This window comes from Coralloluteibacterium thermophilum (assembly GCF_042654365.1).
GTDB classification, from domain to species: domain Bacteria; phylum Pseudomonadota; class Gammaproteobacteria; order Xanthomonadales; family Xanthomonadaceae; genus Coralloluteibacterium; species Coralloluteibacterium thermophilum.
Genome location: NZ_JBHSGG010000043.1, coordinates 55,569 through 100,094 on the forward strand (window position 1 = coordinate 55,569; position 44,526 = coordinate 100,094).

Sequence of the window (44,526 nt, forward strand, 5' to 3'; positions counted from 1 at the left end):
ACCGCGAACAGCAGCAGCATCACGCCGGACACGGCGGCCGCCCCGCGTTTCCACGCGGGACGGCGGTCGATGGCGAGGTAGCTCAGCAGATAGACGGCTGCGTCCGATCCGTTGTCGACGGCATTGGCGAGCAGCGCGCTGGAATCGGCCATCCAGCCGGCAGCGCCCAGTCCGGCGAACAGCGCCAGGTTCCACAGCAGCACCTGCCGTAGGACGCTTTTCTGCCGGGCCGGATCGAGCGTCACGTCGCGTGCCGCCTGGGTCGATGCTTCGCGGTCGCGCGAGCAGCGAAGGTGGGCAGCACGAGCAGCGTCAATACCGTTGCTGTGATCAACCCACCGATGACCACGGTCGCCAGCGGTTTCTGCACCTCGGCGCCGGAGCCGGTGGCGATCGCCATTGGGACGAAGCCGACGATGGCCACCAACGCGGTGGTCAGCACCGCCCGCAGGCGGTTGGCGGCACCGGTCGCCGCCGCTTCCAGAGGCTCGTCCCCCGCGGCTAGGCGTTCACGGATGGCCTGCATCAGCACCAGGCCGTTGAGCGTCGCAACGCCGGAGACCGCGATGAAGCCCACCGCCGCGGACACCGAGAAGGGCATGCCGCGCACTAGCAGCGCCAGTATGCCTCCGACCAGCGCCAGCGGGACGCAGACGAAGACCAGCGCCGCCTCACGGATGGTGCCCAGTGCCATATACAACAGTGCGCCGATCATCAGGAACACGACCGGGATCACCAGCGCCAGCCGCGCCTCGGCACGCTGCAGGTTCTCGAACTGCCCGCCCCAGTCAAGGTAGACGCCGCTGGGCAGAGACACATCGGCCACGGCTGCCTGCGCCTCCCCGACGAAGCCGCCCAGGTCACGGCCACGGACGTTGGCCTGCACCACGATGCGACGGCTGCCGTTGTTGCGGCTTATCTGGTTGGGTCCTTCGCTGACCTCAATGCGCGCGACCGAGGACAGCGGCACCACGGTGCCGTCGGGAGCCACCACGGGCAGTGCAGCGAGCCGGGCCGGATCATTCCGAGCGTCTTCATCGAGCCGAACTACCACGTCGAACCGGCGGTCGCCCTCGAAGATCTTGCCGGCGGCAGTGCCACCAATGCCAGTTGCCAATGCCTCGCTGACGTCCGCTGCAGTCAAGCCATACTGTGCGGCAGCGGCATGGTCGACCCGCACGGTGAGCGTCGGCAGGCCCGACACCTGCTCCACGCGCACGTCCGCCGCGCCGTCGATGCTGCGGAGCTTGAGCGAAATCTGGTCGGCGATCGGCTGCAGGACGTCGAAGTCGTCGCCGAACACCATCACAGCCAGGTCCGTGCGCACGCCGGAGATCAGTTCGTTGAAACGCAGTTCGATCGGCTGGCTGAACTCGAACGCATTGCCGATCTGGTTGCCGACGATGCCCTCAAGCCGGCCGATCAAGTCTTCCTTGCTTAACGACTTGTCTGGCCACTCGGATTTCGGCTTGAGTACGATCACGCTGTCCGAGATGTTGGTCGGCATGGGATCGATGGCCGCCTCCGCCGTACCAGTACGGGAGAAGACCGTCTTCACTTCGGGTTCGCTGGCGAGGGTCTTCTCCAGGGCCAGTTGCATCGCCAGCGACTGCTCCAGCGAGGCGGAAGGGACTCGCAGGGCCTGCATCGCCAGGTTGCCCTCGTCGAGGGTCGGCATGAACTCCCGGCCCAGCGAAACGAATGCCGTGAAGCCGATCGCAAGCATGGCGACCGCGCCGAGCAGGACCGCGCGGGGCCGCGCGACCGCAGCGCGAATGACCGGCTCGGCCTTGCCGCGTACGAAGCGGATGATGCGGGTCTCGTGTTCGCCGTCTTGTCCGCCTTGGTGCCCGCGTTCCTTTTCGTGCGACGGCGCATGTCCGGGCCGGGGCTTGGGATCGCGCACGAACAGGGCGGCCATCGCCGGCACGAAAGTGAAGGAGAAGATGAACGCTCCGACCAGGGCGAGCATGAAGGTCGCGGCCATCGGCTGGAACGTCTTGCCCTCGACGCCTTCCAGTGTGAGGATCGGCGCGAACACCAGCAGGATGATGAGCTGGCCGAACGCGGCCGGCCGCACCATCTTGCGCGCCGCCTGGATCGCGACGCCCAGGCGTTCCCCGGCGGAGAGCGACCGTCCCAGTTCGGCCTGCTTCTGGCCGAGCATCAGCAGCGTGGCTTCGATCACGATCACCGCACCATCGACGAGGATGCCGAAGTCCAGCGCGCCCAGGCTCATCAGGTTGCCGCTGATCCCGAAGCGGTTCATGCCGATCACCGCGAACAGGAACGACAGCGGGATCACCAGCGCGGTGATCGCCGCGGCGCGGATGTTGCCGAGCAGCAGGAACAGCACCACGATGACGAGCAGCGCGCCCTCGGTGAGGTTTTTGGCGACGGTCTTGATCGTAGAGTTGACCAGCATGCTGCGGTCGAGCACGGGTTCGGCGACGATGCCCGGAGGCAGGGAGCGGTTGACCTCGGCCAGACGCTCCGCCGCTGCCTGCGCCACCGTGCGGCTGTTGCCGCCGGCGATCATCAGCGCCGTCCCGAGCACCGCTTCGTGGCCGTCGCGCGTGGCGGCGCCCAGCCGCGGCGCCTGTCCCAGCCCGACACTGGCCACGTCTGAAACGCGGATCACCACGCCGCCTCGGTTGGCGACCGGCGACTGTGCGAGGTCGTCGACCGTCTGCGCCAGGGCATCGGCTCGGACGATCAGGCCTTCGCCGGCACGCTGGACGAAGCCTGCGCCGGCCTGGACGTTGGCGCGTTCCAGCGCCTGCACCAGATCGCCCAGGCCAAGACCGTAGGCGGCCAGCCGCTCGGTGTTCGGGCGGACGGCGTATTCCTTGACGTAGCCGCCGATGGTGTCGACGCCCGCCAGGCCTGGCGTCGAGCGCATCTGCGGCGCGATGATCCAGTCCTGCACCGTGCGCAGATAGGTGGCGCGTTCTTTCGCCGTCGCGAGCCGGTCGCCCTCCGGCGTGAGGTAGACCTCACCGGCCTGCCATCCGGGCGTGTTCGGCTTGCCGACGTTCTCCGGGTCGAACGGGACGAAATCCACCGTCCACATCAGCACCTCGCCGAGGCCGGTGGTGACCGGCGACATCATCGGCACCACGTCCTCGGGCAAGTCTTCCTGCACCTCGCGCATGCGCTCGGCCACTTGCTGACGTGCGAAGTAGATGTCGGTCTGGTCGGTGAAGATGGCGGTGACCTGCGAGAACCCGTTGCGCGAGAGCGAACGCGTGCTGGTCAGGCCGGGGATGCCGGCCAGCGCCGTCTCAAGCGGGTACGTGACCTGTCGCTCGATCTGGCCCGGGGCGAGCGCGGGTGCGATGGTATTGATCTGCACCTGCCGATTGGTGATGTCCGGTACCGCGTCGATCGGTAGCTTGCCGAGCTGGAACAGGCCATACGCCGCGATGACCGCGGCGACGAAGACCACCGCCCAGCGGAAGCGCACCGCCGTTTCAATGATGAGTTTGAACATGGCGGGGTCCTCAGTGGCCGTGCTCGGCCTCGCCCTTGGCGAGTTCGGCCTTCAGCAGGAATGCGTTGGTGCCGGCGACGCGCTCGTCGCCCGACAGCCCGTTGAGGATCTCGATGCGCCCGCCCGCGCGGCGACCGGCGAGCACCGGAGTCGCACGGAAGCCCTTGCCGTTGTCGGCCACGAATACGACCGAGCGGCCCTCCACGGTTTGCACGGCGTCGGCAGGCACGGTCAACGTGTCGTCTTTGGCCGCCGCGACCACGACGCCGGACACCGGCGTACCTGCCGGCGGCAGCGGGCCGGATTCCGGGCGCGCACGGATGATCGCCATGCCACCCTGCTCGCGGACATCGGCGGCGGAGCCGATCACGATGGCACTGAAGCTGCCGTTCGTGCCGGTGACTTCGATGCGCGCGCCGGGTTCGACTTGCGCCGCGAGCGCGGGCGGGGCGGAAAACACGAGTTCTGTCTGCGCTGGATCGGCCACGTTGGCCACGATGTCACCCGCGGCGACGAAGCCGCCGGGCGTCACCTGGACCGCGCCGACCACGCCTGGTACCGAGCTGGTAATGGTCACGCGCCCACCTGCGTTCGGCGAGCCGGCCGCGACGACCTGGGCTGCGGCCGCACGGGCCGCCGCTTCGGCCGATAGCGAGCGTGCCCGCGAGGCTTCGAGTTCCTGTTTTGCGACCACGCCCTGAGTTACCAGCGCCTGGTCGCGCTGATACACCAGCCGTGCCGCTTCCGCTTCGGCGCGTGCCGCATCCGCATTCGCACGCATCGTTGCGGCTTCGCCGCTGACAATCACTGCCAGAGGCTGGCCGACGCGAACCCTGGTGCCGGGTGCGACGATGACGCGCTCCACGCGACCACCGATGGAAGCAGCAACGGCGGCACGTGCACCAATAGCGGGCTCGACACGTCCACTCAGGCGTGTCTCGCTGCCACCACCGCGACCAACGGCAACCACCTGGATACCTGACGCTTCGATCTGCTGCTGGGTCAGGGCAACCAGGCCCTCCTCGCTCTCGGTCGCTTCATCGCCATGGTCGTCATGGCTGTCTTTCTCGTCATGGCCCCCTTCGGCGCCGTGATCTGCATGGCTTTCTTGTGTCTGATCGTCACCGTGCGATCCATGGCCGTCATCATCGGAGTGGGCAGCATGGGACGCTCCGGCATCCTGGCTGCTGGTGAGCCTCGCAAGGCCGAAGCCTGCGACGAGGGCGACCAGGAGTGCGGCGACGTAAATCAGCCGCCTAGTATTTGTTTTCATCGGGATTCTCCGAACGGGGCGCGGCCTTCCAGGAGCGCCAGGTCGATTTCGGCAAGAACGCGCGCGATCCGCGCGTCCACGGCGGCATTGCGCGCGGCGATGAGCGCCGCGCGCGCACTGCGGAGTTCGAGTTGCGAGATGCGGCCGGCCTCGAAGCCGATGCGGGACAGGCGATAGGCCTCCTCGGCAGCTGCGACACCGCTATCGGCGGCGCGTGTCCGGCTGTTCGAGGCGGCTAGCGTGGCCTCTGCGGCCAGTCGCTCCGCCCGTACCTCCTGTTTCTGCGCGATCAGCCGGGCCTCGGCGGCCCGCTGCTCGGCATATGCGGCTCGAATGCCACCCCGATTGCGATCGAACAGTGGAATGGTCAATTCGAGGCCGACCGTAAATGCCTCATCGTTGGTTTCCCGGAACCGGGTCCTGCCAACGGCGGCGCTGACATCCGGAAGCGCGCGACGCCGTTCGACCGTCACCAGTCGGCTCGCGGCATCGAGTTCGGCCTGTGCAACCCGGACGGCGAGAGGATCGTCTGCACCGACTCCGGTCGGGTTGGAAGTACGGTCCAACAGGCTTGCACTGATGGCTTGGACGGGTCTTTCGAGCATGGCGATCGCCGACAACCGCGCGAACGCACTGTCGCGGAGGGCCTTGGTTTCATCGAGTGCAGCCCTGGCGGCCTCGACCTCGCTCTGTGCCTGGACACCGCGCAGGGTCGCCTCGCGGCCCTGTTCGACCATGGCCGCGACCCCGCGCGCGTCCTGCTCGGTCAGCGATAGGGCCTCAGCAGCGAGGTCGTAGCGTCGTGCTGCGGCTTCGGCCTCGGCATAGGTCAGTGCCAACTGGCCCGCGACCTGCCAGCGAGTCTGCACGCGCCGAAGGTCCGCTGCGTTGGCCTCGGAACGCGCCGCCTGGATTCGGGCGGAGCGTTGGCCAAACAGTTCAAGGGGCTGGTTGATCGACAGCGTCGTTTCGCCGTTGCCGGTACCGTTGTAGGGGCCGGTGCCGTAGACGTTCTCTCGGCTGTAGGCGATTGAGGGATTGGGAAGGGCGCGGGCCTGCTCCGCACGGGCGGCAGCTGCGTCATAGACGGCATTGGCTTCGAGCGTCGACGGCAGCGCGTCGAGCCGGGCAACTAAATCATCGTAGGACGGGGCGGTCTCGACGACAGTGTCGTTCGCCATTGAAGGCGACGCCAATGCCAAGACAGCCACGGCCAGTCCGACCGCGATGAGCGGCCGTCCAAGCGGCGTAAACATGGGAACTCCGGAAGCAAAAGTTGACGTGGGAACCCGTCAGAACGGGCACTGAACACGTCAGCCTCGCGGAGGCCTCAGGGGTCCTTCGGATATTCCGGATGCGGGAGGATCATCCTGCGATACAGCCTGAACGGCGCGCACGGCGTCGTAGCCCACAGTCGTACTGGATGGGACGTTTGCTGTCGAGTGATGGCAATGGCCGTGGGCGCAGACGCCGTGGGCGTTGCTGGAGTCATCCCCCTTGCCGGCATCGTCGCTTGGCGATGACGCATGGTCATCCAATGCAATCGCCGTATGCGTATCGAGCGATTCGAACGAGCAAGCGAACGCATCGGCGATAGGCAAGATCACCAGCACTGCGACCAGCAGTGCGGCAATGGTGCTTCTCAGCTTGACGAGTGTTCGATGCATCGGGCAAAACATACCAGTCAAGGCTCCCCGGACACAATAACAAGCTGCCTTCCCCCTATAGAAATCCAACAGGGCCGCCAGCGCCTTGCTCAGGCCTCCCCAAAACTCTTGCAAAACCGAGGCTTGGCCGGCCTGCCGCACCGACTCGCCCAGCATGCTGGCGTGCTGATCTAAAGGGTAATCTTTGGGGTCTATTCAGCTAGAAACTATGAGCCCTTCTCCGGGGGGGCTGGGGATCGAAGGAATGGCCGGTCGAGAATGTGCTCCTTCCAAAGCCCTCATGGGGCGATCTTCGAGTCGATGCACTCGGAAAAGACGTCTAGGTCAGGGTCATAGACTGAAGACCGGACTTGCATGAGACCAAGTACGGAGTGAAACAGGTTGTCGTGGCTGAGCGAATTGCCCGCCTGACGCTTGACGCAGCGCACATCGATGCCAGCGTTGTCGCGCATTCCCGGAGAAATCCACACCACCATCGGCACCTTGATCTGGGTTTCCGGTGCGATCGCGTAGGGGAAGCCGTGCAGGTAAAGGTTTCCTTCACCTAGGGACTCGCCGTGGTCCGAGAGATAGATCATCGCGGTATCGTGCGATCGATCCTGCGCAAGCATCCGGATGGTCCTTGCCAGAAAGTCATCGGTCTCCAGGATGGCGTTGTCGTAGGCGTTGACGATCTCTTCCCGGCTGCATTTTCCGAGGTCCGGGCTCCTGCAGTCCGGGACGAAACGTCGCAGCGACGGCGGATATCGCTTGAAGTAGCTGGGGCCGTGGTTCCCGAGTTGATGGAGCACGACGACGACATCGCCCGGATTGTCGTCGATGGCATCGTGCAGTCCCTGCAGCATCACGGCGTCGCGGCACGCCTGATCGTCGCAAAGCGGGTCGGCGCGCGGTTCACGGTATGACTCGAACGCCAACCCGGCGCATACGCCCTTGCACCCGGTCTGGTTGTCGCGCCAGAGCGTCCTGATGCCTGCGCGCTCCAGTACATGCAGCAGGGATTCGGATCCACGGATGAGCTGCTGGTCGTAGTTCCGCCTTCCGGTGGCCGAGAACATGCACGGAACCGAGACCTCGGTGTTCGATCCGCAGGCCGTGACATCCGTGAAATTGATGACGTCCAGTGACGACAATTGCGGGGTCGTCTGCCGGCGGTAGCCGCTCAGTCCCCAGTTCTGGGCGCGGACGGTTTCGCCGACCACGATCACCAGCAGGTGGGGCTTGGTTGACGGTCCGTGGCCCACCAGTCGCGCATCGGCCCCGATGACGCGGCGGGGTGCATCCGCCACGCGCGCGTCTTCCCCGAGAACCCGGGGGATCGAGACGAGATAGTTGCCTGGCGCGATCAGGTAGCGCAGGGATTTGTGGTTCCGCATCAGTGACGACAGGTCGTCAAAACACGTCGCCAGCACCAGTCCGGTCAGCGCGATGACGGCGAGCAGGAACACCAGACGGCGAGCCAGACTGCGCTTCCACCCGTACGTCCTGATCTGCGTCCACCAGACGAGCGCCGAGGGCAGAACGCCCAGGGCGAGCACGGACAACGCCAGGCCCGGCGTCAGCAGCTCAAGGGCCTCCGCCGTATCGGTTCGCAGTACGTTCCGGATCATGCTGGGATCGAGATGGACCGCATAGCGATCCGCAAAGTAAGCGGCCGCCGCAGTCGCCATCAAAAGCAGCGTCAGCAGCGGTTTGACCGTCCAGCGATTCAATACGAGCCCGAGCAGGATCGCATGCAGGCCCGCGATCGCGAGGCCAGCGCTGGCGAGCAGACGCCAGCTGCCGGGCTGATCCAGCACGCCCGTTTCCCTGACGCCCGACCAGAATGCCCCGTTTGCGGTGGCGACGAAGAACACGCTTGCGATGGCGATGAGGCCTTCCACGCTGATCGAGGGCCTGAGCCCCGCAAGCCGTCGATCAGCCGAGGAGTACAGGAGTCCCTGCGTCGCCGCTGAAAGCTCCGGCCTGCTCGGTCCGCGGCCTCCCTTTTGCGTTCTCCACAGTCGATGGCCGGTCACGGCAGAGCACCGTGATCCGGGCCGGAACCGTGTCCGCTGCGCGGGCGCAGATCCAGATAGAGGCTGTATGCCGCGGTGAAGGCCGGCAGCAGGTTTTGCAGCACGCCGACCGCATCCTGCTTGTTTGAAAACAGGAAGTAGGCAAGGGCCATGAGGCTTCCAGCCAGGCTCATGTACCAGAACAGGCGGGGAATGACCGGCCTGCCGGCACGCCGGCTCGCCAGGAACTGGACGACCCAGCGGGCACCGAACATCAGCGCGCCGGTCACGCCGATGAGCTTCCAGGGTGTCAGGACGATCCCGGTCCAGGCGAGCCAAGCGATGGAGTCGTTCATGGCCGGGTCTCCTGGACGGGTCGGCTGTGTGCGCGCACATGGCGTGCGACGAGCCACGACACGCCAAGCAGGTCCCGGATGCCCACGAGCGCCCGTCCGAAGTTGGTGTACTTGGACCTTCCGGCTCCCCGGGGACGGTGGTTCACCGGCACACTGACCGTGCGCCAGCCCGCCCGCTGCATGAGCGCGGGCAGGTAGCGGTGCATGTGGTTGAATGCGGGCAGCGAAAGGAAGGCTTCCCGCTCGAACAGCTTGATCCCGCAACCCGTATCCGGTGTGCCGTCGTGCAGGAAGCTGCGCCGGATGCGGTTGGCCAGCCGTGACGCAATCCGCTTGGCCGGCCCGTCGTTGCGCGTGACGCGCCAGCCGGCGATCAGCTTCACGTCCGACGGCGATTTCTCTAGGTGAGCGATCAGCTTAGGGATGTCGGCGGGATCATTCTGGCCGTCGCCGTCGAGTGTCGCGATCCATGAGCCGTATGCGTTCTGCACGCCGGTCAGCAGGGCGACGCTCTGTCCATAGCACGCTTCGTGCTGGATTAGTCGCAACTCGGGGATCTCGTTCTTCAGCGCCAGGACCACCTGCGCGGTGCCGTCGCTCGAACCGTCGTCGACGCAGACGATGTCGAATGCAACGCGGCCATGCAGGTGCTGCGACACTTCGCGCACCAGCGACGCGATGTTGTCGCGTTCGTTGAGCACGGGGATGACGACGGAAAACAGATTCATGGGAGGGGTCTCGGTGTTGTGGGTGTAGTGGATCCGCCGTTATGAAGTCCCCTCTTCTCCCTCATCGGCGGGAGAGACGGAGCCGAGCAGCTTCGTTGCGACATCGCCATTTCTAGCGATCCACGCCGAACAGATCGCGGCTGTAGACTTTTTCGGCCACATCAGCCAGGTCTGCGTTCAAGCGGTTGCTGACGATCACTTCGCTGCGGCGCTTGAACTCGGCCAGATCACCGATCACTTCGGAGTTGAAGAACGCAGGCACGTGCAGCAACGGCTCGTGCACGACCACCTCCACGCCTCTGGCCTTGAGCCGCTTCATCACGCCTTGCACGCTGCTGGAGCGGAAGTTGTCGCTGCCAGCCTTCATCACCAGCCGGTGAATGCCGACCACGCGCGGCTTGCGGCGCAGGATGTCGTCGGCGATGAAATCCTTGCGCGTGGTGTTGGCATCGACGATGGCGCGGATCAGGTTTTGCGGCACATGGCAGTAGTTGGCCAGCAGTTGCCGGGTGTCCTTGGGCAGGCAGTAGCCGCCGTAGCCGAATGAGGGGTTGTTGTAGTGATCACCGATGCGCGGGTCCAGGCACACGCCGTCGATGATCTGGCGCGTGTCCAGCGCATTGATCGCGGCGTAGGTGTCCAGCTCGTTGAAGAAGGCCACGCGCATCGCGAGGAAGGTGTTGGCGAACAGCTTGATCGCCTCGGCTTCGGTGTTGCCAGTCAGCAGTACGGGGGCATCGCGATGCGTGCTGGCGGCCAGCAGCAGGTCGGCCAGTTCGCGTCCGCGTGCTGAGTGTTCGCCCACCACGATGCGCGACGGTTGGAGGCTGTCATGCAGCGCCGAGCCTTCGCGCAGGAACTCGGGCGAGAACACGATGTTGTCCGTGCGCAGTTCGCGTTTGAGCGAATCGGTGAATCCGACCGGCACGGTGGATTTGATGACGATCAGCGCGTTTGGACACAGCGCCGTGACATCGTGCGCCACGGTTTTCACCGAGTCGGTGTCGAAGCGGTCGGTTTCCGGGTCGTAGTTGGTCGGCGTGGCGACGATCACGTAATCCACGCCCGCATATGCCTGGCGTGCATCGCTCGTGGCGCGCAGGCGCAGCGGGTGGTTGCGCAGGTGTGCTTCGATGCCGGGATCGGCAATCGGCGAGGTGCGATTGTTGATCGCCGCCACGCGTGCCGTGTCGATGTCCAGCACGGTCACGTCGTGATCGCGTGCCAGCATCACCGCGTTGGCCAGTCCGACGTAGCCGCCGCCTGCTATGGCGATGCGCTTCATGCGGCGGCTCCCGTGCGATGCCCGTAGTAATCGCGGTGCCAGGCGACGAAGCGTTCCAGCCCCTCGGCAAGACTGGTGCGTGGCGCATAGCCCAGATCGCGTGCGGCCAGCGAAATATCGGCGCGCGTACTCAACACATCGCCCGGTTGCATCGGCAGCAGGATGCGTTTGGCGGATCGACCGAGCAGGCGTTCGAGATGGCTCACCATCGCGTCCAGCCGCTCGGGACGGTCATTGCCGAAGTTGTAGACGCGGTGCGGTGCGCCGCCTTCGGCGAAAACCGGCTCGCTTTCCAGCAGGCGCACGACGCCATCCACCACGTCATCGACGAAGGTGAAGTCGCGCTCCATGTCGCCACCGTTGTAGAGGTCGATGGCCTCGCCGCGCAGGATGGCGTTGGTGAACTTGAAGTACGCCATGTCCGGGCGGCCCCACGGGCCGTAGACGGTGAACAGGCGCAGGCCGGTCATCGGAATCCGGTACAGGTGCGCGTAGGCGTGGCCGATCAGCTCGTTGGCCTTCTTGGTGGCGGCGTACAGCGACACCGGCGTGTCGGTGCGGTCCTCCAAGCAGAACGGCTGCTTGACGTTGGCGCCATAGACCGAGGACGAGGAGGCATAGACCAGATGCCGCACGCCGTGGCGGCGTGCGCCTTCGAGCACGGTCAGGAACCCGGTGAGGTTGCTGTCGATGTAGGTGAACGGCGCGTCGAGCGAATAACGCACGCCGGCTTGTGCGCCCAGATGCAGGATCGCGTCGAAGCGGTGGGCATCGAACAGTGCGGCCATCGCTTCGCGGTCGGCCAAGTCGATACGTTGAAACGTGAGGCCGGGCTGGCCTTCAAGCTGTGCTAAACGGTGGTGCTTGAGGGCCACCTCGTAGTAGGTGTTGAGATTGTCGATGCCGAGCACGCGATGCCCGTTCGCCAGCAGGCGGCGTGCGCTGTGGAACCCGATGAACCCGGCTGCGCCTGTCAGGAGGATGTTCATGCGATGCGGCCTTCGCTCGCATTCGATGTCCGATGCCTAGCCGGCAGGCACGTCGCAGCCGGAGAGCCAAGCGTTCTTGAGACCGGCAATAGGCAAACGATCTTGCGGGCCTCCTTGCGGGCCTCATTGCGCGCAGGGGGTACTACCGAGATCGAGTCCGGAGCCACCGATGATGTCGAGCTGGCCTGACAGGTGTCCGTATAGGGGAATGCAGCGTGCTTCATGGCTGACTCTCCATCCTGTCGGCGTCGCTCGCACGTCCGGGTAACAGCCACCACGTCCGCCGGTTGGCGACACCCAGCGCAACCAGCTCGCCGTCGCGAAATCCTTGCGGAATTGCCGAGCCCACGATGAGCAGCCACCTATCCTCTGGTGCCTGTGCCTGCCACGTGAGCGCGCTTTCGAGTTGATCTACCTCCGGCCGGTTGAAACCGAACTCCGTGGTCGGCGATTGACTCATCAGTAGCTGCTGCTCGCGCCATCCCACTAGACCGAGTTGCGCATCCGGGCCGATTTGTCGCGCAACGGTTTCCATAAGTCCGCGAGACGAGCTTGAATCGTTGAGGACAACGGCGCCGCCGATGCCGAATGCGATCCATATTCCCGCCAGACCGACGAGGGTGCCGGCAACGACCCGCTCGCTCATGGCGACGATGGCCCCGAACGCCGCCGGCAGCGCCATGGAGAGCACTAGCCAAGCTGCACCTTCCGAGCCTAGGGACATGCCGCGCGCCAGCAGGAGACGACTCTCAAAGCCCGGATCGGTGAACAGCATCGCAAGGCCCGCTACGAAGAGCGTAAGGGCCAGAACCACAATGAATCCGAGGAGCAGCAGGCGTGGCCCGTCGCGTCTCAGCAGCCCAGGAAGAAGCGGTGCGAACGCCAGGCATGCCAATGGCAGCGCCGGCAGGATGTACATGTCCCGCTTGCCCGACGGAATCGAGAAGAACAGGACGATCAGCAACCAACCTCCCAGCAGGAGCAGGTAGCGTGGATCGCCCCGGAAGATGCGTCGTTTCCAGGGCGCAAGCGCCCAAGGCACCGCCAGCATCAGCGGCAACCACGCACTCACCATCACGCCCGCGAAGTACAAGGGCGGTTTGATGTGCGTCCAGGACTCCGCATAGCGTTCGACGGTTTGCCTGAACAGGATGTCCCGGGCATAGGCCAGGTGCTCGGCGGAAGGCGCCAGCCGGACGGCTGCCAGCATGGGGCCCAGCCACAGTGAGATGGCTGTCAGTAGCGCGATCGGCCCCAGCCAGAACTTCCAGTCGCGCCACCAGGCGCTCGATATGCTGCGTTGCCACCATGTAGCGGCGATCGCTGGAATCAGCACCAGCAGCGCGATGATGCCGACGCCCTTGGTGATGACGCCTAGCCCCGCGGCGAACCACCCCAGCGTCCACATCTTCCAGTCGGGTCCCTGGAGGATGTGCCGCAGCAGGCCATAGTGCGCAAGCGTGACCCAGGCCACCAGCAGGGGATCGATCTGCGCGCGCTTCATCTGCAGGGTGAACTGCAGGGTGAAGAGCAACGCCCAGCCGGCATACAGCCCGATCTGCCGGTTCCACAGGCGGCGGCCGAGATCGTAGGTCAGCGCGATGGTCAGCAGGCCGGCCAGCAGCGACGGCAACAGGAAAGAAACCCGCAGGTTCCCCGTGGCCCAGTACAACGCCGCCTGCATCCACATGAACAGCGGTGGCTTGTCCGAGTAGAGTTCAAGTCCCCGATGTGGGAACAACCAGTCGCCGCTTTCCACCATCTGTTTGGCCACGAGCGCAAAGCGAGGCTCGTCGGCAGGCCAGGGGTCTCGTAGTCCTAGTCCGGCACCGAGCACCGCGAGGGCGGTGAGCAGCAGGATGCCAATGCCTGGCGAACGGAACTGATTGAAGTTCAGGCGAAGAGATGCGGCTGCCGTCATCGCACGCTCCCGCTTCCACCGGCTTCACGCCGGCAGGCAGGACGCGCGACAACGCAGCCACCGGTCGCCAGAGGCGACCAGCCGGTACGGTCGTACATGGGGATACCCGTGAGTCTGTCTAGATGGCAGTCAACGCGGCAGAACGCCGCGAAATACTTGCGTTCAGACTCTGGGTGGACGCATCAGCCCATCGGGTAGAAGAGACTTCGGAGAAGGCTTCTCGGGAGTGACGAGAAGGATCTTGTCAATCGTTGCCGAGGAGAGTGGGGCAAATGGCGTGTGTCCCACCGTGTGGTGACAGTGCCCATGCGCACAATCTTCCGCATGATCTCCAGGGGCGGAATCAGGATCAGTAACGTGCGACTGCACCGTGTCCGGTTCGACCATGCAAGCAGCTGCGTCAATCGCCGGCACGACCACGATGATTGCCAAAAGCAACATCATGACCAACCTTCGGCTCTGGACAAGGAACTCTGACATGCAAAGGATTCAAGACGATCTATGAGCCCGGCGATTCAAGACAAGCAACTGACTCTCCACCGCCAGATATTGCGCCCGGGAGAGGGCATCACTTTGCCGGGGGTCCCGGCCTAGCGTCAAGACTCATGTAGAAGAATTCGGTCGAGTTGGGCATCTCCGCCCGGCATCTGCAAAACAGTTGTTAAGTTCTGGTTTGGGCATCGTTAGGACGGTTGTCGTGGGCTGGCATGGTTCGCTTCAATCTTCGACCAGATGCAATAGCGGCCGCCCGACTCGTCAGCGCAGAACTGAGAGATATGGATTGTTCGGAGGTACGTCCTGGAACAACTGAGTCGGATCTTCCAACAGGTATCCATGCAATCGCCGGGACTTGCGAGGCCCGACCACGTCGCAGGTCCAGATGTTCAGGCCGCTGGGTTGCTTGCGATGCAATTGCAGTCGCTCGAATCGCTTCTGCACCCATTGCCAAGGCTGTTGCTGTTCCTGCTTGGCTAGCGGACCGATCAGCGGGTGCTCCTGGGCGTATCTTTGGAAGACGCCGGGGCTCACCAGGTAGGCGGTGTCGCTCACGGTGTGCACCAGTGCCTTGGCATCGTTGATGATGAGTCGACGCGACGCGATGCCGGCCTTCAGCCACGCCATGAAGTGCTCGCCCGAGGGCGTCGGCGGCTCACCGCTCGACTCGACGTGACTGGCCGCAGCCGGTGGCGCCGGGTCGTCGGATCTTCCTGGCGTGGAGAGCAGCTCGAGCAGCGCGTCCACCCCGTCCACGGCCGCCGCTTCGAGCGCGTGCATCGCCGCCGGTGACGCTTCGGCATGCGGCGCCGGCTGCGATGCGGTCGGGCGACCAGGGACGGCGGCAACGGGGGACGTTGGCTCGGCAGCGTCCGTCTCCGGCGTCGCATCCTGATCCACTAGGACCGTGCCGGCGAACGGCGCCGGCCGCTCGTTCGCCTCCCAGATCAATGCGGGAGAGAGCTTGAGCAACGTGAAGCTGTGCGACCAGCCGGCATTGCTCGTGATCGTAGCTTTCCAGATCGCCTTCCCGTCCGGAGTGGGCAGCGCGATGCCATGGTCCTGCAGCACGTTGAACACGGCCGTGTTGTTCGACGGAATGCCTTCGACCCCTTGCGACAGCAGGTGCGCCCGCAACTTGTCCGAGACCGTCTTGCTGACCAGCCACAGCGCCTCCTGCGTCAGCCAGCCGTCCGACGCCTGGGGCTGATTGATCTTGAACTCCTCCTTCAGCAGGTAGCGCAGGCCGTCGAGCAGCTTGCGTTGCAGCGCGTGCCGCGGAGCCGCCAACGCCTTGCTCGGATCGCCTCCCAGCTCCTGCGCAACCGAGGCTTGGTCGGCCTGGCGCACCAGCTCGCCCAGCATGCCGGCATGCTCGTACTGGCCGGCCAGCACGTACAGCAGCGCCGCCCACAGGTCGGGATACGCGCTGAGCCAGTCGAGGATTTCGGCGTCGAGCACCTGGGTGTAGAGCAGCCCGGTGGCGGCGCTGTGCAGCCGGTACTCGCGCTCCTTGCGATAGCGGAAGCGATACGGCCGCTTGATCGGCCCGTGCCACGGGTGCCAGGCCATGCCGTCGGCATGCTCGACGTGCAGGTCGACCGCGACCTTGCCGATGTCGTGCAGCAAGGCCGCATAGGCGGCGCCGGCGGTCCAGGCTTCCGCCTGCGCCGCCTGGACCTCGGGCGGTGCGCCAGCCGGCAGCAGATGGGACTGCCGCAGCTTCAGCGCATAGGCCACGATCTCCAGGCCGTGGTCGAGCATGCCGCCGGGGTATGCGTGGTGGTGGCTCTCCGAGGCGGGGAACTGCTGGACCAGATCGGCGTACCGTTCCAGCGGCGCCAGGTACAGCGAGGCGAACTGCCTGCGTGACAGCGAAGTGCGCTGCCAGATGTGTTCCAGCAGCCGCTGCCGGCGCGGGGTCGCCAGCAGCGACGCGGCCGACGCCGGTCGCGTCAGTCCTTTGGGAGGCTCGGTGGCGGGCGTCGGCGCCGGGCCGGCGGGCGGTGGAGTCCGTTTGCGCTGGAACAGGGAGAGCATGCTGATACCCGGGAGACGGACCGGCGGGAGCGCCTTTTGGCCTTTTCGGGTAGGGCCTTTCCCCTTGATGCCCCATTCCCTTGCCCCTTGCCGGCCCTTTGGCCTTTGACCCTTTGCGTATAGGGCTCGGGCGGGCCGGATGCCTGGATCAAAGCGATACCGGTCAACCCGGCATCCTGGGTCGGCCAAGCGCTCCCGAGCACCTAGATTGACGAGGTAAGGAAAAATCCTTACTATCGGACGCACTGAAGTCAGGAGCCCGACCATGCCGACCGTGCGCGAGCAGGCCACCATCACCTCCAAGGGACAGATCACCCTGCCCAAGCCCATCCGGCAGGCGCTGGGCGTCGATGCTGGCGGCAAGGTGGACTTCGAGCTGCGCGAGGACGGCCAAGTCGTGGTCACCCGCGTTGACGCGGAGCATGAGGATCCCGCCATCGGGGCCTTCCTGGATCTGCTGGCCCGGGACATCGAGGCCGGTCGCCATGTCCGCAACCTGCCCGAGGATCTTGCCCGCGCAATGCTGGAGCAGGCAGGTCGCGGCGCGAACCTGGACGAGGAGATCGACGGCGAAGTGGCGCTCTGATGCAGCGCCACGGCTGGACGCTGCTGTTCCATGAGTGCGTGGTCGAGCAACTGCGAAAGCTCCACGCCGCCGCGCAGCGTGCCGAGCAGAACGATCCGGAAGGGTTCGAGTCGAACGCCAACGTCAAGCTGTTCCGGGCGTTAAGCCAGTTGATGCTGGAGACCGTGCCGACTGATCCGGCCCGGGACGAGTACCGCCAAGGCAACACCCTGGGACCGGCCCATCGCCACTGGCGACGGGCCAAGATCGGAAGGCGGTTCCGGCTGTTCTTCCGGTACGACTCCAAGGCAAAGGTGATTGTCTACGCTTGGGTCAACGACGAGACGACGCTGCGGTCGTCGGGCAGCAAGTCCGATCCGTATGCGGTCTTCGAGAAGATGCTGGGCCGCGGAAATCCGCCCGACGACTGGAACGCATTGGTGGCCGCGAGCCGGCAGGAATGGAGCAAACTGGAATAGTCCTCCTACGCATGTAGCAGGTGACGACGATGGACACGAAGACCCGCATCAGCAATGCAGAGCGCCTCGGCCGCTGGGTCGGCGGGATGTGGCGTGCAGGCGTCCGTCGCGAGCGCCGGCTGGCCGGCTGGCTGGTGGTGCGCGGCCTGCCTGCAGGCGTGGCCGCGGCGCTGCTGTGGGTGGTCAAGCTGGCCGTGCTGGGCGTGCTGCTGTACGCCGCGTTCTGGCTGACGCTGCTCGTCGTCGCCGTCATGGCGGTGGCCTGGGCGACGCAGCGCGGCGACGACGCGCCGGCGGACGACTACTCGTTCACCACGCTCGACGAGCTGCGGAACACGCCCGGCTACGACCCGAACCTCTACAACGACCACTCGCACGAGCGGTACGAGGACAACTGACTGGCTGGCCTGCCTGGCCGGGCGCGCCAACGGCAGGCCATCATGGGCGCTGTCGTTCGAGAGGGCGTGATCGAAATGGCGAAGACATGCATCGTCTGCGGGAACCCCGCAGGCTCCAAGGAACACGTGTTCCCCGCGGCGCTCGGGGGCCGGAGGACGAACTCCGGCATCTACTGCACCACCCACGACAACAGCCACTCCGGCCTGGTCGGGGCGATCGCCGGCCAGATCGACTTCATCAACGCCTACCTGGGCGTCCGCCCGGACCATTCCGACGCGATCAAGACGGTGCACGCCAACGATCCGCTGACGGGCGAACCGATCACCATCTCCGCCGAGGAGATCAAGTTCCAGCAGTCGCGCGTGCTCTCGCAAACGCCGGTGGAAGGGGGAGGCATCGCGATGCAGGTGGCGAGCCCGGATCGGCGGGCCGCCAAGGAATGGACGGCCGAGATGGAGCGCCAGGGCTACACCGTCGCGTTCCAATCCCAACCCACCGAAGATCGCTACATGCTCGGTGCCGTCCACCATCGCCGCGCGTTCGGCGGTACGTGCGGGCTTGGCGCCGTGGCTTACATCGTCCAGACCTTCTTCGCCCAGGAGTTTCCCGACGTCGCCAGGTCGGGAGCACTGTCCGGCTTCATCGCCTACACCCAGGCCGTCGCCAAGGTGGCCATCCTCGGCGGCTGCACGCGCATCGACGGCGAGCGGCCGGAACTGGTCGAGGCCCGAGCGATCCTGGCCGCCGCGCTCGCGGGCACGGGCTGCAGTGCGCCGGCGAACTGGGACTTCACCCGCATGGCCGGCGCAGCCCCCAACGCGTTCGAGTTCGGGCATCGGGTCATCGTCGGCGTCGATGGGTCCGATGGAACTATGTACGGACGCCTGTCGCTGTTCTCCGCCTTCGACTTTGCCGTCTGCCTCGGGACCGCGCCACCCGGCAAGGAGACGCGCGAAGTCACCATCGACATCGACCCGCTGGCCGAGCACCCGCCCCAGGACATCAGGAAGGTCACGGCGCACACCGCATCCAGCCGCGTCGATGCCTCGCAGCTCGGCGGCGATGCCCTCGCGAAAGCGATCGCCGATGGCACACAACAGCAAGTCCTCCACACTCTGCTGGAGCGTTTGACCGACTACCAGCTCGCCAGGCTCGTGCGCACCATGGTCGCCTCCCTGGCGCCGCTTCCGACCTTGCAGGCGCTGGATCGCCGTGCCTTGATCGCGCAGTCGCTCGATGAGCAGTCGCAGCAGGTCTGGCGCGCGGTAACGTACATGATCGGCGGATTCAAACAGCAGTTGATCGCGGGAGGAGCCGAGCGCGTCGCGCCCGTGCTCGACATGTTGGTCGCGCACGACGTGCGTTCCGCCAGCGGGTTGTCCCGGGAAGCACAGGCGATGCTGTCGCTGGCCAAGGCGGCGCTTGCCGACCAGATGGAACGGGACTTCGCCGCCGGCGCGCTCGACGAGCAGCGGATCGCCGACCTGATGGGGCGCGGGCCCGGGCTGCACATCGTCGGGTCCGCCGTGCTGGAACCGCTGCTGCAGGCGTTCGACCGCAATACCTGATTCGTCCCCGGCGGCTACCGCAGCTTCGGCGAGATCGCGCCCGCCCCCTTGCCGCCCGCCTGCGTCGCGCCCTTGGTGCCCTCCGACATGCCCTGCAGTGCGTAGCCGGCGCGGATGCCGACCCAGCTCAGGCCGGCCAGCCAGAAGCTGGGTAACACCACGAACATCGTCGCCATGACGAAGTTCAGCAGCATGTCCCCGAACGCGTTGTTCAACCCGATCAACGGATCGAAGTTGGTGTGCGGGCGATTCCACCCGAATCCCCAGCCATACAGCGCATCCAGGATCGTGCTGTCGATCCAGCGCGCCAACTGGAACCAGAAGTCGACGAAGAACATGGCGAACTGCACAACGCTCAGCGTGACCAGCGTCTTGAGATCGTAGGTGCCGATCAGTAGCACCAGTGGAATGCAGATCACCAACGCAAGCTTCAGCAGCGCCAGCACCATCGGCAGCGCCTGGCGCATCACGTCCATTGCGGGAAAGTATCCCAGCGACCCCACCGCCAGTCCCACGTCGCTGGCCGCGCGCGTGACGATGTTCGGCAGCGTCATCTCAATCTGCCCGCCGTAGTCGCTGTAGACCGCGCCCTGGTTCAGCTTCTGCTGTCGTGGCGAGGCGATCGCGCGGATCACCGAGTCGTCCACCTGGTCCCGGCTCAGGAACCCGGCCCACCCGGTGATGCGGGTCGTCAGGCTGGGGTCCACCTGCGCCAGCAGCCGCGCACGCAGCCCGTTGGTGTCGGACCACCATTGCCGGCAGGTTGGATAGCCTGCGCCGCTGGGGACTTCAGCCAGGCCCGCATCGCGGCCGCTGTTGTACGGCCAGCCCTCACGTGGCGACTTGGAGCGATAGGTGTCGTAGAAGCCGGGCGTGTCCACGAAGAACCGGGAGCCGATCCAGGTCACATCGTGCATCTGCTCCTCGGTCAGGTCGGGACGGTTCATGAACAGCCGCGCACGCGCCGGCCCGTAGCAATTGTGGGTGAAGTCGGCCACCTCTTGGGCCAGCACCGGGTCGTCGATGCGGGTGTTATCGATGTCCATGCGGATCTGTCGCAGGTCCGTGCCGCACGGGATGGCGGCGACGGAGGCGCCCGTCACCGCGCGCGAGATCGCGTGCATGAAGAACCACCACACCGGCACCTTGGCCGACTGGTTGTTGAGCGTGCTGAAGGACTGCGACCAGCCCGTCTCCGAAGGGGTCGGCACGTTGACCTGGCACTGGGTCGAGCGCGAGCGGTCGAACTGCAGCGTGTTGAAGTCGACGTCGATGAACGGGATGCCGGCGAACATGATGACCACGATCGCCACGAATACACGGTTCTCGATGCGGGCCGCGCTCAGGATGCCCTTGTTGCCTTCGTCCGCCCCCTCGCTGCGCGCCTTGAGCCATTCCTGGATCACGATTGCCAGGAACGGGATCGCGAACACACCGCTGGTGACCAGCACGTTCCAGATGCCGTTGTGGACGATCCACGAGACCAGCGTCAGGTAGTATTCCAGGTAGTCGGTGGTGTAGAGGGTCATGGGAGGCTCCGACTCATCTGGCCTACATGAAGCGGCTGACTTCCAGCGCAACGACCGCCAGCACCGCGGCGATCTCCACGCGCAGCAGGCGCTGGCGCGCACCGCCATCCGGCTCCCGCGCGTGCAGCCGGCGGCGCATCCACAGCCAGCCGTAGACCGTGACGGCGTAGAGCAGCAGCCGCCAGACCAGGAACCAGCCCGCATGCGCGCGCATCCACTGGTGCCAGTCCTCGATGCTCCCGGCCATGCGGATGCCGACAAGGTTCACCACGACGGCGGCGATCAGCACCATGACCAGCACCAGCAGCGCCAGCAGCGCGCGGGCACCGTAGCGGCGGACGGCGACCCAGCTCACGGGTTGTTTCCGTTCCGTGGCCGCTGCAGCTCGTCGAGCCGGTTGCGGGTCGGATCGCCTTCGTAGATGCCGCGGGAGCCGGTCGAGCGCGTGCTGTGGCGCTGGATGATGGCCGAGGGCGAGTTGCTCGCCAGCTCGCGGCGCAGTTCCAGTTCCGTCTTGAGGTTGTGGATTTCGCGGTCGAGGATGTCGCTCTCGTGGGTCACGGCCTGCTGTGCCAGCTCGTTCGCCGCCACGTTGGGCTCCTTGCGGCCGGTGAGCAGCGTGCGTTGTAGCAGTAGCGCCTTCTCCAGCACGCTGGACAGCGCCACTTCCGAGGCTAGCCGCCGCGCGAGGATGTCCTGGTCGGGTTCGTCGCGCAGCGCTTCGATCACGCCGCGGGTGATCGGCAGCGAGGCGCTGCTGGCCTCCCGCAGGTTCTCGAAGCTGGTGGGCCGCGTGCCAGCCACCAGTTCCTGCAGCACTTCCAGCTTGTCCTCGTATTCCTCCTGGATCAGCGGGGTCAGCCCCACGCCGGGCGTGGTGGTGGTCTTGGTGCAGGATTCACACGTGCGCTGTTCCTGTTCGCCGAGCACGCGCACGGCCCAGGCGACGGCATCGTCGGGCGAGCGCCAGGTCTCGCAGGCCAGGTTGCCGTTGCAGCTACCGGGATCGATGCTGCCGGTGTCGGTGACGTCGCGGCCGTTCAGCAGGTTGTAGCCCGCGCGGGTAACGTCGCCGACTACGCGAACGGGGCTCTGGCCTTGGCCGCCGGCGTTGTCGCCGCCTACCCAGGGCACGCCGTTGTTGCCGCGGTTGGCTTCGGCTTCGTCGATGGCGGAGACCGCATCGCCGCTCTGCGCGGACTGAGTCAGGGCCATGCCTTCGGCAATCTGGTCCCAGCTGCGTTGGCCGCCCGCCATGTCGGCCATGCGGTTCGCGATCGCGCGGCAGGTCATCTTGCTGCGGTCGAAATCCAGCCTCGCCTGCAGCACGCCGTTGGTGAGCAGGTTATAGAGGCCGGGGTCGGCGCGCTGGATGATCAGCGCGGGCAGCGAGGCGACCGCTGAGGTGGCGTTCTGGATCACCGAGGACATGATGGTCTGGAAGCCGTTGGTGATGCCGTTGAGCTGGTTCTGGATGGTGGCGCTCAGGCTCATGTCGCCGCAGATCAGGTTGCTGTTCCAGCCCACGCCCACGCCGATCGAGCGCATGTTGGCCGCGCCGCTCATCGAGACCGCGCGGCCGCCGCCGATGCTGTAGAGCACGTCGTCGCCGATCACGCTGCCCTGGTGCTGCACGCCGTACTCGTTGACGCGGGTCTGCGCGCGGATCTCGGTGCAGGTCAGCAGCAGCGCGAGGACGAGCAATGCGGCGTCGACGCGGCGGGTGTTGCGGGATGCGGTGCTGGCGGTCATGGCGTGCCTCAGTCGAAGTCGATGCTGCCCAGGAAGACCTGGCCCCGCCGCTCGCAGCAGCTGTACGGGCGCCAGAGCGCCCAGGCGTAGTCGCCCTGCTGGGCTTGGACGCGCGTGTCGGTGTGGGGGAAGACGGCGCAGGAGTTGGAGAGCGTGGGCGTCAGCTCCTGCCACTTGCCGGTGCTGGCGTCGGTTTCCATCAGCGCGCCGGCCGGCCAGTAGCCGTCGCGCTCGTCGGCCAGCAGGGGCTGGTAGACGTGCGGCTGGCCGCGGCGGGTGACGATGTCGCCGGCGCGCTGGGCGACGACGGCGCCGGACTTGTAGTCGTCGGTCTGGTGGAGGAAGCCGCCGCGCGGGTAGACGTTCCCCCACATGTTCAGGCCGGTCCGGGTGCCGATCTCGCGCCGGCCCGGGATCAGCGACTCGGGGTAGACCATCTCGGGCACGTTGTAGCGCCAGGCGAGCGTGTCGAGGGTGCTCAGCAGATAGGGCATGAACGCGGTGCCCGCGCCCTCGCAGGCGTAGCCGGAGGCGCTGGCGAACTGGCTGAACACCTGGCCGCCAGGATGGCCGATCACGTCGGCGTTCTTGAACTTGGCGAGGTTGTTCTCGTGTTCCTCGTTCGTGGTGCCGTCGCCGCCGTCCTCGGCGGTCGGGTTGGGCGGGCTCATGAACCGCACTTCGGTCCAGGGGTTCTCGCCGGTATTGCTGTAGCTCGACACCACGGCGTCGGGCACGTAGTGGCGCACCTTCACCGAGGTGCGCACGGTGCAGCCGGTCCAGGTGCAGTAGAGCCAGTAGCAGATGCCGACCACCCGGTATTCAAGGCAGTCAGGCGAGAGCGTGGAGGCGACAATCGTTCCGGTGTTGACGGCGTGCGACGACGCGGCGGCCGCGAGCAGGACGGCGCCCATGCTGGTGCGCAGGCGGCGCGAGGGCTTCATGGCCGGCTCCTGCGGTGCGCGTCGATGCGGGCGACGGCCTTGGCAACGTCCGCTTCGCCGTAGACGACATAGCGCTGGTCCACCACCACCGCAGGGATGGTGGTGATGCCGAGGCTCCAAGCGTCCACGACACCCTGGTAGGCGGTCGCGACGCGGGTCTGAAGCGCGGCGCCGCCGGCCTTAAGGCGCTGTTGGACGAGCGCGGTGCTGCGGGTGGCGTCGGCCGGCAGGTCGGTGGCCAGCTCGGCCTCGATGCGGGCGGCCTGGTCCAGCGTGATGACGCGCGCATCGGCCGGCGCCTGTACGGGGTGGCGGCTGTCGGTCACGACGATCAGGGCGTCGTTGGCCTGGGCGGCCGCATGGCCGGCGAACGCGGCGAGCAGCGCGACGGCCAGCAGGCCTCGCCGCAGCATCGGAGAATCGAGGGATGAGGTCGGCATGGTGAACTACCGTCGAGTGGACGATGGCGGTAGTCGACCGCAGTCGATGCGGGGGCACGACAAACAAACGGGCACCGGCGCGCCCCGATTTGCCGGGATGCGCGGAACGGCCTGGGGAAAATGGGAGCCGAAGCCCCTAGCTCAACGAGATCAGGTTCGGCAATGGACGCAATGACGCGACGCGCGCGGCCATTCTGTGTGCAGATCGTCAATGATCAGAGGATGCTGGTGTCTGCCTCGATCCGCGTGCTCGCGCATGTGAGGGTGATCCGGCGAGAGGTCGTGGTGATCGTGGGCGATGTTGGAAGGATCGCTGGCAGGCCAAAGCCTTAGCGCCAATACCACGCCGGCAAGGCCGATCAGCGACATGAGAGTGAAGGTCGGTTGCAGGCCAAAGGCGGCGCCGAAGCGCCCCGCCAACGGATAGCAAACCAGCCAACAGGCATGCGACAGCGCAAACTGCGCGGCGAACATTGCAGGCCGATCCTCGGCATGGGCGGAGCGACGCAACAGCCGGCCAGAAGGCGTTTGCGCCACGCTGTAGCCGAAACCGATCACCACCCAAAGCGGCAGCAACGCGATATAGGACGGAACCAGCGCCCCTATGGCTGTGCCGATGACCAGCACGGCAGCTCCGGTGACCATGACTAGGCGATCCGCCAACCTGTCGAGCAGGCCGGGCAAGACAAACGCAGCGATCATCGAGCCGCCCCCGAACGCCGCCAACGCCCAGGCCACTTCCGCTTCGCCCAAGCCGAAACGGGCTTTCACGAGGACGACCGTGTTCACGATCACCATGGCCCCCGCGGCCGACACGGCAAGGCTGATCGCCAGCAGCCCCCGCAGCCGGGGGGTGGCGAGGTAGAGGCGAATGCCCCGCGTGGTGCGCTCCCAGATGCCACGGCGCGGGCCAGGAATGGATGCGGGCAACGCCACGCTGACCACCAGCGCTGCCGAGACAAGAAAGCCAAGCACTGTCCCGGCAAACAGGTTGTGGAAACTGATGACGGTCAGCAGCGCCGCCGCCAGCACCGGAGAGATCAGGCTTTCCAGGTCGTAGGCCAGCCGGGAGAGCGACAGGGCCTTCGTGTAGTCGGCCTCGTTGGGCAGGATCTCAGGGATCGTCGCCTGAAAGGTTGGCGTGAATCCGGCGGACGCCGCCTGCAACACGAAGATCAGCACATAGATTTGCCAGACCTCGGTGACGAAAGGCAGGCAGAGGGCCACGGCTGCTCGAACCAGGTCCAGGGCGACCAGCAGCGATCTGCGCGGCAGGCGGTCGGAGAACGCCTGGGCGATCGGGGCGATGCCGACATAGGCCACCATCTTGATGGCCAGCGCCGTACCAAGCACCGCCCCGGCATCGGCGCCCGCCAACTCGTAGGCGAGCAGGCCCAGCGCCACCGTCATCAAGCCGGTACCCACCAGCGCGATCACCTGGGCGGCGAACAGGTGGCGATAAGCACGATTCTTCAGGACGGCCAGCATCGCATCACCTCAAAGCAGCTTGGCGAGCGCCTTCATTTCAGCCAAGACGGAGGCCGAGCCATGGTCGAGGCAATGGTCGATGTGGTCGTGGATCAGCGCACGCTTTGCCGCCGTCACCGCGCTTTCCACCGCCGCGAGCTGGCGGGCGATGTCGAGGCAGGGCTCCCCCGCGTCGATCATGCCGATGACGTGGCGGAGGTGGCCTTCGGCACGCTTGAGGCGCTTCACCAGATCGGGATGGCTTGAGTGTTTGCGCGATTCCTTCATGGAGGGACTGTATCCCCCCTGGGGGGATATGGGCAAGAGCACGAGGCTTCAACAGAACGTCTTGTTTTAGGCCAGTTTCGCGTCTCAGGGCGCAGCAAAAGGAAAAGCGGGAGCCGAAGCTCCCGCGGTGGATCACGATGGGACGTGCTGCTCGATGGCCTTGCGCGCGGGGACGCGCCAGAACCGGTCTACCAGCCGCCCCTGGAGCACGCGAGCCTGCAGGCGCAGGTTCTTGGCCGTGCAGTAGTTGTCCCAGCTGTGCTCGTAGGAGGCTTCGTCGTACAAGGCACGAGCCTCCTTGATTACCTGTTCCGCTTCCTGGTCGGAGGTGACGGGCAGGCACCAGCGGATGCCAGGCGTCCTCACTTCGCCGGTCAGCACCAGACGCTCGTTGCGATCGACAACGGTGAAGGACTCGGGGCGAAAGCTGAGGGCTTCATCGTCGTCGCTGAGATCAAAGCGATCCTCGGCATAGCATTGCTCGATCAGGGATATGGCCTGTTCGATGAGGCCGCACTGGCCGATCTCGAGCGTGCAGGGTCTCCAGAAGGTCCCGTAGATGGGATCGTCTTCGCGATACTCCACCTCGCCCCGGCAGGTGATGGTGAACTGGCGCCAGAACACGTCCTCGCGGACATAGGTGCCGGCGCGGTAGGGATCGGCGACAAAGGGGACGCCGTCGAAGTGATGGATGGCGGGTTGCATGGTGCGCTCCTTGGAATGGCACATGGGCACACCCGCCCCATCGGACAGGTGCGCCCGCACGGGGTGGAAGAAGGCCGCCCGGCGAGCGGGCGGCGATGGGACTAGATGAGGCCGTTGAGGGCGAACGAGTACGGCTCGCCCTTGCCGATCACGAAGTGGTCGAGCATGCGGACGTCGATCATGTCGAGCGCCTCGCGCAGCCGTTGGGTCAAGACCCGGTCGGCGGTCGATGGCTCGGTACCGCCGGACGGATGCTGGTGCGCCACGATCAGCGCCGCGGCGTTGTGGACGAGCGCTCGCTGCATGATGACGCGGGGGTGTACGTCCGCAGAGTCGATCGTTCCTCTGAACAGGACCTCGAAGGCGATGACCTGGTGCTTGGTGGTCAGGAAGACGACGGCGAACACTTCGCTGGGCTCCTGCATGAGCTGCAGGCGCAGGTAGTCGCGTGCGACATCGGGCCAGGTCAGCGTTGGACCGCTGGCATAGAGCCGGTGCTCCAGTAGCGCGATGGCTTGCGCGACGATCCAGTCGTCGTGTTCGCTGTTGGGGGTGGTGGACGCGGCTCCGATGGCATCTTGGACGGTCAGGGACGAAAGCATGGGTATGGCCTCCATGTTTGAAGTCGGAGGCGCGCCCATGGGAGGGACTGGCCCTCCGGGACGATGGGTGGATACAGCGGGAAGAAGTGGCATCCACCATCGCGGGTGCGATGGCTGTTCGCGTCGAGGGATGCGATGCGAACGGTTCGGTCAGCGCGGTATCACCGCGCCGTAGCCTCGAAGACCGTGGCTACCTGGGCATGTCGCCATCGTCGATGGCGGACAGGTCCGGGGGCTCGGCCGGCGCGGCCGGCAATTCGTTGGACGTGAGCAGGTCCAGCGCGGAGAGCAGCGCGTCGGCCTCGACCGGGCCGGGCAGCAGCAGGGATTGGCCGGTGGCCTCGTCGCGCACGCGCAGGGTTGGCGTGGCGTTGATACCGTCGCGGCTGCCCTCGCGTGCCTGGGCCTGGATGCGCGCCACGGTGCGGTCGCTGTCGAGGCAGGCTTGCAGCGCGGCGGACTGGCCGGGAAAGCGTGCCTCCTCCGGCACGCCCTGGCCGTTGCCGCGGGTGTGCTGGTAGAGCCAGGTCACGGCCTGCCAGAACGCGGCCGGTCCGCCGGTCTCGCCGGCGCACTCGGCCAGGCTGGCGAGCTGGGTGGCCGTCGGCTCGTGCGCCGGCAGCGGCAGGTGGTGCCAGCGCAGGCGCGTGTCCGGGTGCTGGTCGATCCACGCCATCACTTGGGGGACATACGCCTTGCAGTACGGGCACTCCAGGTCGGCGTAGAGGATCAGCGTGAAGCGGGCCTCGGCGGCGCCGTGGTGCCACGGCGGGCCGGCCTGCTGGGCCGGCGTGGCGGCCGGGGCGTCATTGCCGGCCGGCAGCGGCGGCAGCGGCGCGTCGGGCGCCGGTGGGCCGGACAGGAACCAGGCCAGCAGCAACAGCAGCACCAGCGCTGCCGCGGAGGCAGGCCAGACAAGGCGGCGCCAGGCGCCGCGGGGGGACGGGGTCGTCGTTCGCATCGCTGTCCCTGTGGTCGAATCCGGGCCGATTGCCGGGGGTCGAGTCCATCACCTGCGCGCGGGCGCAGGGGGCAACAATCCGGCATGGCCGGGTTCCCCTTGTGAGGTGGTATGTGACAAAACCTCTGCTATATTCTCCATGTAGCAGAGGAATCGTCACAGTGGCAAACACCAGCACCCAGCGCGACCAGGCGCTCAAGCTCCTGGGCGCCCGTTCCACGATGCGGCAGAGGGACTTCGCCGCCCGAGGCATCGACCCGGAGACGCTTGCGCGCCTGGTCCGGGAAGGCGTCGTCGTGCGTCCGGCACGGGGGCTGTACCAGCTGGCCGACGGGCCGGCCGACGCTCGCCGGGCGCTGGCCGAAGCCGCGGCGCTTGTGCCCAAGGGCGTCGTCTGCCTGGTGTCGGCGCTGCAATTTCACGAACTCACCCTGCAGATGCCGTCGAGCGTGTGGATGGCGATCGAGCGGACCGCCTGGCGCCCGCGGATCGACTACCCGCCGATCCGGTTCGTGCGCTTCACCGGGTCGGCCATGAACGAGGGGGTCGAACGGCATCGCATCGAGGGCGTGGACGTGGCGATCACCGATCCGGCGCGGACCATCGTCGATTGCTTCCGCTATCGCGAGAAGATCGGGATCGACGTGGCGCTGGAAGGACTGCGCGAGGGCCTGCGGCAGCGCAAGGCGACGAGCGATCAGCTGTGGCGGTACGGGACCAAGGCCCGGGTCTGGTCGACCATGAAACCCTATGTCGAGGCGACGGTGGCCGATGGCGCGTGAACCCCTGAAGAATGTCGGCGCATCGGTGCGGGCTCGCCTGCTGCAGCGCTCCCGTGACGAGCGCACCGACTTCCAGATCCTGCTGACGCGCTATGCGCTGGAGCGGCTGCTGTACCGGCTGAGCGTGTCCGCCCATCGCAACCGCTTCATCCTCAAGGGTGCAATGCTGTTCGTGACCTGGGTGGAAGCGCCGTTCCGTCCGACGCGCGATCTGGACTTGCTCGGCTATGGCGAGAACAGTCCCGAGGCAATTGCCGAAGCGTTTCGCGCGATCCTGGCCCAGCCCGTCGATGACGACGGTGTGGCGTTCGATGTCGATGGGCTCGAAGCCGCGCCGATCCGCGAGGAACTGGAGTACGGCGGCGTGCGGGTTCGCACGCGGGCCACGATTGCCGGCGCTCGCGTTCCGATCTAGGTCGATGTGGGTTTCGGCGATGCGATCACGCCCGGGCCGATCGAGATCGACTACCCGGCGCTGCTCGATGCGCCGGCGCCGCACCTGCGGGCGTATCCCGTCGAGACAGTGGTGGCGGAGAAGTTTCATGCGCTCGCGTCGCGCGGCATCGCCAACAGCCGGCTGAAGGATTTCTACGATCTGTGGGTGATCGCCTCGACGTTCGAGCTGGAGCGGATGCCGCTGGCCGCGGCCGTCCGTCAGACCTTCGAGCGGCGCGACACGGCGCTACCGCAGGAGCGGCCGACCGGGTTCACCGCTGCCTACGCCGAGACCTGGGGCGGACAGTGGCAGGCGTTCCTGACCCGCGAGCGGATGGCGGCAGCGCCGGGGGACCTGGCAACGGTGATCGCGGACCTGGAGCGCTTCCTGATGCCGCTGCTGGAGGACGTGGAAGCATCCTGGCGCTGGAAGCCTGGTCATGGGTGGCACGAGGCAAGGTAAGCGCGTATTCCGCACAGGCACGTTCGCGATTCACCCAATCGCCTGACTGCGCCAGAGCGCGACGTCACCCTAGCGCGGTTAGCAGACCCTCGTCGCCGTGCATCGAAAACGGTTCGATGCCGCGGGCGCGGTCGATCTGCTCGGCGATCTTGTAGGCGGCGTCCAGTTCGCTGATGCCGAATGCCTGCATCATCCGGAAGCGCTCGGCCTTCTCTTCCGGTTCGGTCTGCGCCAGCGCCAGGTGCAGGCTCGGCGGTACCGCGCGGAACAGCAGCTCCATGCTGCGCGAGAGGATCACGCCTTCGCTGAACTTTCCCGCCTCCTTGCGTGCGGACAGCATCAAGGCTTTCTGTGCGGGCGTGAGTTCGCGGAACCTGGCGATCTTCTCGACCTCGTCGGGCGGCATGCTGAGGCAGATCCACCACTCGATCATGTTCAACATGGCCTCTGCCGCCTTGGGCAGGTCGTCCAGGTTCTGCGTGGCAAGCCAGAACCACGCGCCGAGCTTGCGCCACATCTTCGTGATCTTGACGATGTAAGGCGCCAGCAGCGGGTTCTTGGTGATGATGTGGCCCTCGTCGGTGACGTTGACGATCGGCCTGCCGAGGAACTGGTCGCGCTCGGCGATATTGTTGACCGCGTTGATCAGCGACGTGTACGCGACCGAAAGCTGTGCGTTGTATCCCTCCCGCGCGTAGGTCGCGAGGTCGACGATGGTGATGTCCGCCTCGGGCCATGGCGTGCCGGGGCGGTCGAACATCTCGCCGTCCGCGCCCTGGCAGAACATGTCCATGGCGTCGGCCATTTCCAGCAGCCGGGTGCGCCGGGTCTCCGGAAGCGTGGCGTCGCGGCCGCGCTCGCGCAGCGCGTCGCGCACGTCGCGGGTAAGCACGGTGCGCTGCTCGGCAACGCAGCGCTTGGCGGCGTCGAGAATGCACTGCCGGATCAGGCTGCGGTCGGCGCGCGTCATGCGCGCTTCTTCCTTCTCCTCGCCGCCGGTGATCATCAGCCGGGCGGTGATCTCCAGTTCGCCGAGCACGTCGCGCTGCTCGTCGCCGCTGTCCTCCTCGTCCTTCTCCTCGTCCAGCGCGTCGGCATCGAGCGTCTGTACCTGGCTGGGGGTCTCGACCAAGCGATGCGCGTCGGCGAACGGCGCCAGGCTCACGCCGGAGCCGGGCGCGAGCTTCACGCGATTGACGGTCATGCCCAGCCGGGCGGCATGGTCGCCGAGCAGGCCGAACGAGTTGCCGGCCTCCACGATGAACATGCGCGGCCGGTAGATCGCCGCGACCTGGTTGAGGATGTTGTTGAGGGTGGCGCTCTTGCCCGATCCGGTCGGCCCGAAGAAGAACATGTGCGCGTTCATCTGCCGGTCGAGGCGGTTCAGCGGATCGAAGGTGACCAGGCCGCCGCCGCGGTTGAATACGGTGATGCCGGGGTGCCCGGTGCCTTGGCTGCGCCCCCACAGCGGCGCCACGTTGACGGCGTGCTGCACGAACATCAGCTGCGTGTACCACTGACGCTTGTCCTTGGCCGGGTCGTAGACGCAGGGCAGCCAGCGCAGGTAGGTGTTGAGCGGCGCGACCTCGTCGTCTTCGCGCACGGGCTGCAGGCCGGCGTTGAGCAGGACATTGCCCAGCTGCAGGCCGCGCGCGTCGAGTTCGGCCAGGTCGCGTCCGCGCAGGTAGAACGTCAGCGCGCCGCGATAGAGCTTGTGCGCGCTGCCGATCAGCCCGCGCGCCTGCTCCACGTCGTGGCGGGCCTGTTCGGACGCCAGGGTCTCGCCGACGGCTTTGCGCGCCAGGTGGTTCAGGTGCGCTTCGAGCACGTCCTGCGGCGTCGCCACCAGGGTCAGGCAGAGGGTCGTGTCTTCCGGAAGCTGGTCGAACAGCGCATTGATCGCGTCGCCGCCCTTGCGGGTCTCGCCCGTGATGTGGCCGGTGGACGGCGGCATGCGCAGGCGGTCGACGCTAATCGCCCGATGCGGCAGCTCGTCGAAGTACCACAGGCCCTCGGCGACGTCCGAACGCGGCTGACCGAAGAACAGCCGCTGCGCGAAGTCCGTGCCGCTGGCCAGCTCGATCTCGCCAGGCTCGGCTTCGTCGGGATAGCGGGCCAGTGCGTAGAAGCGTTCGCGGTCGGCTTCGCTCGGCCCCAGCAGCGTCGGGTTCGGGTTGAACCAGCGCAGCAGCCAGGCGTGGATGTCGGCCGCGCCGAGGCGCCGCGCGCGCACGCCGGCGTTGGCAAGTCCGCCGACCAGGCGGTCGCAGACGATGTGCAGCGCCTGTTCTGGCGACTGTCCGCGGCGGCTCGGTCCCTGGCCGACGCGGCGATACACCACCATGCGCGTGCGTCGCGACTGGCCGCGCCAGGGCAGGCGCGTGACGGCGGTGTCCTCGAACAGTCCGCCGGCCTTGGCGATCGCGTGCAGGTGATGCCCGAACGATTGCAGGTAGAACTCGCTGAAGGCGGTGCCGCGCGCGCGCGGCTGCAGGTAGTTGCGCAGGTTCTCCAGGTAGCGGTCCCAACTGGTTTCGTCCTGCGCGTAGAGCTGGACGACCCAGGGGTTCTCGTCGAGTTCATCGAACGAGTCCTGCAGCGCGTTTTCCAGGGTGTCGCGGACCTGACTCAGCCATTCGGGTTCGCGGCCCTCGGTCCCGACCGGCTGCAGCTCGAAGAAGGCCGCGACCGAAGCGCCGTCCTCCAGCAACATGCACTGGGAGTCCGGCAGGTACTCCGCCCACGGCAACAGGTCCGCGAACGATGGCGCGACGTCGTACAGGGCCTGCTCGTCGGCGACCGTGGCCCGACGGCGGGTCCGCGGGCCGCCTCCGGGTTCGGGGATGCCGTTCGCGCGCAACTGGGCAACGTGGCGTTCCCAGGCATCAGGCGGTGCCGATGTCGTGGCCGGCGCCGGCCGAGTTCGGTGTTTGAGGGAGGGCCACGCGAACATCAGTAGTCCTCGATCCGCTCGCCGGGCAGCGCGTACTGGATCCGCTGATACAAGGGGAACACCGTCGTGTAGCCGGGCACCGGCGCCTGGTCCGTGCCGGCTAGGTGCGGAAACACGTACATCACCAGGTCTGGGTTCGGCAGGCGGTGGAACTGGCGGTAGATCTCGTTCTGCGCGGTGCGCGTGTAGCGGGCCTGCTCGGCGGGAGCGGCCCGCACATCGGTGGCCGTGAGTGGACGGCGCAGCGACTGCCGGGCATCGAGCAACCGGCGTTCGCTCGGTCCACCGGCACCACCGCCGGTCTCGGCGTTCCAGATGTCGAGCATGGTCTGGTCCGAGCGCGGCATCAGCTCGTCCTTCGTGGTCGCGCAGCCGGCCAGCACTAGGGCAATCCCCAGCGCGGCCAGCGCGTCAGTCCAGGTCTTGCGCATGGGTGGTGTCTCCGAGTCGGTGATCGACGCGGCGGCCGGCCGGGTCGTAGTCGATGGTCAGGGGTTCTTCGAGATGCACGGCGACCTTGGCGCCGGGTTGCACGTAGACGGCTGCGAACGCCTGGCCGTAGAGCTTGTTGACCCAATCGGCCATGTCGCGGACACCGCCGGCCAAGATGCGGCCCATCGCTTCGTTGCCGGTGATGCCCACCGTGCCGATGGAGCCATCGGCGCCGACGTAGGACATGCGGCCGCTGGCGGTGTCGATCAGGGAGGCCACGCCGGCGCCGGCAGCGGTGATCAGTGCCTGGCTGCCGAGGTACTGCTGCGCGTTGGAGCGGCGGTCGCCGCTGACGCAGGGAATCCCGTGCGGGTCACTGATCCAGCCGAGGCCGTCCTGGGTGGTGTTGCCATCGTTCTGCTGGCGGTTGCTGCCGCGCTCGCGATCTTCGGGAACGGTGCGGATGGTCCCGTCGTTGAACACGAACGTCACCGAGCGGATCTGGCCGCGCACGCACGAGAGCGTCCAGTCGCCCGACGCGGTTCCGCTGACGACGGCACCGGCCACGTCGGGGATATCGATGCCGTTGGCGGTGAGGTTGTCGGGGCCGATCAATACCTTGAACGGGTAAGGATCGTTCACCGTCCCGTCGATCGGCACGCGGCCGATCAGTGCCGTCATGGCGACCGATCCCATCAGCGTGGAGTTCGTCGGGACGGTGTAGACAGGCTTCATGCCCGGCTTGCCGGCTGCGCGGCGACCAGCGTCCACGGCGTCGTCGGTGGCTTGGCTAATGCCTTCGCCGGCCTCTCCAAAGCTCGTGGGAAAGCTGAAGTTGTCCGTGCCGCCTGGGGAACGTCCGCGTCCTTCCTCGCGTGCGTCGTCCGGCTCGACCCAATGGATGGCGTCGCTGCCGGCACCGGTACTGTCGCCCGGTTCCAGGCCCAGGCCCACTGGCAGGTCGGCGTGGCCGTCCCGGCGACCGGTCACGCCGTCTAGGCGTTGCTGTAGCTCCTGCAGCAGGCCCTGGGTCTGCTGCCGTTCGGCGGCGGCCTGCTCCCTGTCCTGTCGAAGCTGGTTGCGCTCGGTTTCGATTGCGCTCTGGATACGGCGATCGACGGCACCCTCGCGCTGGCGCAGGCGTTCGTTCTCGTCGCGCTGCGCCTTGTTCTCCGTCACTGCTGTCTGCAGTTCGCCGCGCAACTGCCGGACCTGCGCCACGAGCGTGGCGACTGTATCGCGGGGCGTATCGCCCGTGATCCCGAGCGCGGCGGCTTCCTCCGGGGTGAGTTGGTCTGTTGGTCCCGGGGGGGAAGTGTCACCGCCACCGGAAAGCAGCTTGAAGCCGACGAAGACCAGCAACAGCACCATCGGGATCATCAGCCACTTGAGCAGGCCGTTACTCTTCATCGCGGCCTCCGTTACTGTCGCCAGGTGCGGCAGGCACCGGCAGGTTGAGCGCGGCGTCGACGGGAGCAATTGCCGGCAGCAGCGCCTGCGGAAGGCCATGTCCGCGGGTGACGAGGTAGACGACCGTGGTGTCCTCCGGTGAGCCCGCCGGCCCGAGGTCGGGGTGCTGGAACGCCGCGGTCAGGAAATCGCCCTGGAGGGCGCGGGGGTCGAGATCGAGCCAGTGCTTCGCGATGTTGCGCAGGCGTACGGCGCTTACCCACAGATCACCCAGGCGCCAGGCTGCCAGCGCCTGTGCGTGCACCGGCAGTGTCGGCAGCAGCGAGTGCAGCGGCAGGTCCTGACGCAGATTGGCGCGCGTGATGCCTGGTACCGGCTCGACCGTGCGCAGCGGCGCGTAGAGGTTTTGTGCCGCGTAGCGGGTAAGCACCACCGGCACGGGCGTCGGTGGCGCCAGTCGGTCGGTCGGCGCGGTGCGCGTTGTCGCGTCCTTCCCGGTCGTGCCGCGCTGGCCCGTCGCCGGTGCCGCGGCCACGATGCGGACCGGTTCTAGCGGCGGCTGTCCGTCCTGCGGCGTTTCGGCCGCGATGTCCAGCAGGATCACCGTGCCGCTGTCGGCATCCTGGAGTTGCAGCCGCGTCGGTTCGATCGGCTCGCTGGCGCGCAGGTAGACGGCACCGGCCGCGCTCTGCACACGCAGTCGTGCACCAACCGATGCGGGCACGCCGATGCGCACGTTGCGGTCGATGAAGATCACCCGTTCCTCGCCGACGACGAGCGGCACCGCCAAGGGGAGCCGTTCCCAGCGCAGGATCTCGACGGCATGGACAGGAAGGGACAGCGCCAGCAGCAGCGCGGCACCGAGGGTGGCGAGTGGGCGGTTCATGGTGTGTCTTCCGCGGGAGGGGGCGGCGCGGGAATCGGCGCGGGATCGGCAGGAGTGGCGATGCGCTGCGGTGTGCCGTCGTAGCAGTCGATCGCCAGGCCAAAGGGGTTGCGCTGCGGATCGACGTCCGCGCGCACGACCTTCAGCGGGTAGCGCACGAGCGCGCGCTTGACCTGCTCGGCGCCGTAGTACTCGTCGGCGGTGACGTCGAGCGTGACGACCCAATCGCGGTCCGAGACCGTGCGCACGCGCGTGGCGGGGCTGGAGCCGTAGCCGCGCCCCGGAATCTCGTAGATGCCGCGCACGCGCTGGCGCAGCTCGCCGGCATTGCGGCGGTACTCGTAGTCCTGTCGCAGGAACGCCTGGCAGGCCGGCGTGAAATAGGCCGACAGCGCGTGCAGGTTGCGGGGGTAGTCGTCGTCGCCGTTGGTCGGCCAGCGCTGCAGCTGCTGCCAGACGTAGAACGTGAAGGCGTAGACCGACTCGGGCGGCACCTCCCACCATTTGCGCGTGCTGCCCGAGCGCAGGTCCGGGGGCACGTGGATGGTCAGGTCGCGCGGTGCGCTCCACCAGCCGAACCCCATCACCAGCGCCAGTCCGACGACCACGCTAGCCCCGATGCGTAGGGTCTTGATGTGCGCTTCGAGGCGCAGGACCTCGTTCTTGAACCGGCTCATGGTGTCCGGCTCCTACGCGTGGTCCAGTAGCCCGAACGCGTCACCAGGTGACGGCCGCCGACGAACCGGCTTAGTGATGAGTGGCGCGTTGTCACCCGCCATTGCAGTTGCCGGTACAGCCAGGTGTCCGGGCGTCCGCGCTTGAGACGGCGCAGCGCCCCACCGCCTCCGAACACCCCGAGGGCGACGGCCGCGACGATCGCCGTGGGCAGCAGCGCGATCGTCGAGAGCGCCAATGCCAGGGGCACGCCAACGCCGAACCCCATGGCCGCCGACAAGCCTGCGCAGACCCACAACTCGTCGGCGGTCAACCCGCGCACGACGACCGGATGTCGGTTGAGCCGATGCGGGAGGAACGCAACCGTGCCGTCCGGCCGGAAGTCTTGGTCAGCCATGCCGACGGCCTTAGAGGATGCCGGTGGCTTCGGTCAGCAGCCAGATCCCCACGACCAGCAGGATCGCGCCGACAGCGACCGTCAGGCCGAACTGGCCCCACGTGGCGCGGCCGTTGTGGATTTCGGCGTAGCGCGTGTAGGCGTGGTAGCACACGCCGACGAACATCGATGCGACCACCAGCAAGGCGATCAGCATCACGATGTCGTAGCCGTAGTTGCGCAGCGTCTCCATGATGCCGCTGCCCTGGCCGCGCGAAGGGTCTTCGATCGTCGGTAGGCCCTGGGCCTGGGCGAGCGGCGCGAACAGCACGGCGGCCGGCAGCGCGGCCAGTTGCGAAAGACGCGGGAAGCGAAAGCGACGGGATACCGGGTTCATGGGGCGACCTTTAGGAGAGCAGGAAGAAGGTCAGCACCAGGTACATCGCGATGAAACGGATCACGACACCTGCGAACTGACGCTGGGAAATCCGCTGCTCGGCCCAGCCGACATAGGCGGTCCGCATCGCCCACACGCCCCACACGAGGAGCACGGCGAATACGGCGCCAACGAGGACGACCGAGACGGCGGAAGGGGGAAAGCCACCGTTGGCCTGGAAGGCGGCGGTCTGGGCGGCGTTCATGGCGTGGCCTCCGGTTCACGGGAGGCGGAGGCCGCGGCCTGGCGGTAGTCGCCGAGCAGTACGGCCGGGTCGCGTGGCTGGGCGCGCGATGGCGTCAGGTAGTCGCGGATGCCGGCGCGGACGCGCTCAAGGTCGGCGCTTAGCCGGCAGTAGTCGAAGTGGTAGCGAGCGCGCTCGTCGCGAGGGCGCACGGTCTCCTGCGCGATCAGCTGGTCGATCGCGTCGAGCTGGCGCAGCGCAGCGGCCAAGCGCGCATGCTCGGGGCTCGCGTCGTCGGCATGGGCGTGGGGCGAGACGCCCAACGCCATGCACAACGCCAGCAACAGGCCCAGCACGCAACGCCAGTCGGCGGCAGGAGGAACGGTCATCCGCATTTGCCAATCCGCGAATCACGAGGGATGGCGAAATGCTCTCGGCGCGGTCCGATGCGCGCCGCAAACAATGCGGACTGGCGCCGGTCCGATTGATGGGCGGGCGTGGTGGCGCTAGAGGTACTTCTTGAAGGTGCTGGCAGCGATGCACACCGCCACGCCCAGCAGGATCGCGCTGGGCAGCAGGATCAGCAGCGGATGCACGCTGACCGGCAGCGCGAGGTAGACGATCCAGGGCAGCACGATCAGCGGCATCAGCGCCGCCTTGGCGCGGTGGTAGACGAAGCCGGATTCGCGGCCGGCGCCGAACTTGCGCACGTCGCGCCGCGCCAGTCCATCGACGAAGCCGACGAACGCCGCCATCAGGAACAGCGGCAGCGTCAGGGTCAGCACCAGGAGCCTGACGATGAAGGTAAGCGTGGTGTAGGCCGCGGCGATCAGGTAGCTCTCGCTCCACACGTAGACCTGGCTCACGTAGTAGCGGAAGTCGCGTGCGCTGTCCTGGCTGGGCGCGCGTGCACGGGCCGAGACGTTGCTCATCCATTCGAGCAGGCCGCTCTTCACGAAGATCCATTCGTAGGAACGCTCGACCAGCCAGTGCGCGGTGCGGCCGGGCTCCTGGACGACGGCGCTGCGGGTGAAGTGCGCGGACAGCTGCCCGAGTTCGTAGTCGAGCATGCCCTGGGCGTGGTGCCAGCCTTGCTCGGGCCAGAAGAAGTGCATGCCGACGCACTCGATCACGATGGACAGCAGCAGCGCTCCGATCAGCACGCCGAGGAACCGGAACGGCATCGTCACGATGCTGGCCAGCAGTCCCTGTTGGCGGGCCTGCTGGTGCTGGGCGGTGGTGGCCGGATCCTTCATGGCCGCGCTTCCTCCGGCGCGGCTTCGGTGCCGGCGATGTGCCGGAAGCCTTCAATCAGATCGTCCGGCAGCGGCGTGTCCTGCAATCCGGCTGCGGCGTTGCCTTCCCACCAGTCGCCTGCTTCCGCGTAGTGCTGGCGCATGTAGCCGGCGAGCTGCTGCAGGTCGTGCGGCATCACCTCGTCGGGATCGGGGGCCGGCAGCGGCATGCGGATCTTCCACAGGTTGCCGCCCTGCATCAGCGCGAAGGCTTGGCCCTTGGGCAGCCCGACCACGTGGGCCGATTCGATCATCGGGACGCTCGTGCTGGAGATGCGATCCTGCGTGTTCGAGGTGAAGTCGGTCGGGCCGTGGATGTCCGAGCTGTCGGTGGCGCCGCTCATCAGGGTCGTGGCGTAGACCTCGACCTTCGGCAACTGCCGGGTCAGCAGTTCCGCCGTCGCCGTCTCGCGCACGCGCAGCATGATCAGGTTGTTGAAGTTGCCGACGACCTGGCCGGCCTTGGCACGATTGCCGATGCGCGCTTCGATGTCGCTTAGCGTCTGCGTATAAGCGGTCACTTGCAGGCCGGCGCCACCGCCCTTGTTCACCAAGGGAATGAACTCGTCGCCCATGAGTTCATTGAACTCGTCCGCGTGGACGTTGATCGGCACATTCGCATCTGTCGTGGCACCTGGCAGGCCATCATCAATGCCGAACTTGTAGATGTGCCCAGCCACCGACACGAGATCGCTGAACATGCTGTTGCCGACTGCGGCGGCGACCTCGGCGTCCGACAGCGCATCCAGGCCGACGTAGACGATCGCGCGCTTGCGGATGATCTGCATCCAATCGAAGATCGGGCGCGGATCGGCGAGATCGGTATAGTCCGGCGCCAGCAACTGCGCGATCTTGCCGGTGGTTAGCTTCTCCAGCAGCGGCAGCAGGCTCGCGACGATCTTGTCGAAGTAGGTCCGGTCGTAGCGCACCGCGCTGCGCAGGCCGTCGAGCACCGGGTCGTATACGCGCACCTGCGACAGGTACTGTTCCAGCGCGACCACCCGCTTCTCGCGGCCGATCATGTTGCGCGGGATGTTCTTCTCGTTGAGCCGCGCTTCCAGCTGGACGATGACTTCCCACGCCTTCGGCTCGGTCCGGGCGAAGAAGTGGGCGGCGTACTCGATGAATAGCGCGTCGATGTTGATCACATGCCTTTGGATCAACTGGTAATCCGGGCGCTGTCCCAGCTCCACGAGGGCACGTGCGATGATGTTCACGAACCTCCACGCGAACTCCCTGAAGGCGGCTGAATTGCCCTCGCCGGAGAGCTGTCCGGCAATGCGCGTGGCGACTTCCGAGATACGGCCAAAGCGCCCCACGGCGTTGTAGCGGGAGCTGATTTCGGGCCAGCCCAAATGGAAGATGTAGAACTCGCCCTCGCGGCCGGCGCGTTTGGCCTCGACGTACATCCGCTTCAGGAGATCGGCATCGCCCTTGGGATCGAATACGATGACCACTTCGTGCTCGCCCGCGGCGTTGCGCCGGCGGATGTCCTGCGTGATGAAAAGTTCCGCCAGCCGGGTCTTGCCGACGCGCGTGGTTCCCAGGACCAGGGTGTGGCCCACGCGCTCGGGCAGCGGCAGGGAAACGTCGACTTCGTGCGGCTCAATGCCGTGCAGCCGCGGCATGCCGCCGACCGGCGGCAGCGGCCGCGCGGGATTGAGCGGGCTGTCCCAGGTCAGCGCCTTGGCGAGTTTGGAGACGGGAAATGGCGCGAACTCAAGCCGCTCTTCGAGCCGGCGTGCGATCCGGTAGGCGGTCGTCGGCTCGACGTAGCGCCGGAACTCCGGCCGGTAGGTCTGCATCAGCCGGTGCGTGTGCTTCTGTTCCCACCGGAAGCCCCTGCCGATGAAGAGCCGTTGCTGGCTCACCGGCACGTCGCGGCTGGTCATCACGTAGCGCGGTAGCCGGCGGATGTTGCGCCGGTAGCGCAGGATCACGAGCGCATCGCGCAGCCGGATCGCGCCGTAGGTGAGGAAGGCCAAGGCGCTGCCCAGGCCCAGCAGCGGGCTTAGCGCGAGCGACCACGGTGCCGCCACGCACACCAGCGCGGCGCCCGCACACACCGCGACGGTATAAAGCTCCACCGCTGGCCGCAGCAATACCTCGATCGCGTAGCGCTGGGCCATCGCGGGGGCTTCACTGTTCGATGCCCGTGGCCGTCACCAACACCGGGTAGTGGCGCAGCCCCAGGCGCTGGGCCAGTTCGTCGCCGGAGGCCGGCGCCAGCGGCAGCTCGGGGATCAGTGCGCGCAGCGAGGCCAGAGCTTGCGGCGATTCGACCTGGACCACCAGCCCTACGGCGCCCAGTTCGCGCAAGGCCGGTCCCCGCTGGCGCAGCCAGGCGCGCGAGCGGTCGTCGTCGCCGATCAGGAATAGCGGCCGGAGTCCCGGCGCCTGGATCACCCGGCGCGCGACGTCGCCGGGCGACAGACGGACCGAGCGCACGGGCAGCATGTCCGCCTCGTCGAAGGCATGGTTGGGCACGCGGGGCAGTTCGATGCGCGGCAGCGGCCGGTCCGCGCGGGGCTGGAGATTCAGCGACTCGTAGTACGGCAGCGCGGACGCACCGCCCCGGTCTTCGACGACGACCAGCGGCGGAGACTGCGCCAGCGTCGCGAACGACAGGCACGACAACACCGCCAGCGCGGCAGCGGCACGAAAGGACTTCATGGCAGGTTTCTCCTGGTGGTGGCATCCAGCCGGAGTTCGCCGAGCACGCGCGCGAGGTGCTTGTCGACGCTGCGGCGATAGCGCGCGGCGGGTGCGCCGCCGGCGGGACGGTGATAACGGCCGATGGCGACGAGCCAGTCCTCGCCGGGGGTGTGCTGCTCGCGCAGGATTTCGGCCGCGATGGCGAGGTTGCGGTAGGGATCGAGCAGATCGCAGGGGTGCGCGTAGCGATGCCGCTGGTAGCCGACGTTGATCTGCCCGAGTCCTGCGTCGATGCGGGTCGGGGGCACCCGGCGCAGCGCGTGCTGCAAGCCGGCGCAGGCTTCGGCACGGGTGCCGTAGCGTTTCGAGGCGCCCGCGACGTTCAGCGTCCACGGCCAAGGGATCAGGCGGCCGTTGAGCCGGGTTCCGCTCTCTTGAAGGGCCACGGCGTACAACACGGTGGACGGAACACCGGCGCGCTGCGCGGCCAGCTGGTAGGCCGGTGGCGGAACCTCCTGCGCCGCGGCGGTGATCGCGGCCAGACCAAACACCAGGCCCAGCGCGATGCGCGCTACTGCTGCCGCTGCCATTGGCCGCCGACCTGCCCCACGACGGCGGGCAGGTCGCCCTGCACGCCGAGGGAAAGCCATCGGCCGCCGTCGTGGTTGAGGGTGATGTGGCCGCTGCGCACCTTGGCCGGGTCGATGCGGGTGCGGCGAGCCCATTCGCGGATGCGCGCGTCGTCGCCACGACTGCCGACGACGTAGATGTCGAAGGACGCTCCTTCGGCCTGCAGGCGCTGGACGGTCTCGTCGCAGCCGGAACAGGCATCCTTGATGAAGACCGCGATCCGTTCGTCCGCTTGCGTCATGCCGGGGGGCGCCGCACCCGCGCCGGGCAGGTTGACGCGCTGCATACCCGGCGCGAGCCGCTGCCAGGCGGCGTCGTAGGCGCGCTGGTATGCCAGCAGCTTCTCGACGCGTCGCGCTTCGATCTGGACCTGCAGGTCCGCGAACCTGCGCCGCTCCTCGTCCGAGCGGGCCTCGATGCCCAAGGCGGTCAGCGGGTCCAGGTTCGGCGACGACAGGCCCAGCGGTCCCTGCATCAGTTCGCGGTAGCGAACCCACTCTTCCGGTCGTAGCCCCCAGTCGCGCGCCTGGTCCTCGTCGCTGCGTGCGATAGGAGCAGGCCGCTCACGGCTGGGGGCCACGTTCGTTGCAGCAGCCTGCGACTGCTGGGCCAATAGGGACTGCGGCGCGCTAAGTGCGAGCGCGGCAAGCAGGCTAAGGGCGACGGTGGCGTGCTTCATCGGCGACACCTACCGAGCCGGCACCGTCAGGCGACGGGTCTCGGTGCCGTGCTGGAACACCGCGATGTCGCCCTCGATGGCGGTCAGGCGCCAGCCGGCCTCCTCCTCGTCCGGCCGCAGCAGCCGGGCCTGGTTCAGGGCGCTGCTCTCGGCCGGAAGAATCGACAGGAACCGTTCGCCGGCACGAAGCTCAGCGCCCATGACGCGAAACGGCGGCTCGACCGGCTTCGGCGGGGTCGCGGGAGCCGTACCAGGCGCGGTGGCAGGCCGCGGCGCCGGCCGGGCGGTCGGTCGCGCCTCCAACCGTTCGATGCGCGCCTGCATGGCCTGAAGCGCGGCATCCGCGGACCGGTCGCCCAGGGATTGTTCGAGCGCCGAGAGCCGGCGGTCGAGCGCCTGGCGGTCGGCATCGTAGCGAGCCTGCGGCACGGCAGGCGGCCGCGTGCGCGACTGTTCGGAGTCCTGGGATAGCTCGGCCAGGCGCTGCTCCAGCGCGGCGATCTGCGTATCCACCGTGCTGGCCTCAGCCGTGTCGGCGAGCTTGGTCAGGGTGACGTGGTTGACCACCACGCCCGTGCTGATCAGCAGCACCCAGGTGACGGCGGCGACGCGCAGCAAGGTCGCCCGCCGCGGGTACGCGGTGCCCGGCATCGTCGGGGTCATGGCCGGTCCTCCACCGCAAGCGGGAAGGTCTGCACCTGGACGTCGGCATCCGGAGCGGTGGTCGGCCGGGGTTCGGTCTCGGTCGGCGCTGAGGCGACGTGGCTGAAGCACACCAAGCGCGTGCCGTCGTCCACGTGGAGATCCCAGGCGGGGCCGGTCAGGGTCAGCAAGGCGTCGCGCAGGACCAGCGGCCCCAGCTGGTAATGGGCCGCCGGCAGCGGCAGCCTGCCCAGGGCCTCGGTGTCCTGGCCGCCGCAGAGCTGGTAGCCCGAACGCCGCAGGACATGGCGCAAGGCGTCGGCGACGGTGGCATGCAGCGTGTCCGGCGTGGACACCTCCACGACCTGCAGCAGCAGGTCCCGCTGCGCGGCGCTGGGCGCCAATTCGATCAAGGTGTAGCGGCCGTACCGGACCACCGGGACGGACTCTGGCGACAGGTCGGGTGCGACGGCGGCCGGTGCCTCGGGCGTCGGCGTCGGCGTGGGCGCCGTCGCGCAGCCGCCGAGCAACGCGGCCCAGAACAAGCCGAGCAGGCCGGACAGCAGGTGGCGTCCGGGATCACGAAACCAAGGATCGGAGGGGCACATAGCGTGGCGTCCTGAAGCGACGAGCCATCACCATCGCCGCGGCGATCCCTTCGGGCAGCAAACAAAGCGAATCCTTCCGCGCCGGATTAACTGGCGCGGGGGATGCGCAAAGAAAGCCGCCTGGGTGCTAGTGTTTGTCCACGACCGGATCCGGCTCTCGGGCAACAGGACAGGAGCATCGGAATGGACAGGAAAATCGCAGTCGAACGGCTGATTCAACAGGTGAAGGACTACGCCAATGGGCGGGCAAAGGACGTAGCGCGAGGCGCAGAGACTCCACGGCTTGCGGCCCTGCTGGTGCAGAAATACGGGCGCGGCGTGGTCGACGCCATTGCAACGGCGTTCGACGATCCGCGCGCCGCTGATCCCATATCGAGGGTCGTGGATGATGAGACGGCAAGGCTCGACCCGCTTTGGCGTGAACACGATCGCGAGCGATGGGCTGGTCATCCGGCTGATGTGATCGTCCACAGCTAGATCCGGATACCAAGAAGAACGGCCCCGAAGGGCCGTCGTAGTGGAGGAAGTGCCTGCGTCAGTCGTCGGCATTGGTGGGAGCTGGACTCTCTTCACCTGGCGCAAGGTTGAAGTGCGAGACAAGTTCGCCTATCGGCAACTGCTCGCTGGTGATCTCGACGTCGGTGTGCTTGAGGAATGCCGCGAACCAGAAATGGCTGTCGGAGACGTTGAGCGTGTCGGCCTCCGTGCTAACGAAACGGTCGTCGCTGCTCGAATCCGTCTGGTCCGAGCCTTCCTCGTCGTCATGCGACAGGTACTGCGCGCGGTAGTCGAACTTCTCGACCTTGTAGAGGCCATGCTCCTTCACCACCGCCGCGAGGCGAAGAATCTTGCGCGCGGTGGAGAGGTCGATCGAGAACTCGACGACGGCCGGCAAATCAGCAAACTCGTCGCTGGAGGACACTTCTGTACGAAACAGCTTGTCGTCTTGCATGATGATTCTCCTGGGAAGGATGAGTGATGAGGGGTTCACCCCCGTTTTCACGGACACTTACGAGAAGGCCGATCAAGGCCATGAGGAGTG

The 44,526-nt window shown here is 67.0% G+C and carries 45 protein-coding genes and 1 pseudogene (1 of these 46 cut by a window edge); 7 read left to right on the forward strand and 39 right to left on the reverse strand.

What is annotated here, in order from left to right; translation table 11 throughout:
• The 12 genes from ACFO3Q_RS14820 to mobH all read right to left on the reverse strand — a co-directional run.
• Positions 1 to 245, reverse strand: partial view of a cation efflux transmembrane domain-containing protein gene (locus tag ACFO3Q_RS14820; protein ID WP_377005513.1) — the 5' portion only. It extends 337 nt beyond the left edge of the window; only the first 245 of its 582 coding nucleotides appear in the window; its start codon is at positions 243 to 245; the stop codon falls past the left edge of the window.
• Entirely contained in the window at positions 242 to 3,493 is a 3,252-nt protein-coding gene (locus ACFO3Q_RS14825) for an efflux RND transporter permease subunit (protein WP_377005514.1), read from the reverse strand. The genes ACFO3Q_RS14820 and ACFO3Q_RS14825 overlap by 4 nt, the downstream gene beginning before the upstream one ends.
• A gap of 10 nt (positions 3,494 to 3,503) precedes the next feature.
• Entirely contained in the window at positions 3,504 to 4,766 is a 1,263-nt protein-coding gene (locus ACFO3Q_RS14830) for an efflux RND transporter periplasmic adaptor subunit (RefSeq protein WP_286586771.1), read from the reverse strand.
• Complete coding sequence (locus ACFO3Q_RS14835) at positions 4,763 to 6,022, reverse strand: TolC family protein (protein WP_377005515.1); 1,260 nt, start codon at positions 6,020 to 6,022, stop codon at positions 4,763 to 4,765. The genes ACFO3Q_RS14830 and ACFO3Q_RS14835 overlap by 4 nt, the downstream gene beginning before the upstream one ends.
• A gap of 57 nt (positions 6,023 to 6,079) precedes the next feature.
• Positions 6,080 to 6,589, reverse strand: a complete 510-nt coding sequence (locus ACFO3Q_RS14840; protein ID WP_377005516.1) for a hypothetical protein — start codon at positions 6,587 to 6,589, stop codon at positions 6,080 to 6,082.
• A gap of 122 nt (positions 6,590 to 6,711) precedes the next feature.
• Positions 6,712 to 8,316 (reverse strand): phosphoethanolamine transferase, encoded by a 1,605-nt coding sequence (locus ACFO3Q_RS14845; protein WP_286586768.1) that lies wholly within the window; start codon positions 8,314 to 8,316, stop codon positions 6,712 to 6,714.
• A gap of 131 nt (positions 8,317 to 8,447) precedes the next feature.
• On the reverse strand, positions 8,448 to 8,786 hold the full coding sequence (locus tag ACFO3Q_RS14850) for a lipid-A-disaccharide synthase N-terminal domain-containing protein (RefSeq protein ID WP_377005518.1): 339 nt from the start codon (positions 8,784 to 8,786) through the stop codon (positions 8,448 to 8,450).
• Complete coding sequence (locus ACFO3Q_RS14855; RefSeq protein ID WP_024889491.1) at positions 8,783 to 9,514, reverse strand: glycosyltransferase family 2 protein; 732 nt, start codon at positions 9,512 to 9,514, stop codon at positions 8,783 to 8,785. Before ACFO3Q_RS14855 ends, ACFO3Q_RS14850 begins: the two co-directional genes overlap by 4 nt.
• A gap of 112 nt (positions 9,515 to 9,626) precedes the next feature.
• Positions 9,627 to 10,799, reverse strand: coding sequence for a nucleotide sugar dehydrogenase (locus tag ACFO3Q_RS14860; RefSeq protein ID WP_024889492.1), 1,173 nt, complete (start codon positions 10,797 to 10,799; stop codon positions 9,627 to 9,629).
• Positions 10,796 to 11,788, reverse strand: a complete 993-nt coding sequence (locus tag ACFO3Q_RS14865; RefSeq protein WP_024889493.1) for an NAD-dependent epimerase/dehydratase family protein — start codon at positions 11,786 to 11,788, stop codon at positions 10,796 to 10,798. Before ACFO3Q_RS14865 ends, ACFO3Q_RS14860 begins: the two co-directional genes overlap by 4 nt.
• 220 nt (positions 11,789 to 12,008) lie before the next feature.
• Positions 12,009 to 13,709, reverse strand: a complete 1,701-nt coding sequence (locus ACFO3Q_RS14870) for an ArnT family glycosyltransferase (RefSeq protein ID WP_377005521.1) — start codon at positions 13,707 to 13,709, stop codon at positions 12,009 to 12,011.
• A 756-nt stretch (positions 13,710 to 14,465) separates the two neighbouring features.
• Positions 14,466 to 16,244 (reverse strand): MobH family relaxase, encoded by a 1,779-nt coding sequence (gene mobH, locus ACFO3Q_RS14875; RefSeq protein WP_024889495.1) that lies wholly within the window; start codon positions 16,242 to 16,244, stop codon positions 14,466 to 14,468.
• A 265-nt stretch (positions 16,245 to 16,509) separates the two neighbouring features.
• Between mobH and ACFO3Q_RS14880 the strand changes: the two genes are divergently transcribed.
• The 4 genes from ACFO3Q_RS14880 to ACFO3Q_RS14895 are packed head-to-tail and all read left to right on the forward strand — an operon-like array spanning position 16,510 to position 19,255.
• Positions 16,510 to 16,830: a type II toxin-antitoxin system PrlF family antitoxin gene (locus tag ACFO3Q_RS14880; protein ID WP_024889496.1), complete on the forward strand. Its 321-nt coding sequence runs from the start codon at positions 16,510 to 16,512 to the stop codon at positions 16,828 to 16,830.
• Complete coding sequence (locus ACFO3Q_RS14885; RefSeq protein ID WP_286586756.1) at positions 16,830 to 17,288, forward strand: type II toxin-antitoxin system YhaV family toxin; 459 nt, start codon at positions 16,830 to 16,832, stop codon at positions 17,286 to 17,288. Before ACFO3Q_RS14880 ends, ACFO3Q_RS14885 begins: the two co-directional genes overlap by 1 nt.
• 29 nt (positions 17,289 to 17,317) lie before the next feature.
• Complete coding sequence (locus tag ACFO3Q_RS14890; protein ID WP_024889498.1) at positions 17,318 to 17,686, forward strand: DUF3742 family protein; 369 nt, start codon at positions 17,318 to 17,320, stop codon at positions 17,684 to 17,686.
• Positions 17,687 to 17,728: 42 nt separating this feature from the next.
• On the forward strand, positions 17,729 to 19,255 hold the full coding sequence (locus ACFO3Q_RS14895; RefSeq protein WP_286586753.1) for a hypothetical protein: 1,527 nt from the start codon (positions 17,729 to 17,731) through the stop codon (positions 19,253 to 19,255).
• A gap of 14 nt (positions 19,256 to 19,269) precedes the next feature.
• Here the strand turns inward: ACFO3Q_RS14895 and ACFO3Q_RS14900 are convergent, their stop codons facing one another.
• The 10 genes from ACFO3Q_RS14900 to ACFO3Q_RS14945 all read right to left on the reverse strand — a co-directional run bounded on the left by ACFO3Q_RS14900 (position 19,270) and on the right by ACFO3Q_RS14945 (position 27,943).
• Entirely contained in the window at positions 19,270 to 20,784 is a 1,515-nt protein-coding gene (locus ACFO3Q_RS14900; protein WP_024889500.1) for a conjugal transfer protein TraG N-terminal domain-containing protein, read from the reverse strand.
• A gap of 22 nt (positions 20,785 to 20,806) precedes the next feature.
• Entirely contained in the window at positions 20,807 to 21,139 is a 333-nt protein-coding gene (locus tag ACFO3Q_RS14905; RefSeq protein ID WP_377005524.1) for a hypothetical protein, read from the reverse strand.
• Positions 21,136 to 22,536 carry an integrating conjugative element protein gene (locus ACFO3Q_RS14910; protein WP_024889501.1) on the reverse strand — a complete coding sequence of 467 codons (1,401 nt, stop codon included), beginning with the start codon at positions 22,534 to 22,536 and terminating at the stop codon, positions 21,136 to 21,138. The genes ACFO3Q_RS14905 and ACFO3Q_RS14910 overlap by 4 nt, the downstream gene beginning before the upstream one ends.
• An 8-nt stretch (positions 22,537 to 22,544) precedes the next feature.
• Entirely contained in the window at positions 22,545 to 23,450 is a 906-nt protein-coding gene (locus ACFO3Q_RS14915) for a TIGR03756 family integrating conjugative element protein (protein ID WP_377005530.1), read from the reverse strand.
• 26 nt (positions 23,451 to 23,476) lie between these two features.
• Positions 23,477 to 23,920: a TIGR03757 family integrating conjugative element protein gene (locus ACFO3Q_RS14920; protein WP_024889503.1), complete on the reverse strand. Its 444-nt coding sequence runs from the start codon at positions 23,918 to 23,920 to the stop codon at positions 23,477 to 23,479.
• Between the two features lie 150 nt (positions 23,921 to 24,070).
• The gene (locus tag ACFO3Q_RS14925) at positions 24,071 to 25,408 is read right to left on the reverse strand and encodes an MFS transporter (RefSeq protein ID WP_024889504.1); all 1,338 of its coding nucleotides are present in this window, start codon (positions 25,406 to 25,408) and stop codon (positions 24,071 to 24,073) included.
• Positions 25,409 to 25,417: 9 nt separating this feature from the next.
• Complete coding sequence (locus ACFO3Q_RS14930) at positions 25,418 to 25,675, reverse strand: metal-sensing transcriptional repressor (protein ID WP_024889505.1); 258 nt, start codon at positions 25,673 to 25,675, stop codon at positions 25,418 to 25,420.
• Positions 25,676 to 25,807: 132 nt separating this feature from the next.
• Positions 25,808 to 26,380 (reverse strand): hypothetical protein, encoded by a 573-nt coding sequence (locus ACFO3Q_RS14935; protein ID WP_024889506.1) that lies wholly within the window; start codon positions 26,378 to 26,380, stop codon positions 25,808 to 25,810.
• A 101-nt stretch (positions 26,381 to 26,481) separates the two neighbouring features.
• A complete protein-coding gene (radC, locus tag ACFO3Q_RS14940) occupies positions 26,482 to 27,075 on the reverse strand; it encodes a RadC family protein (RefSeq protein WP_465251334.1) in 594 nt (197 codons plus the stop codon).
• A gap of 97 nt (positions 27,076 to 27,172) precedes the next feature.
• Positions 27,173 to 27,943 (reverse strand): DsbA family protein, encoded by a 771-nt coding sequence (locus ACFO3Q_RS14945; protein ID WP_024889508.1) that lies wholly within the window; start codon positions 27,941 to 27,943, stop codon positions 27,173 to 27,175.
• 161 nt (positions 27,944 to 28,104) lie between these two features.
• On the opposite strand from ACFO3Q_RS14945, the gene ACFO3Q_RS14950 reads away from it, so the two are divergent.
• Positions 28,105 to 28,725: a type IV toxin-antitoxin system AbiEi family antitoxin domain-containing protein gene (locus ACFO3Q_RS14950; protein ID WP_024889509.1), complete on the forward strand. Its 621-nt coding sequence runs from the start codon at positions 28,105 to 28,107 to the stop codon at positions 28,723 to 28,725.
• A pseudogene (locus ACFO3Q_RS14955) lies at positions 28,715 to 29,623 on the forward strand (nucleotidyl transferase AbiEii/AbiGii toxin family protein). The gene ACFO3Q_RS14950 and the pseudogene ACFO3Q_RS14955 overlap by 11 nt, the downstream one beginning before the upstream one ends.
• Positions 29,624 to 29,687: 64 nt before the next feature.
• On the opposite strand, the gene ACFO3Q_RS14960 reads toward ACFO3Q_RS14955, so the two are convergent.
• The 16 genes from ACFO3Q_RS14960 to pilL2 all read right to left on the reverse strand — a co-directional run bounded on the left by ACFO3Q_RS14960 (position 29,688) and on the right by pilL2 (position 43,484).
• The gene (locus ACFO3Q_RS14960) at positions 29,688 to 32,576 is read right to left on the reverse strand and encodes a conjugative transfer ATPase (RefSeq protein ID WP_286586749.1); all 2,889 of its coding nucleotides are present in this window, start codon (positions 32,574 to 32,576) and stop codon (positions 29,688 to 29,690) included.
• On the reverse strand, positions 32,576 to 33,007 hold the full coding sequence (locus ACFO3Q_RS14965) for a TIGR03751 family conjugal transfer lipoprotein (protein WP_024889512.1): 432 nt from the start codon (positions 33,005 to 33,007) through the stop codon (positions 32,576 to 32,578). Before ACFO3Q_RS14965 ends, ACFO3Q_RS14960 begins: the two co-directional genes overlap by 1 nt.
• Positions 32,988 to 34,418, reverse strand: a complete 1,431-nt coding sequence (locus ACFO3Q_RS14970; protein WP_377005525.1) for a TIGR03752 family integrating conjugative element protein — start codon at positions 34,416 to 34,418, stop codon at positions 32,988 to 32,990. Before ACFO3Q_RS14970 ends, ACFO3Q_RS14965 begins: the two co-directional genes overlap by 20 nt.
• Positions 34,408 to 35,304: a TIGR03749 family integrating conjugative element protein gene (locus ACFO3Q_RS14975; RefSeq protein WP_024889514.1), complete on the reverse strand. Its 897-nt coding sequence runs from the start codon at positions 35,302 to 35,304 to the stop codon at positions 34,408 to 34,410. Before ACFO3Q_RS14975 ends, ACFO3Q_RS14970 begins: the two co-directional genes overlap by 11 nt.
• Positions 35,301 to 35,981, reverse strand: a complete 681-nt coding sequence (locus ACFO3Q_RS14980; protein ID WP_024889515.1) for a PFL_4703 family integrating conjugative element protein — start codon at positions 35,979 to 35,981, stop codon at positions 35,301 to 35,303. The genes ACFO3Q_RS14975 and ACFO3Q_RS14980 overlap by 4 nt, the downstream gene beginning before the upstream one ends.
• Positions 35,978 to 36,376, reverse strand: coding sequence for a TIGR03750 family conjugal transfer protein (locus tag ACFO3Q_RS14985; protein WP_024889516.1), 399 nt, complete (start codon positions 36,374 to 36,376; stop codon positions 35,978 to 35,980). The genes ACFO3Q_RS14980 and ACFO3Q_RS14985 overlap by 4 nt, the downstream gene beginning before the upstream one ends.
• Before the next feature lie 10 nt (positions 36,377 to 36,386).
• Entirely contained in the window at positions 36,387 to 36,752 is a 366-nt protein-coding gene (locus tag ACFO3Q_RS14990; protein ID WP_024889517.1) for a TIGR03745 family integrating conjugative element membrane protein, read from the reverse strand.
• Between the two features lie 10 nt (positions 36,753 to 36,762).
• Positions 36,763 to 36,996 (reverse strand): TIGR03758 family integrating conjugative element protein, encoded by a 234-nt coding sequence (locus tag ACFO3Q_RS14995; RefSeq protein ID WP_024889518.1) that lies wholly within the window; start codon positions 36,994 to 36,996, stop codon positions 36,763 to 36,765.
• The gene (locus ACFO3Q_RS15000) at positions 36,993 to 37,364 is read right to left on the reverse strand and encodes an integrative conjugative element protein, RAQPRD family (RefSeq protein ID WP_081770089.1); all 372 of its coding nucleotides are present in this window, start codon (positions 37,362 to 37,364) and stop codon (positions 36,993 to 36,995) included. Before ACFO3Q_RS15000 ends, ACFO3Q_RS14995 begins: the two co-directional genes overlap by 4 nt.
• A 117-nt stretch (positions 37,365 to 37,481) precedes the next feature.
• A complete protein-coding gene (locus ACFO3Q_RS15005) occupies positions 37,482 to 38,231 on the reverse strand; it encodes a TIGR03747 family integrating conjugative element membrane protein (protein WP_024889520.1) in 750 nt (249 codons plus the stop codon).
• On the reverse strand, positions 38,228 to 40,399 hold the full coding sequence (gene traD / locus ACFO3Q_RS15010) for a type IV conjugative transfer system coupling protein TraD (protein WP_024889521.1): 2,172 nt from the start codon (positions 40,397 to 40,399) through the stop codon (positions 38,228 to 38,230). The genes ACFO3Q_RS15005 and traD overlap by 4 nt, the downstream gene beginning before the upstream one ends.
• Before the next feature lie 10 nt (positions 40,400 to 40,409).
• Complete coding sequence (locus ACFO3Q_RS15015; protein ID WP_024889522.1) at positions 40,410 to 40,943, reverse strand: integrating conjugative element protein; 534 nt, start codon at positions 40,941 to 40,943, stop codon at positions 40,410 to 40,412.
• Positions 40,940 to 41,515 carry a transglycosylase SLT domain-containing protein gene (locus ACFO3Q_RS15020; RefSeq protein WP_024889523.1) on the reverse strand — a complete coding sequence of 192 codons (576 nt, stop codon included), beginning with the start codon at positions 41,513 to 41,515 and terminating at the stop codon, positions 40,940 to 40,942. Before ACFO3Q_RS15020 ends, ACFO3Q_RS15015 begins: the two co-directional genes overlap by 4 nt.
• Positions 41,497 to 42,234 carry a TIGR03759 family integrating conjugative element protein gene (locus ACFO3Q_RS15025; protein ID WP_024889524.1) on the reverse strand — a complete coding sequence of 246 codons (738 nt, stop codon included), beginning with the start codon at positions 42,232 to 42,234 and terminating at the stop codon, positions 41,497 to 41,499. Before ACFO3Q_RS15025 ends, ACFO3Q_RS15020 begins: the two co-directional genes overlap by 19 nt.
• A 9-nt stretch (positions 42,235 to 42,243) precedes the next feature.
• Positions 42,244 to 42,897, reverse strand: coding sequence for a PspC-like choline-binding domain-containing protein (locus tag ACFO3Q_RS15030; RefSeq protein ID WP_024889525.1), 654 nt, complete (start codon positions 42,895 to 42,897; stop codon positions 42,244 to 42,246).
• Positions 42,894 to 43,484, reverse strand: a complete 591-nt coding sequence (pilL2, locus tag ACFO3Q_RS15035; protein WP_024889526.1) for a PFGI-1 class ICE element type IV pilus protein PilL2 — start codon at positions 43,482 to 43,484, stop codon at positions 42,894 to 42,896. The genes ACFO3Q_RS15030 and pilL2 overlap by 4 nt, the downstream gene beginning before the upstream one ends.
• Positions 43,485 to 43,667: 183 nt before the next feature.
• On the opposite strand from pilL2, the gene ACFO3Q_RS15040 reads away from it, so the two are divergent.
• Positions 43,668 to 43,961 (forward strand): hypothetical protein, encoded by a 294-nt coding sequence (locus ACFO3Q_RS15040; protein ID WP_081770064.1) that lies wholly within the window; start codon positions 43,668 to 43,670, stop codon positions 43,959 to 43,961.
• A 58-nt stretch (positions 43,962 to 44,019) separates the two neighbouring features.
• Here ACFO3Q_RS15040 and ACFO3Q_RS15045 read toward each other — a convergent pair whose 3' ends face one another.
• Complete coding sequence (locus ACFO3Q_RS15045) at positions 44,020 to 44,436, reverse strand: hypothetical protein (protein WP_024889527.1); 417 nt, start codon at positions 44,434 to 44,436, stop codon at positions 44,020 to 44,022.
• Positions 44,437 to 44,526 lie beyond the last annotated feature (90 nt).

Bases quoted from the DNA above. Each gene is read 5' to 3' on its own strand.
- ACFO3Q_RS14825 (WP_377005514.1), bottom strand. From the start codon at position 3,493: ATGTTCAAACTCATCATTGAAACGGCGGTGCGCTTCCGCTGGGCGGTG.
- ACFO3Q_RS14830 (WP_286586771.1), bottom strand. From the start codon at position 4,766: ATGAAAACAAATACTAGGCGGCTGATTTACGTCGCCGCACTCCTGGTC.
- ACFO3Q_RS14835 (WP_377005515.1), bottom strand. From the start codon at position 6,022: ATGTTTACGCCGCTTGGACGGCCGCTCATCGCGGTCGGACTGGCCGTG.
- ACFO3Q_RS14840 (WP_377005516.1), bottom strand. From the start codon at position 6,589: ATGCTGGGCGAGTCGGTGCGGCAGGCCGGCCAAGCCTCGGTTTTGCAA.
- ACFO3Q_RS14850 (WP_377005518.1), bottom strand. From the start codon at position 8,786: ATGAACGACTCCATCGCTTGGCTCGCCTGGACCGGGATCGTCCTGACA.
- ACFO3Q_RS14855 (WP_024889491.1), bottom strand. From the start codon at position 9,514: ATGAATCTGTTTTCCGTCGTCATCCCCGTGCTCAACGAACGCGACAAC.
- ACFO3Q_RS14860 (WP_024889492.1), bottom strand. From the start codon at position 10,799: ATGAAGCGCATCGCCATAGCAGGCGGCGGCTACGTCGGACTGGCCAAC.
- ACFO3Q_RS14865 (WP_024889493.1), bottom strand. From the start codon at position 11,788: ATGAACATCCTCCTGACAGGCGCAGCCGGGTTCATCGGGTTCCACAGC.
- ACFO3Q_RS14870 (WP_377005521.1), bottom strand. From the start codon at position 13,709: ATGACGGCAGCCGCATCTCTTCGCCTGAACTTCAATCAGTTCCGTTCG.
- mobH (WP_024889495.1), bottom strand. From the start codon at position 16,244: ATGCTCTCCCTGTTCCAGCGCAAACGGACTCCACCGCCCGCCGGCCCG.
- ACFO3Q_RS14880 (WP_024889496.1), top strand. From the start codon at position 16,510: ATGCCGACCGTGCGCGAGCAGGCCACCATCACCTCCAAGGGACAGATC.
- ACFO3Q_RS14885 (WP_286586756.1), top strand. From the start codon at position 16,830: ATGCAGCGCCACGGCTGGACGCTGCTGTTCCATGAGTGCGTGGTCGAG.
- ACFO3Q_RS14890 (WP_024889498.1), top strand. From the start codon at position 17,318: ATGGACACGAAGACCCGCATCAGCAATGCAGAGCGCCTCGGCCGCTGG.
- ACFO3Q_RS14895 (WP_286586753.1), top strand. From the start codon at position 17,729: ATGGGCGCTGTCGTTCGAGAGGGCGTGATCGAAATGGCGAAGACATGC.
- ACFO3Q_RS14900 (WP_024889500.1), bottom strand. From the start codon at position 20,784: ATGACCCTCTACACCACCGACTACCTGGAATACTACCTGACGCTGGTC.
- ACFO3Q_RS14910 (WP_024889501.1), bottom strand. From the start codon at position 22,536: ATGACCGCCAGCACCGCATCCCGCAACACCCGCCGCGTCGACGCCGCA.
- ACFO3Q_RS14915 (WP_377005530.1), bottom strand. From the start codon at position 23,450: ATGGGCGCCGTCCTGCTCGCGGCCGCCGCGTCGTCGCACGCCGTCAAC.
- ACFO3Q_RS14920 (WP_024889503.1), bottom strand. From the start codon at position 23,920: ATGCCGACCTCATCCCTCGATTCTCCGATGCTGCGGCGAGGCCTGCTG.
- ACFO3Q_RS14925 (WP_024889504.1), bottom strand. From the start codon at position 25,408: ATGCTGGCCGTCCTGAAGAATCGTGCTTATCGCCACCTGTTCGCCGCC.
- ACFO3Q_RS14930 (WP_024889505.1), bottom strand. From the start codon at position 25,675: ATGAAGGAATCGCGCAAACACTCAAGCCATCCCGATCTGGTGAAGCGC.
- ACFO3Q_RS14935 (WP_024889506.1), bottom strand. From the start codon at position 26,380: ATGCAACCCGCCATCCATCACTTCGACGGCGTCCCCTTTGTCGCCGAT.
- radC (WP_465251334.1), bottom strand. From the start codon at position 27,075: ATGCCACTTCTTCCCGCTGTATCCACCCATCGTCCCGGAGGGCCAGTC.
- ACFO3Q_RS14945 (WP_024889508.1), bottom strand. From the start codon at position 27,943: ATGCGAACGACGACCCCGTCCCCCCGCGGCGCCTGGCGCCGCCTTGTC.
- ACFO3Q_RS14960 (WP_286586749.1), bottom strand. From the start codon at position 32,576: ATGTTCGCGTGGCCCTCCCTCAAACACCGAACTCGGCCGGCGCCGGCC.
- ACFO3Q_RS14965 (WP_024889512.1), bottom strand. From the start codon at position 33,007: ATGCGCAAGACCTGGACTGACGCGCTGGCCGCGCTGGGGATTGCCCTA.
- ACFO3Q_RS14970 (WP_377005525.1), bottom strand. From the start codon at position 34,418: ATGAAGAGTAACGGCCTGCTCAAGTGGCTGATGATCCCGATGGTGCTG.
- ACFO3Q_RS14975 (WP_024889514.1), bottom strand. From the start codon at position 35,304: ATGAACCGCCCACTCGCCACCCTCGGTGCCGCGCTGCTGCTGGCGCTG.
- ACFO3Q_RS14980 (WP_024889515.1), bottom strand. From the start codon at position 35,981: ATGAGCCGGTTCAAGAACGAGGTCCTGCGCCTCGAAGCGCACATCAAG.
- ACFO3Q_RS14985 (WP_024889516.1), bottom strand. From the start codon at position 36,376: ATGGCTGACCAAGACTTCCGGCCGGACGGCACGGTTGCGTTCCTCCCG.
- ACFO3Q_RS14990 (WP_024889517.1), bottom strand. From the start codon at position 36,752: ATGAACCCGGTATCCCGTCGCTTTCGCTTCCCGCGTCTTTCGCAACTG.
- ACFO3Q_RS14995 (WP_024889518.1), bottom strand. From the start codon at position 36,996: ATGAACGCCGCCCAGACCGCCGCCTTCCAGGCCAACGGTGGCTTTCCC.
- ACFO3Q_RS15000 (WP_081770089.1), bottom strand. From the start codon at position 37,364: ATGACCGTTCCTCCTGCCGCCGACTGGCGTTGCGTGCTGGGCCTGTTG.
- ACFO3Q_RS15005 (WP_024889520.1), bottom strand. From the start codon at position 38,231: ATGAAGGATCCGGCCACCACCGCCCAGCACCAGCAGGCCCGCCAACAG.
- traD (WP_024889521.1), bottom strand. From the start codon at position 40,399: ATGGCCCAGCGCTACGCGATCGAGGTATTGCTGCGGCCAGCGGTGGAG.
- ACFO3Q_RS15015 (WP_024889522.1), bottom strand. From the start codon at position 40,943: ATGAAGTCCTTTCGTGCCGCTGCCGCGCTGGCGGTGTTGTCGTGCCTG.
- ACFO3Q_RS15020 (WP_024889523.1), bottom strand. From the start codon at position 41,515: ATGGCAGCGGCAGCAGTAGCGCGCATCGCGCTGGGCCTGGTGTTTGGT.
- ACFO3Q_RS15025 (WP_024889524.1), bottom strand. From the start codon at position 42,234: ATGAAGCACGCCACCGTCGCCCTTAGCCTGCTTGCCGCGCTCGCACTT.
- ACFO3Q_RS15030 (WP_024889525.1), bottom strand. From the start codon at position 42,897: ATGACCCCGACGATGCCGGGCACCGCGTACCCGCGGCGGGCGACCTTG.
- pilL2 (WP_024889526.1), bottom strand. From the start codon at position 43,484: ATGTGCCCCTCCGATCCTTGGTTTCGTGATCCCGGACGCCACCTGCTG.
- ACFO3Q_RS15040 (WP_081770064.1), top strand. From the start codon at position 43,668: ATGGACAGGAAAATCGCAGTCGAACGGCTGATTCAACAGGTGAAGGAC.
- ACFO3Q_RS15045 (WP_024889527.1), bottom strand. From the start codon at position 44,436: ATGCAAGACGACAAGCTGTTTCGTACAGAAGTGTCCTCCAGCGACGAG.